This window comes from Cytobacillus sp. EB106-05-05-XG126 (assembly GCF_058791715.1).
Window position 1 is genome coordinate 1,454,559 of the sequence record NZ_JBYTDU010000001.1, and the last position, 57,671, is coordinate 1,512,229.

At 42.7% G+C, this 57,671-nt stretch carries 52 protein-coding genes and 1 pseudogene (1 of these 53 only partly in view); 5 read left to right on the top strand and 48 right to left on the bottom strand.

The window, feature by feature from the left end; all coding sequences use genetic code 11:
• Window positions 1-175 carry the 3' portion of a trimeric intracellular cation channel family protein gene (locus AC3WTL_RS07220; RefSeq protein ID WP_076255919.1) on the top strand. It extends 440 nt beyond the left edge of the window, so only the last 175 of its 615 coding nucleotides appear in the window; the start codon falls outside the window, past its left edge; it ends in the stop codon at window positions 173-175.
• A 238-nt stretch (window positions 176-413) separates the two neighbouring features.
• Here the strand turns inward: AC3WTL_RS07220 and AC3WTL_RS07225 are convergent, their stop codons facing one another.
• The 4 genes from AC3WTL_RS07225 to miaA all read right to left on the bottom strand — a co-directional run bounded on the left by AC3WTL_RS07225 (window position 414) and on the right by miaA (window position 3,313).
• On the bottom strand, window positions 414-647 hold the full coding sequence (locus tag AC3WTL_RS07225) for a glutaredoxin family protein (RefSeq protein ID WP_048008943.1): 234 nt from the start codon (window positions 645-647) through the stop codon (window positions 414-416).
• 72 nt (window positions 648-719) lie between these two features.
• Entirely contained in the window at window positions 720-1,670 is a 951-nt protein-coding gene (gene spoVK, locus AC3WTL_RS07230; RefSeq protein WP_197214904.1) for a stage V sporulation protein K, read from the bottom strand.
• Window positions 1,671-2,089: 419 nt separating this feature from the next.
• Window positions 2,090-2,323: an RNA chaperone Hfq gene (hfq, locus tag AC3WTL_RS07235; RefSeq protein ID WP_035330690.1), complete on the bottom strand. Its 234-nt coding sequence runs from the start codon at window positions 2,321-2,323 to the stop codon at window positions 2,090-2,092.
• A gap of 27 nt (window positions 2,324-2,350) precedes the next feature.
• Window positions 2,351-3,313 (bottom strand): tRNA (adenosine(37)-N6)-dimethylallyltransferase MiaA, encoded by a 963-nt coding sequence (gene miaA, locus AC3WTL_RS07240; RefSeq protein ID WP_248346973.1) that lies wholly within the window; start codon window positions 3,311-3,313, stop codon window positions 2,351-2,353.
• 274 nt (window positions 3,314-3,587) lie between these two features.
• Here miaA and mreBH point away from each other — a divergent pair, with 274 nt between their 5' ends.
• Window positions 3,588-4,595 carry a rod-share determining protein MreBH gene (gene mreBH / locus AC3WTL_RS07245; RefSeq protein WP_197207308.1) on the top strand — a complete coding sequence of 336 codons (1,008 nt, stop codon included), beginning with the start codon at window positions 3,588-3,590 and terminating at the stop codon, window positions 4,593-4,595.
• A 194-nt stretch (window positions 4,596-4,789) separates the two neighbouring features.
• Here mreBH and mutL read toward each other — a convergent pair whose 3' ends face one another.
• The 6 genes and pseudogenes from mutL to AC3WTL_RS07275 form a co-directional block, all read right to left on the bottom strand.
• Window positions 4,790-6,712: a DNA mismatch repair endonuclease MutL gene (mutL, locus tag AC3WTL_RS07250; protein ID WP_492369261.1), complete on the bottom strand. Its 1,923-nt coding sequence runs from the start codon at window positions 6,710-6,712 to the stop codon at window positions 4,790-4,792.
• 18 nt (window positions 6,713-6,730) lie between these two features.
• Window positions 6,731-9,331 (bottom strand): DNA mismatch repair protein MutS, encoded by a 2,601-nt coding sequence (gene mutS / locus AC3WTL_RS07255; RefSeq protein WP_492369262.1) that lies wholly within the window; start codon window positions 9,329-9,331, stop codon window positions 6,731-6,733.
• Window positions 9,332-9,603: 272 nt separating this feature from the next.
• A complete protein-coding gene (locus tag AC3WTL_RS07260) occupies window positions 9,604-10,221 on the bottom strand; it encodes a PH domain-containing protein (RefSeq protein WP_048008949.1) in 618 nt (205 codons plus the stop codon).
• A gap of 115 nt (window positions 10,222-10,336) precedes the next feature.
• The gene (locus AC3WTL_RS07265; protein WP_197217057.1) at window positions 10,337-10,726 is read right to left on the bottom strand and encodes a VOC family protein; all 390 of its coding nucleotides are present in this window, start codon (window positions 10,724-10,726) and stop codon (window positions 10,337-10,339) included.
• A 348-nt stretch (window positions 10,727-11,074) separates the two neighbouring features.
• Window positions 11,075-11,407, bottom strand: a pseudogene (locus AC3WTL_RS07270) (VOC family protein); the annotation flags it as partial.
• A gap of 134 nt (window positions 11,408-11,541) precedes the next feature.
• Entirely contained in the window at window positions 11,542-12,087 is a 546-nt protein-coding gene (locus tag AC3WTL_RS07275; RefSeq protein WP_048008951.1) for an outer spore coat protein CotE, read from the bottom strand.
• A gap of 307 nt (window positions 12,088-12,394) precedes the next feature.
• Between AC3WTL_RS07275 and AC3WTL_RS07280 the strand changes: the two genes are divergently transcribed.
• From AC3WTL_RS07280 to AC3WTL_RS07290, 3 genes are all read left to right on the top strand, one after another.
• Window positions 12,395-12,769 carry a hypothetical protein gene (locus AC3WTL_RS07280; RefSeq protein ID WP_048008952.1) on the top strand — a complete coding sequence of 125 codons (375 nt, stop codon included), beginning with the start codon at window positions 12,395-12,397 and terminating at the stop codon, window positions 12,767-12,769.
• A gap of 43 nt (window positions 12,770-12,812) precedes the next feature.
• The gene (locus AC3WTL_RS07285) at window positions 12,813-13,109 is read left to right on the top strand and encodes a hypothetical protein (RefSeq protein ID WP_048008953.1); all 297 of its coding nucleotides are present in this window, start codon (window positions 12,813-12,815) and stop codon (window positions 13,107-13,109) included.
• Window positions 13,110-13,174: 65 nt separating this feature from the next.
• Window positions 13,175-13,525 carry a hypothetical protein gene (locus AC3WTL_RS07290; RefSeq protein WP_048008954.1) on the top strand — a complete coding sequence of 117 codons (351 nt, stop codon included), beginning with the start codon at window positions 13,175-13,177 and terminating at the stop codon, window positions 13,523-13,525.
• A 100-nt stretch (window positions 13,526-13,625) separates the two neighbouring features.
• On the opposite strand, the gene AC3WTL_RS07295 is transcribed toward AC3WTL_RS07290, so the two are convergent.
• From AC3WTL_RS07295 to truB, 38 genes are all read right to left on the bottom strand, one after another.
• Entirely contained in the window at window positions 13,626-14,051 is a 426-nt protein-coding gene (locus AC3WTL_RS07295; protein ID WP_048008955.1) for a YlbF/YmcA family competence regulator, read from the bottom strand.
• Window positions 14,051-15,601, bottom strand: coding sequence for a tRNA (N6-isopentenyl adenosine(37)-C2)-methylthiotransferase MiaB (gene miaB, locus AC3WTL_RS07300; RefSeq protein ID WP_197087614.1), 1,551 nt, complete (start codon window positions 15,599-15,601; stop codon window positions 14,051-14,053). The genes AC3WTL_RS07295 and miaB overlap by 1 nt, the downstream gene beginning before the upstream one ends.
• Before the next feature lie 293 nt (window positions 15,602-15,894).
• The gene (locus AC3WTL_RS07305; protein WP_492369263.1) at window positions 15,895-16,761 is read right to left on the bottom strand and encodes a 2-oxoacid:ferredoxin oxidoreductase subunit beta; all 867 of its coding nucleotides are present in this window, start codon (window positions 16,759-16,761) and stop codon (window positions 15,895-15,897) included.
• On the bottom strand, window positions 16,762-18,498 hold the full coding sequence (locus AC3WTL_RS07310) for a 2-oxoacid:acceptor oxidoreductase subunit alpha (RefSeq protein WP_222496941.1): 1,737 nt from the start codon (window positions 18,496-18,498) through the stop codon (window positions 16,762-16,764).
• A gap of 299 nt (window positions 18,499-18,797) precedes the next feature.
• Entirely contained in the window at window positions 18,798-19,721 is a 924-nt protein-coding gene (locus AC3WTL_RS07315) for a dipeptidase (protein ID WP_492369264.1), read from the bottom strand.
• A 157-nt stretch (window positions 19,722-19,878) separates the two neighbouring features.
• Window positions 19,879-20,139, bottom strand: a complete 261-nt coding sequence (gene spoVS, locus AC3WTL_RS07320; protein ID WP_009330666.1) for a stage V sporulation protein SpoVS — start codon at window positions 20,137-20,139, stop codon at window positions 19,879-19,881.
• 331 nt (window positions 20,140-20,470) lie between these two features.
• Window positions 20,471-21,268 carry a TIGR00282 family metallophosphoesterase gene (locus AC3WTL_RS07325; protein WP_163141658.1) on the bottom strand — a complete coding sequence of 266 codons (798 nt, stop codon included), beginning with the start codon at window positions 21,266-21,268 and terminating at the stop codon, window positions 20,471-20,473.
• Between the two features lie 129 nt (window positions 21,269-21,397).
• Complete coding sequence (rny, locus tag AC3WTL_RS07330; RefSeq protein WP_048008961.1) at window positions 21,398-22,960, bottom strand: ribonuclease Y; 1,563 nt, start codon at window positions 22,958-22,960, stop codon at window positions 21,398-21,400.
• Window positions 22,961-23,328: 368 nt separating this feature from the next.
• A complete protein-coding gene (gene recA, locus AC3WTL_RS07335; RefSeq protein WP_048008962.1) occupies window positions 23,329-24,369 on the bottom strand; it encodes a recombinase RecA in 1,041 nt (346 codons plus the stop codon).
• 273 nt (window positions 24,370-24,642) lie between these two features.
• A complete protein-coding gene (locus tag AC3WTL_RS07340; RefSeq protein WP_222496943.1) occupies window positions 24,643-25,893 on the bottom strand; it encodes a competence/damage-inducible protein A in 1,251 nt (416 codons plus the stop codon).
• Window positions 25,894-25,919: 26 nt separating this feature from the next.
• Window positions 25,920-26,498 carry a CDP-diacylglycerol--glycerol-3-phosphate 3-phosphatidyltransferase gene (pgsA, locus tag AC3WTL_RS07345; protein WP_222496944.1) on the bottom strand — a complete coding sequence of 193 codons (579 nt, stop codon included), beginning with the start codon at window positions 26,496-26,498 and terminating at the stop codon, window positions 25,920-25,922.
• A 513-nt stretch (window positions 26,499-27,011) separates the two neighbouring features.
• Window positions 27,012-27,917, bottom strand: a complete 906-nt coding sequence (locus AC3WTL_RS07350) for a helix-turn-helix domain-containing protein (RefSeq protein ID WP_197214894.1) — start codon at window positions 27,915-27,917, stop codon at window positions 27,012-27,014.
• A 21-nt stretch (window positions 27,918-27,938) separates the two neighbouring features.
• Complete coding sequence (locus AC3WTL_RS07355) at window positions 27,939-28,730, bottom strand: YmfK family protein (protein WP_035330727.1); 792 nt, start codon at window positions 28,728-28,730, stop codon at window positions 27,939-27,941.
• A gap of 233 nt (window positions 28,731-28,963) precedes the next feature.
• Window positions 28,964-29,221 carry a DUF3243 domain-containing protein gene (locus tag AC3WTL_RS07360; protein ID WP_061791010.1) on the bottom strand — a complete coding sequence of 86 codons (258 nt, stop codon included), beginning with the start codon at window positions 29,219-29,221 and terminating at the stop codon, window positions 28,964-28,966.
• A gap of 115 nt (window positions 29,222-29,336) precedes the next feature.
• Window positions 29,337-30,059, bottom strand: a complete 723-nt coding sequence (ymfI, locus tag AC3WTL_RS07365; protein WP_222496946.1) for an elongation factor P 5-aminopentanone reductase — start codon at window positions 30,057-30,059, stop codon at window positions 29,337-29,339.
• Window positions 30,060-30,118: 59 nt separating this feature from the next.
• Window positions 30,119-31,408 (bottom strand): EF-P 5-aminopentanol modification-associated protein YfmH, encoded by a 1,290-nt coding sequence (yfmH, locus tag AC3WTL_RS07370; RefSeq protein WP_197214892.1) that lies wholly within the window; start codon window positions 31,406-31,408, stop codon window positions 30,119-30,121.
• Window positions 31,408-32,688, bottom strand: coding sequence for an EF-P 5-aminopentanol modification-associated protein YfmF (gene yfmF, locus AC3WTL_RS07375; protein ID WP_492369265.1), 1,281 nt, complete (start codon window positions 32,686-32,688; stop codon window positions 31,408-31,410). Before yfmF ends, yfmH begins: the two co-directional genes overlap by 1 nt.
• Before the next feature lie 299 nt (window positions 32,689-32,987).
• Window positions 32,988-33,947, bottom strand: a complete 960-nt coding sequence (locus tag AC3WTL_RS07380) for an ABC transporter permease (protein ID WP_222496949.1) — start codon at window positions 33,945-33,947, stop codon at window positions 32,988-32,990.
• A complete protein-coding gene (locus AC3WTL_RS07385; RefSeq protein ID WP_048008969.1) occupies window positions 33,948-34,994 on the bottom strand; it encodes an ABC transporter permease in 1,047 nt (348 codons plus the stop codon).
• Window positions 34,987-36,522 carry an ABC transporter ATP-binding protein gene (locus AC3WTL_RS07390; RefSeq protein ID WP_492369266.1) on the bottom strand — a complete coding sequence of 512 codons (1,536 nt, stop codon included), beginning with the start codon at window positions 36,520-36,522 and terminating at the stop codon, window positions 34,987-34,989. The genes AC3WTL_RS07385 and AC3WTL_RS07390 overlap by 8 nt, the downstream gene beginning before the upstream one ends.
• Before the next feature lie 227 nt (window positions 36,523-36,749).
• The gene (locus tag AC3WTL_RS07395) at window positions 36,750-37,856 is read right to left on the bottom strand and encodes a BMP family lipoprotein (RefSeq protein WP_048008971.1); all 1,107 of its coding nucleotides are present in this window, start codon (window positions 37,854-37,856) and stop codon (window positions 36,750-36,752) included.
• A 71-nt stretch (window positions 37,857-37,927) separates the two neighbouring features.
• Complete coding sequence (locus AC3WTL_RS07400) at window positions 37,928-38,653, bottom strand: GntR family transcriptional regulator (RefSeq protein WP_048008972.1); 726 nt, start codon at window positions 38,651-38,653, stop codon at window positions 37,928-37,930.
• A 426-nt stretch (window positions 38,654-39,079) separates the two neighbouring features.
• Window positions 39,080-41,419: a DNA translocase FtsK gene (locus tag AC3WTL_RS07405; protein WP_492369267.1), complete on the bottom strand. Its 2,340-nt coding sequence runs from the start codon at window positions 41,417-41,419 to the stop codon at window positions 39,080-39,082.
• A gap of 164 nt (window positions 41,420-41,583) precedes the next feature.
• The gene (locus AC3WTL_RS07410; protein ID WP_009330685.1) at window positions 41,584-41,805 is read right to left on the bottom strand and encodes a YlzJ-like family protein; all 222 of its coding nucleotides are present in this window, start codon (window positions 41,803-41,805) and stop codon (window positions 41,584-41,586) included.
• On the bottom strand, window positions 41,802-42,554 hold the full coding sequence (locus tag AC3WTL_RS07415; RefSeq protein WP_076255864.1) for a ClpP family protease: 753 nt from the start codon (window positions 42,552-42,554) through the stop codon (window positions 41,802-41,804). Before AC3WTL_RS07415 ends, AC3WTL_RS07410 begins: the two co-directional genes overlap by 4 nt.
• A gap of 127 nt (window positions 42,555-42,681) precedes the next feature.
• Window positions 42,682-44,349 (bottom strand): ribonuclease J, encoded by a 1,668-nt coding sequence (locus tag AC3WTL_RS07420; RefSeq protein WP_248346962.1) that lies wholly within the window; start codon window positions 44,347-44,349, stop codon window positions 42,682-42,684.
• Between the two features lie 197 nt (window positions 44,350-44,546).
• On the bottom strand, window positions 44,547-45,413 hold the full coding sequence (gene dapA, locus AC3WTL_RS07425) for a 4-hydroxy-tetrahydrodipicolinate synthase (protein ID WP_048008976.1): 867 nt from the start codon (window positions 45,411-45,413) through the stop codon (window positions 44,547-44,549).
• A 128-nt stretch (window positions 45,414-45,541) separates the two neighbouring features.
• On the bottom strand, window positions 45,542-46,786 hold the full coding sequence (gene dapG / locus AC3WTL_RS07430) for an aspartate kinase (RefSeq protein ID WP_248346960.1): 1,245 nt from the start codon (window positions 46,784-46,786) through the stop codon (window positions 45,542-45,544).
• A 41-nt stretch (window positions 46,787-46,827) separates the two neighbouring features.
• Entirely contained in the window at window positions 46,828-47,877 is a 1,050-nt protein-coding gene (gene asd, locus AC3WTL_RS07435; RefSeq protein ID WP_135147883.1) for an aspartate-semialdehyde dehydrogenase, read from the bottom strand.
• Window positions 47,878-48,164: 287 nt separating this feature from the next.
• Entirely contained in the window at window positions 48,165-48,764 is a 600-nt protein-coding gene (gene dpaB / locus AC3WTL_RS07440) for a dipicolinate synthase subunit B (RefSeq protein ID WP_048008979.1), read from the bottom strand.
• The gene (gene dpaA / locus AC3WTL_RS07445; protein ID WP_076256224.1) at window positions 48,761-49,663 is read right to left on the bottom strand and encodes a dipicolinic acid synthetase subunit A; all 903 of its coding nucleotides are present in this window, start codon (window positions 49,661-49,663) and stop codon (window positions 48,761-48,763) included. The genes dpaB and dpaA overlap by 4 nt, the downstream gene beginning before the upstream one ends.
• 370 nt (window positions 49,664-50,033) lie before the next feature.
• Window positions 50,034-50,288: a YlmC/YmxH family sporulation protein gene (locus AC3WTL_RS07450; protein ID WP_048008980.1), complete on the bottom strand. Its 255-nt coding sequence runs from the start codon at window positions 50,286-50,288 to the stop codon at window positions 50,034-50,036.
• Window positions 50,289-50,414: 126 nt separating this feature from the next.
• Window positions 50,415-51,650, bottom strand: a complete 1,236-nt coding sequence (locus AC3WTL_RS07455) for a M16 family metallopeptidase (RefSeq protein ID WP_222496953.1) — start codon at window positions 51,648-51,650, stop codon at window positions 50,415-50,417.
• Window positions 51,651-51,692: 42 nt separating this feature from the next.
• On the bottom strand, window positions 51,693-52,709 hold the full coding sequence (locus AC3WTL_RS07460) for a polysaccharide deacetylase family protein (RefSeq protein WP_222496960.1): 1,017 nt from the start codon (window positions 52,707-52,709) through the stop codon (window positions 51,693-51,695).
• Window positions 52,710-52,894: 185 nt separating this feature from the next.
• Window positions 52,895-55,015 (bottom strand): polyribonucleotide nucleotidyltransferase, encoded by a 2,121-nt coding sequence (pnp, locus tag AC3WTL_RS07465; RefSeq protein WP_048008983.1) that lies wholly within the window; start codon window positions 55,013-55,015, stop codon window positions 52,895-52,897.
• Between the two features lie 311 nt (window positions 55,016-55,326).
• Window positions 55,327-55,596: a 30S ribosomal protein S15 gene (gene rpsO / locus AC3WTL_RS07470; protein ID WP_009330698.1), complete on the bottom strand. Its 270-nt coding sequence runs from the start codon at window positions 55,594-55,596 to the stop codon at window positions 55,327-55,329.
• A 122-nt stretch (window positions 55,597-55,718) separates the two neighbouring features.
• Window positions 55,719-56,669: a bifunctional riboflavin kinase/FAD synthetase gene (ribF, locus tag AC3WTL_RS07475; protein WP_248346958.1), complete on the bottom strand. Its 951-nt coding sequence runs from the start codon at window positions 56,667-56,669 to the stop codon at window positions 55,719-55,721.
• A gap of 66 nt (window positions 56,670-56,735) precedes the next feature.
• Entirely contained in the window at window positions 56,736-57,653 is a 918-nt protein-coding gene (gene truB, locus AC3WTL_RS07480; RefSeq protein ID WP_248346956.1) for a tRNA pseudouridine(55) synthase TruB, read from the bottom strand.
• Window positions 57,654-57,671 lie beyond the last annotated feature (18 nt).

Genomic DNA, 57,671 nt, shown 5'->3' on the forward strand with positions numbered 1-57,671 from the left:
TGAAATTTATGCTGTCTGGGCTATCCTTTGCGGCTTCGCAGTCGGACTCGGAATCGCCTCAGCGCCGTTTGAACTTTATGCTTTGTTTATCATCATTACCGCTCTGAGGGTTTTATCTTACACATATAATTGGAAGCTTCCCGTTAAGAGGCTGGGGACAAAAGCATCGGCTTAAGCCGGTGCTTTTTGCGTTAAATACCAGCAAACTAACATACTTTATTGAAAGAAAGGGCTGGCATCAGATGTGTATTTGCAGATTTAAGCTGTTTGTTTGCAAGTTCATGCACTTTCTTTGCAAAATTTCCTATTTGTTTGCGAATACAGGTACTTTATTTGCAAGTATGCAATTTTATTTGCAGAGTTCACAATTCCCAAAAAAAGACCTGCTCATACCACGAGCAGGTCTCACTATATTATTGCTTTACATTCGCCATGATTGTATTTGGATCAAAGCCAATGACCCATTTTCCATTCACATTAATTTGAGGCACTCCCATTTGGCCTGTGGTTTCAACCAGTTTTTGTGCCTCTCTCTGGTCATTCTGGACATTAACCTCTTTAAACTCCAGCCCCTGCTGATCCAGGAAGTTCTTCACCATCGTACAATACGGACAAGTATTCGTAGTATAAACTGTAATTTCATTCATTATACATTCCTCCTCCAGTAAAAAGACAATGCCAATGTTCATTGACACTGTCTGTTTTATTACAATATCCCCTTAATCAGCTTCTTCAAACACCAAATCATTGCTCCTGATAGTCATAAGATCATGTTTGTCATAGCTGTTTTGCATTAACAGGCGCATGGCCTGTGCCCTGATAGATTTTTCAAGAATGTTTCGAATGTAGCGCCCATTGGAAAAACTGTTGGGGCTGAGATTGGTTTTTACAAAATGCAAGTGCTCCCTCAGCTTCTTTTCGGATTCGTGACTTAAACTATACTCCCTTTCCTTTAGCATCCTCTGCCCAATTTCCATCAGCTGCTCTATCGAGTAATCAGGGAAGTCAACAACAAGGGGAAAACGGGAATGAAGACCCGGGTTCAGCGTCAAGAAATGATTCATTTCTCTGGAATAGCCTGCCAGTATCAGGATAAAGTCATGCTGTCTGTCTTCCATATGCTTGACAAGGGTGTCAATGGCTTCCTTGCCAAAGTCTTTTTCTCCGCCTCTCCCTAATGAGTACGCTTCGTCGATAAAAAGAATCCCGCCAATCGCTTTTTTGACCAGATCCCTCGTCTTTTGTGCAGTATGACCAATGTATTCACCGACAAGGTCGGCCCGCTCTGCTTCAATCAGATGTCCTTTTGACAGCACATTCATTTTTTGAAAAAGCTTGCCTATTAATCGGGCAACCGTTGTTTTACCTGTGCCGGGATTGCCTTTAAACATCATATGCAATGCTTGCTTTCCAGCTTTGAGACCGGCTTCTTCCCGTTTTTTATTCACATAAATCCAGGCATAAATCTCCTTGATCATTTTCTTCATTTCTTCCATTCCCACAAGAGCGCCTAGTTCTTCTTCAATTTCTTTGAGAGCTGTATGCTCAACCGGAATGACTTTTGGAGCCGCTTGGGATTCGGGAAGCTCTTTTGTGTATGTTTTACGCTTTTGTGAATTGAGCACGATGCTGATCTGTCCGTTATTTTTCAGGCGAATCGGCTGGTCCAAAAGCTATCACCTCACATTCTTAGCACAGTATACGCATAGAAGTAATCGTTGTGACAAAAGCCTATATGCATCCGCGAGATTACGGTTATTAGGCTAAAATACGACATGTTCCCGTCCATTTCAGCAATCAATGATGCAGGAGTGTCGGTTCATGCGGTTTCCCGAGAAATAAGGTGAAACTTCCATCAGTTATGGCTATATTCCCTTTCAGCATGGCACAGAGTAATTAAGCCGTTCATAATGGACAAGGGAAACGAGCCCGCAGTCAGTTTGCCCTCATAGAAACAATAAATTCCCATACCTATATGTATTCAGATAGGGTCCATTTCATTAAATATTTTTGCCTTTCTTATCGCTCAGACATAAGAAAATAGCCCGCTTCATTCAAAGCGGGCTTTTCATCCTTACTGTGTTATATTCTATTGCTGGTTTTCTAAATCCAACTGAACATTGCGCTGGGGGACAAATGTTGAAATCGCATGCTTGTAAACAAGCTGCTGCTTTCCTTCTGATTCAAATAGTACAGTAAAATTATCAAAGCCTTTAATACAGCCTCTAATTTGGAATCCGTTTAATAAGAACACGGTACAATTCGTATTATCCTTGCGTAGCTGGTTAAGTACCTGATCTTGAATATTGATTGCTGATTTCATTATAATCCTCCTCTTTTATCTCTATCATTATGTATTCGATTTTATTTTCAGCTTTCCTTCAATATGAGCAGAAATTTCAGCGAATTTTTTTTCAAACTCATGAGGATCGACTGAATCGGACATATCAAACCATTCCACATTCATCTTGTTTCGAAACCATGTCAGCTGCCTTTTTGCATATCTTCTTGAATTTTGCTTCAGATTTTCTACAGCATCCTCGAATGAAACACGCCCATTAAAGTAATCATACAGCTCTTTATACCCGATGGCCTGTATGGACTGGCAATCCTTTAACCCCTGATCATATAGGGATCTAACCTCTTCCAGCAAGCCCTCCTGCATCATGATGTCGACTCTCTGATTGATGCGGTCATATAAGGTTTCCCGATCCATAGTTAAGCCAATCAGTGCCATATCATATAGAAGTTCCGGGTTTTGTTTTTCCTGATACTGGGACATCGTTTTACCTGTACAATGGTAAATTTCCAACGCCCTGATTACTCTTCGAATGTTATTGGGATGTATTTTTTCTGCGCTTTCAGGGTCTATCTCCAAAAGCTCCTCATAAATAACATTGTTCCCTTCCCTTTCGGCGCGTTCCTCTAATGTTTTTCTAAATTCCTCATCTGAAGGCGCATCAGAAAATTGGTAATCATAAATTACAGACTGAATGTACAATCCCGTCCCTCCAACAATTATTGGAAGTTTACCTCTAGAAGTGATCTCTGTGATTTTACTTCGGACCAGTTCCTGAAATTCAGCTGCTGAAAAGGACTCTTCAGGATTTTTGATGTCAATTAGATGATGCGGAATCCCTTCCATTTCTTCTTCATTAATTTTTGCCGTGCCAATATCCATCCTTTTATAAATTTGCATGGAATCTCCGCTGATGATTTCGGCATTAAATCTTTTTGCCAGAAGAATGCTTAATTTTGTTTTCCCAACAGCTGTAGGGCCAATCAGCACTGCAAGCTTTTCTTTTTCACTCATCTGTTCACTGCCTTTACTGCCATTCTAATTTTATCCTACCATATAGCAGGAAAATTTTTCAGGTATCATCTTACCATTCTTTTCATAAAAACAGAACATTTATGCATTATGAACAACTTTCCGGTTTCCTATTCGACAAGTTTCCTAAAATTTTCTTATAAAATTACAATTTATTAACGATTCCATAACAATTCAAGGCTAACCCCCAAAATCATGTTAATTTATTAGAAGGCTATATCGTGACAATATAAATTTGAAATTGGGTGAATAATTCATGATAAATACATCTGAAATTGGAATTGACTTAGGGACTGCTAATATTCTTGTATACAGCAAAACAAAAGGAATTATCTTAAACGAACCGTCTGTAGTAGCAATTGATACAGAAACGAAAAAAGTGTTAGCTGTTGGTAAAGAAGCAAAAGAAATGATTGGTAAAACACCAGGCCGCATCGTTGCCATCCGTCCGCTAAAAGACGGGGTTATCGCGGATTATGACACGACGACTGAAATGCTTCGCCAGGTTATGCGAAAAGCATCGAAAAAAGTCGGATTCGCGATCAGAAAGCCTAACGTGGTCGTATGTACTCCTTCAGGTTCTACTTCTGTAGAGAGAAGAGCTATTCAGGACGCAGTACGAAATGCTGGGGCAAAAAAAGTACATCTTATTGAAGAACCGGTAGCAGCTGCAATAGGGGCTGGCATGCCTGTTGATGAGCCCGTTGCAAACGTTGTTGTAGATATTGGCGGCGGTTCAACTGAAGTCGCCATCATTTCATTTGGCGGTGTTGTTGCCTGCCATTCCATCCGTATTGGCGGTGACAGACTCGATGATGACATTATTCAGCATGTTCGCAAAGAATACAATGTCCTTATAGGGGAAAGAACAGCTGAAAAAATTAAGATGGAAATCGGCTATGCATTAGTCGACCATGAAGAAATGACAATGGAAGTCCGTGGCCGGGACCTCGTGACTGGTTTGCCAAAAACAATTATATTGTCTTCATATGAGATTCGTGATGCAATGAGAGAAGCACTCCTGCATATTCTGGAGGCCATCCGTGCCACTTTAGAAGACAGCCCTGCCGAACTGAGTGGTGACATTGTTGACCGTGGAGTTATTTTATCCGGCGGCGGCGCCCTCCTTAATGGCATGCAGGATTGGTTATCCCAAGAAATTGTTGTACCTGTGCACCTAGCTCCAAATCCTCTTGAATCTGTAGCGGTTGGAACAGGGGTTGCATTAAAATATATTGATAAGATGCATACATTGGTAAGATAAGGTTATAGATTAAGAGCACCCAATTTGCGGAATGGGTGCTTTTTTTGTTTGGTATAGTGACGTTTTGAGCGATATTTCGTTTTTATGAGCGAAAAGATAGTTGTTAGAGCGAAAATCCTGTTTTGTTTACATAACATTATTATATTCTAGAAATTAAAAACGCCGAACCACTCAGGTTCAGCGTCCCTCTCTTTCTACATTACCCGCTTAAACATTTTCTCCATTTCATAAGTCGAATAATGAATGATGATCGGCCGTCCATGCGGGCATGTGAACGGATCGGAGGACCTCCGCAATTCATCAAGCAGCGCCTGGATTTCATCATTGCGCAGATGGTGGTTCGCTTTAATGGAAGCTTTACAGCTCATCATGATGGCAGCTTCCTCGCGCAGTTTTTTAATATCGACTCTCTTCATGGCTAAGAGTTGTTCAATCATATCCTCAATGATTTCCTGTTCTTCGCCTTTTGGCAGCCATTGCGGGTGGGAACGGACGATAAAGCTGTTATGTCCGAACTGCTCCAGAAATACCCCCACTTTTTCAAGTTCGCCTTTGTATTCATCAATTTTGATATAATCATCCGTTGAGTATTCAAAGGTCAGCGGTATGAGCATTTCCTGCAATTCGCTTTCAACCTGGCCGACTTTCTCCCTGAAATACTCGTACTTGATCCGCTCCTGGGCGGCGTGCTGATCAATGATATAAAGGCCACGGTCATTTTGGGCAAAAATATAAGTCCCATGCATTTGCCCGATCGGATAAAGCGGGGGCACACGCGATGGCTCCTCTACCGTGGCAGTCTCTGTGAAAAACTGTTCCATTCCTGCAGCTCTCGGCTCTTCGGACAGGAATATGTGCGGATCCACTTGAGGCAATTCTTCTGATGAAGGACTAAAGTCCATGGAAGGTGCATCCTGTAAGTCAGGAGTTTTTGCTGCTTGCGGTTCGGCTGGAGGACTTTGTGAGCTTTGCAGAACAGCTCTGTCCGAATTTTGCCGAACAGCCTCCTCCCTCGTTTCACGCACAAAAGAAGACACCTGCTCGCGCTGCTCCGGCAAATGATCCAGATTAAGAGCTGTCTGTTCCGACTTGGGCTTCAGGCTTTTCGGCTGTGTAAACCCGGAAGGAATCAGTTCCTCTTTTTTAAATGCAGCCTTCAAAGCACCTGATACAAGCTCATTCAATTCATGTTCCTTGCTTAAGCGCACCTCCATTTTCGACGGATGGACGTTCACATCGACAAGGAGCGGATCCATATCAATGTTCAGGAGTACAATCGGGTAGCGGCCGATTGGCAGCAGTGTATGATACCCCTCCTGAATGGCTTTTGCCAATGAGTAATTCTTGATAAATCGTCCATTGATCATGGTGGAAATGTAGTTTCTTGACGCCCTTGTAATTTCCGGCAGTGCTGCATAGCCGCTGATTTTAAAATCAAGTGAGCTTGCTTCAATCCGAACCATCTTTTTCACGATATTAATTCCATAAATAGCAGCAAGCACCTGCCGGACATCCCCGTTTCCATTCGTCTGCAGAAGCTTACGCTCATTATGAATCAGGCGGATGGCGACCTCCGGATGGGCAAGTGCCAGCCTGTTAACCACATCTGTAATATTGCCAAGCTCTGTGTGAATCGTCTTCATATATTTAAGCCGTGCCGGAGTGTTGAAAAATAAATCCGTTACGGTTAGGTCAGTCCCTTTTCTGCCGGGCGCCTTTTCCATCACGTCCACTTTTCCGCCTTCGATGACGACGCGCGTTCCCGCATCGCCAGTTGAAGTTTTCATCTCAATTCTGGAAACAGACGCAATACTGGGCAAGGCCTCGCCGCGGAATCCGAGCGTGCGGATGCGAAAAAGGTCATTTTCGTCTTTTATTTTACTGGTAGCATGGCGATGAAAGGCATTCAGGACATCATCTTCCTCAATGCCGTCGCCATTATCAATGATGCGAATTTTAGCCAGGCCGGCCTCTTCCACTTCAATTTCAATAATCGTGCTTCCTGCATCAATAGAGTTCTCCATCAATTCCTTTACCACTGATGCAGGCCGCTCCACCACCTCGCCGGCAGCAATCTTATTTGAAAGCGAATCATCGAGCTGAATGATTTTCCCCATCTCGTCACCCCCTGTATATTAATTTTTCAATTTCCTGTGCAGCTCATATAATGTATTTAATGCTTGCATTGGCGTCATATCCAGAATATCGAGCGCTCTGACTTTATCAATGATCTTCTTATCTTTAGAGCTTATTGAAGCTTTCTTCACGTCTTCAGGTTCCTCGAAAAAGGATAATTGCGCAGCAGGCTCTTCAATCTTTTCTGCAGCAGGAATCTCATTTTTAACTTGATGAGGGTTGTTCGATTCCAGCCCTGTTAAAATTTCATTTGCCCTGACAATCAGTTCATTCGGCAGCTCTGCAAGCTGGGCAACATGGATTCCGTAACTCTTATCTGCTGCTCCTTCTTTAATTTTATGAAGGAATACAACCCGTCCATTTTGCTCGACAGCGCTGACATGGATGTTTTTCACTTTTTGCAGATCTTCTTCAAGCACGGTCAATTCATGGTAGTGAGTGGAAAACAACGTCTTCGCACCAATCCGGTTGTGTATATATTCAATGATTGCCTGCGCCAAAGCCATTCCATCATAGGTGGAAGTTCCGCGTCCGATTTCATCGAACAGAATCAAACTGTTTTGAGTGGCATTCACGATGGCATTTCTCGCTTCAAGCATCTCGACCATGAACGTACTCTGGCCGGAAATAAGGTCATCGGCAGCCCCTATTCTCGTAAATACCTGGTCGAAAATCGGCAGCACGGCTTCAGAAGCAGGCACATAGCAGCCGATTTGCGCTAAAATCGCGGTCAATGCGATTTGCCTCATATACGTACTTTTACCGGACATATTCGGCCCGGTAATCAGCAGCATTTCCCTGTCCGCATCCATATAACAGTCATTAGGCACATATTCCTGTGCGTTCAGCACCTTTTCAACGACAGGATGGCGGCCGTCTTTGATATAAACCCGTCTTTCATTTGAAAAATTTGGCTTTGTATAATGTCTCTGTTCGCTGACAGCGGCGAAGCACTGAAGAACATCCAGCTCACTAACCATTTTCGCCAGCTTTTGCAATCTCGGAATATATTCTTTTATATATTCGCGGACATTCGTAAATAATTCATATTCGAGCTCCACACACTTTTCCTGCGCTTCCAGTATGAGTGCCTCTTTTTCCTTCAATTCAGGCGTAATAAATCGCTCGGCATTGGTAAGGGTCTGCTTGCGCTCATATTGCCCTTCCTGAAGCAGGTGCAGATTGGCGCGGGTTACTTCGATATAATAGCCAAACACACGATTAAAACCGATTTTTAAAGATTTAATGCCCGTTTTTTCACGTTCCTGCTTCTCCAGCTGGGCAATCCAGGTCTTCCCGTTTCTGCTGGCATCGCGATATTTATCAAGCTCTTCATGATAGCCGTCCTGAATAATGTTTCCATCCTTCAAAGACAGCGGAGGATTTTCCATTATGGCGCTTTCCAGAGTATCCGTGACATCTTCACAGGCATCCAGGCGCTCAGCGAGCCTCAGTGCTTCCTCATTCGGCAGATTTGAGACCATTTCTTTTAAAATAGGTATCTGCTGAAGAGATTTCTTTAGCTGCACAAGGTCGCGGGCATTTACATTTCCAAAAGCGACTCTTCCTGCAAGTCGTTCCAGATCATAGACTTCCTTCAGCTTTTCCCGGATTTCTTCCCGTTCAAAGAAAGAGCCTATCAGCGTTTCAACCAAAGAATGTCTGCGCTTAATTTCCTCTTCATCAATAAGCGGCCTGTCGATCCATTGCTTTAATAGACGTCCTCCCATAGCTGTCTTTGTTTCATCGAGGAGCCACAATAGCGAGCCCTTCTTGCCTTTGCTGCGGATGGTCTCTGTCAGCTCGAGATTCTTTTTCGAGAAATAATCGATTTTCATGTATTGATTTACTTGATAAGTCGCCACTTTTTGCAGATGATCCAGACTTCTCTTCTGCGTGCGGTACAGGTAATTAATTAATCTGGAAGCTGTTCTCCTTAGCTTGTCCTGATTTAAATCATCCAGAAGTCCTTCAAAGGAGTCCCGGACTCCGCAATCATCCTCGAAAGAAATCGCCATGACGGAGCGTTCTTTCATTCTCCTCTGCCATTCCCCATCAAAGTCGGAAGAGATGACTGCTTCCTTTGCTCCTGACATGGACAGCTCGTTCAAAACCTCCTCAAACCCGTTGCTTAACATCGTTACCTTCGTCTCACCTGTGGACAAATCATTGGTGGCAAATCCAAAGGTTTCATCTTCAAAAGCAGAAATCGATGCAATGTAGTTGTTTTCTTTTTCCTGAAGACCTTTGCCTTCCATCATTGTTCCAGGCGTGATAAGCTGAACAACTTCCCGCTTCACAACGCCTTTTGCCTGCTTTGGGTCTTCCGTTTGCTCGCAGATTGCGACTTTGTATCCTTTTTCAATCAATTGTTCAATATAAACCGGTGCTGAATGATATGGCACTCCGCACATGGGGATCCGTTCCTCCGTGCCTCCCTCGCGGCTCGTTAAAGTGATTTCAAGCTCCTGTGATGCTTTAAGTGCATCATCAAAAAACATTTCGTAAAAGTCGCCAAGGCGAAAAAATAAAAAGGCATCCTGATATTCTGCCTTTACCCGTAAATATTGCTGTATCATAGGCGTGTAAGCTGCTGCCATAACTTCCTCCAACGATTCATAATCTATTATTTTTATATTTTTGTTTAAGAGGATTCCTCTAAAAACGTCTTTTTCATTATATCATAGATTATTTGGTGACTCAGATGTGCAATATTTGCCTTGGTATTTCTTAATAGGTTTTGATGTTTCGAGGATCAAGTGCCCACAGCGAAAATCAACTCAGAGGCTAAACATTTTTTGCCTTTAGTGACCAGCAAAACAGTCTGGCCACAATAAAACAACAGCTCCCCAATGGAGAGCTGCCAGGATTCTTAGTTATTAATGTATTTTTCAAACACATACCCAAAATCTTTCACATTGTATTTCTTGCGGCTGTTCATCAGCCAGTTGAAGGCCGTTTCATTTAATACGCGGAAATTGTCCACTACGTTGGCATCCTGATTGGATACTGAACGGCCAAGGGTGCTTGATGCCAAGCTTAGGCTTTTTTCAGCATATTCCATGGAAACTTCATTTTCTCTGCAGATCTCGGAAATGCGGATCAGGGCTTTATATAAATCTTTCAATTCTTCAATATGCTTTTTATGTACGTCAATCGAGAAGGCCTGAGATCCGATTACGAATTTGATTTCCACATCCAAATCAACTGTACCGGCTGTTTCCAGCATAACGTTTGAGATGGTATATTCGCGGTAGCTGTAGCGCTTTAAAGTGCGTTTTTTGCTGACTGCGCTGGTACCATCCAAATGAATAAGCGCCTTATTTGTAAAGCAATATTCATCGGATTTGGACTTGATCAGGAAATAGATTTTCTCATTATCTTCGTGCAGGACATAATCATCTGCATCGACTTTGTCATAATCAGCCGGGTGAATGACACTTCCCACATCACTTAAGCCCAGCACATCAGAAGCAACTTTTTTAAACATAAACCCTCAACCTTTCTGAATTCAGTTTACTACTTTGCTATTTTAACATATACAGGAAAACGATGGCTTTATCATTTTAAAAATAACACCGAAAGATCCCGGTAAACCGATAGCCTCATATACCCGGGGTATTCATTAATACAATCGGCCACCCATCGGGATCTTCAAACGTCAATCCGCCTCTGCTCCAATAAGGATTTTCCGGCTCTGTTTCCAGATATCCAAGAGCAGCAAGCCTGTCGGCAATGTTATCCCTCTCCAGACGGTCTCCCACATAAAAAACTAATAGATGCTCTTTAGCAGGCTGCGGAAGCTCCATTTTTTCCTTGGATTGAGTAAATTCAAGATGATACTGGCTGTCAGGCAGACCAAACATAATCCCATCATAGCCTTCATGGTTCCAAAATTCGCCGACTCTCTTCAGACCCAGTCCTTCTTCGTAAAAGGCAATAAACTTATCGAGCTGATTTGTCGGACGTGCAATCCGAAATTGTACAGCAGGGATGCTCCCTTCCCATTCTTTTCTCACAATCAGTTCGTATGGATATTCCTGATGCTTAAACCTGGCATCCCTTTGTCCTGATGCAAATATTTTAACAGGAGAAATAAAAGCAGCCCTTTCAGTTGGATACCAATTCCTTCCCTCCTTCACCAGGACAAAAACCCCCTTGCTGTCCCCGTAAAAGGCAAACGCCTCACTGGAATCCACTTGTTCATTTTTCAGGTACTGATCTAATTCCAGCTTCATTGCAGCAACATCCTTAACAGGCAAACCAACCTCACCGACATCATGCCATTGGATCCCCTTCTTTTTTATTCCCTCTAAGGGACGCTCCAGCATCTCCAGAATATTTCCGTCCGGGTCGATAAAATATGCCTGCTTGCCCTTCCAAAACATGCTGTACTCGCCTTTCTGATTTGGAAGCAGCACACTTTCAGCCCCTAATTTCTGATACATATGATCAAAGTATTCGGCATTTGTCCGGAAACACACATGATAATAAGGAATCGCATCATCTTTTTCAAAAAGAATTTTTGTTGTGCCAGCCATTATCGTAAAATAACTCTCAGTCTCTGTCAGCAGCTCCATCTCCAGAACATTTGTATAAAATTCTTTCATCTTGTGCATATCATGGCACTTTAAATTCACTTGAAATATTTTCATCTTCGCTTCTCCCCTTTGCATCTGATAACTCCATTCTAAGTAAATGCTATTCAAAAGAATTCAGACTAAAGATGGAAGGTGCTATCCTTATTTCGCTTGATTTTAGAGGAAAGTATAAAAAGAAAAACTAGGAAGTAAAACCTCCTAGTTTGTCATTACTCTTCTTCAGTTCCCACCAGAAAATCCGGATTTAAATCCTCGAATTCTTCATCTTCCACGTCAAGTCCCCAAGCGTCATCATCACATTCGCACTTGTCTGGGTAGACAGCTACACACACTTTTGTTTCGCCGATTACCTCGACCATGAACTCTCTTTCCACTGTGACGATGATTTTGTTGCCGTTTGGAGAAATGACAGCTTCACAGCAGCTCGGCTGCTGCAGAACACGGGCGATGATATCATGATCATCCAAACAGTCCGGATCACGGTACTTCAACTTAATGACATCTTTATACTCAACCCGTTCGGTAACAACTTCGGTTTTTGTATTATTGTTAAAAGAGTACCAAACGTTAATGTCATAATGGCCGCAGATTTCCACTGTTTTTCCAGCTTTTTTCGCCTCGTACGTATGGTTTATGATCCAGCAGCCAAGTATGCTTGACGGATGGTGTGACGGGCAGATCGTATGATTGGACTGTGTGAATTTACGTCCTTTCGCAACGACCGCTTTCGTTATAATCTCTCTGTAATCTCCCATTGCGAGCGAACCCTCCTCATTCATTTTCAATTCATCCTATGCGGGATATTAGACTAGTGTGCGATAATTTTTATGAATGTTAGGCAAAAGTATTGGCATGATTTATAGTATGCCGGAAGCGGGCGAATGTTCCGGTCTGAACAAATCCTGCTGGAGATTAAATATGTATAATGGCTGCCATAAGTAAGCGGCTTTACCCCGCAAATAGGTAAGTAATTGAAAAATGCACGTTTGTCCTATTACACCTGCGGAGACAGCTTGGCTAATGAATCAATATAATAAACTATCGATAAGGAGGTGAACAGGAATGGCAGACAAGGAGAACTCCAGCTATAAAGTTTCAATCAATGGAAAAGAGCTGACAGGGGAAGAAGCAAAACAATATGCAGAACAAATGGTTGCCAAATTTACCGAATCATTGGGCGGAATTTATACAAAAGGATTAGAAAAAATTCAGTCTGAAGAGTTAAAAGGAAATCTAATGGAATCTCTTAAGCCATTGAAAAACTTGGAAGGTCTCTTCGCAAAAAATTCCTCCGGGATCGGGAATATGATTCCAGCATTAAAAAATCTGCTGCCTGTTGTGGAAACATCTGAGGATTATAAACAGGTGAAACTATCTGTAAATGGTAAAAAACTTTTGGATTTAGATCTTACCGACATGATGAAGAAAGATTCATAATCTGGGCATCAGCCACTTCAATCAATTGAAGGAGGTGAAAACCATGCTATCAGGATGCTATGACGATTACGAAAATGACAATAGTGTATTGCCAAGCGGAGGAGCAGTAAATGGAGCAGACAGCGGCAACGAAGCTGAAGCTTTTACTTTCGCTGCACAAGCCAATCTTCCGCAAACAAACCTGAACGGTCAATTGCCGATTTCAGGAGGCGGATTTGCTGTCAATGCTGCACTAATCAACATTCCGATTCTTTCCGCTCAATACAATATTGCAAATGGAGGAGACTCCACAGCTATTTCTGTAAACACTACAACTCAGCAGCAAAGCAATAAGGCGTAATATAAAAATAAAGCCATTTTTCTATGCAGAGTCTTAAAATGTCCAAAAAGAAGGGAGGGAGTACCATGCTAAGTCAAAATATACAAAAGCTGGATCTGGATCCGGAAGTCCTCAAGCAGCTGGGTATTCCAAAGGAGTTTATTGATATGGCTGCGGAAGCCGGAATACCGTCCATCAATAACCATGCTGCCGGCGGAAAGGGCGGACGGGCTATTAATCTCACATATGTAGATAATTACTCGACATTGCTCCTTGTATATACTTTCCTTCTTAACTTTTTGGACAAAAAGTCTGATGATGCAGGAACCAACATGCTCAATCAATCCTTGCTGTCGACATTAAATGCTGCGATTATTGAACAGCAGGAGTATAGAAAAGAATTTTTAAAAGCAGTAGAACTATTGCGAAACCAATAAATGGCCCCCCACAACCCATGGCCAATACCAATTCCTCCCTTAAATATAGAGCGTAAAAAACACCCTGCACTTTCTGTGCAGGGTGTTTCGGTATCTGTAATTAATGTGAACAGCTGCTGTTCTTGATCTTTGAACCCGTTTCGCCGCTCAGCAAATCTCCGCCTGTAGTAGTAATGACTTCGTCTGTTACTGTGTTGGAAATCGTATTTGCCACTATTTGCAGCAATTCATTAACATCCACCTGGGATTGCTTGAATTCCTGTACTACAGGAATCTCGTCCAGCTGCTGCTCCAATTTGGCTATTTTTTCTTCCGTCTTCTTTAATGCTTCAGCTTTTCCATAATGCTGAAGATTAACAGCCTGCTTTTGCAAGCCTTTGATGGCTGTAATGGTAGCACTAACCTTTTCATTATCATTAATCTGTGCTTCTGCACGTTTGAAGAAATCCACTTCTTCTGTCTCTGCAATCATGCGTGCCAAATCCTTCGCACGTTCAACAATCTCGTTCTTTGTGTATTTAGCCATTACTGATTCACCTCGACCGCATCTAGTTCTTCAACCATTTCTCCGTTTAGGGACCATGTCTTTGCATCAGTTACTTTTACTTTTACAATTTTGCCGATCGCTGTTTTTGGCCCCTTAAAGTTTACAAGCTTGTTCTTTCTTGTGTATCCTGCAAGAATTTCAGGATTGTTCTTGCTTTCCCCTTCCACAAGAACTTCGACAGTTTGGCCTTTATATTGTTTCATTGCCTCTGCCGATAATTCATTTACAACTGCATTTAGACGCTGAAGGCGCTCTTTCTTTACTTCCATTGGTACATTATCCACCATTTTGGCAGCTGGTGTACCTTCACGAGGTGAGTAAATGAACGTATAAGCAGCTTCGAAGCCTACCTCCCTGTATAGGGAAATTGTTTCTTCAAATTGCTCTTCTGTCTCATTAGGATAGCCAACAATGATATCAGTTGTGAAAGTTGCCCCTGGAATAGCCGCTTTTATCTTGCGAACCAGCTCCAGGTATTGTTCTCTTGTATATTTACGTGCCATGATTTTCAGGACATCCGTAGAACCGGATTGAACCGGAAGGTGAATGTGTTCTACCAGATTTCCGCCTTTCGCAAGCACTTCAATCAGATGATCATCAAAGTCGCGCGGATGGCTGGTTGTAAAACGTACGCGTGGAATATCGATTTTGCGCATTTCATCCATCAAATCGCCAAGGCCATATTTCATATCCTCAAAATCTTTTCCGTATGCGTTTACGTTTTGCCCAAGTAGGGTAATTTCCTGATAGCCCTGTGCCGCTAACTGGCGAACTTCCTGAATAATGTCCTCAGGACGTCTGCTCCGCTCTTTTCCGCGTGTATAAGGAACAATGCAGTAAGTGCAGAATTTATCACAGCCGTACATAATGTTAACCCATGCTTTAATATTGCCGCGGCGCACTTTTGGAAGGTTTTCAATTACATCCCCTTCCTTAGACCATACTTCAATAACCATTTCCTTTGACATATAGGCTTCTTGAAGAATGTTAGGAAGACGGTGGATGTTGTGTGTTCCAAAAATCATATCTACCTGGTTATATGTTTTAAGAATTTTATTAACAACCGATTCTTCCTGGGACATACATCCGCAGACCCCAATCAGAAGATCGGGTTTTTCTTTTTTTAAATGTTTAAGATGGCCAAGTTCTCCAAACACTTTATTCTCGGCATTTTCCCGGATGGCACATGTATTAAGCAAAATGACATTCGCATCTTCCACTGAGTCTGTTGGCTCATAGCCAAGACCAAGAAAAATGCCGGCCATTACTTCGGTATCATGCTCGTTCATCTGGCAGCCGTATGTGCGGATATAGAATTTGCGGCCATTTCCCATGCCATGAAACTCTTCAGGGATGTTAAAATCTTTATGATATTTTACTTCTTCTTTTCCGCGTTTTTTCGCTTCCTTTAAGGAAGGTGCAGTGTAAACAGTTTCAAAGTATTTGCTGTAATCTTTTACGGATTTTTTGTCCGAAGGATTTGCTGTTTGCACTTGCTGGCTTTCTAAACGTTGTTTTTCGTTCATCATTTATCCCCTTTCTCTTTCTCCTGAGCAGCATCTATCATTAAAACTCATTTTACAGTAATATCATGCTGTGCAATATACATGTGCACATTATTATAGTATAAGGGTTTCTGATAGTTAAAACAATAGAAAACCGCACTCAGCCTCTTATCAGCAGCTATTACTTGTATGTACGATCAGGGATATTTTCAATCCTGCACAATCACTAATACTAGACTAAATATAGTATTTTGTGTGTGATAAGTGTCACATTAGACTCAAAAAAAGAAGCCCGGGTGCCCCGAGCTTCTGGTCTATTACATAAATTCAGCTGCAAGTTTATCAAAGTGATCTCGATCAAGTTGAAGATCCGCTTGGGATAATGGAGTTTCAGAGTAACCTGAAAGCAGCTCCTGATATGACTTTCGCTCAGTGTCCTGATAGATTAGGCCAGTTACAAGACCGCTGTGCTTCATAAGAGTCTGCATAGCCATTTCGCGGCTTGAATGATCATAACCTTCCACATCGCTAAGCTTTGTCAGGTTTTCTTTAAACCAGTCATATGTGTTTACTTTGTTGTATGTAACACATGGGCTGAACACGTTAATTAAAGAGAAGCCATCATGCTTGATTCCTGCCTCGATTAACGCAGTCAGATCTTTAAGGTCGGTTGAGAAGCTCTGCGCCACGAAGGTCGCACCAGCTGTTAATGCCATTTCCATTGGAGAAATCGCCTGTTCTATTGAACCTTGCGGAGTGGACTTAGTTTTAAAGCCAGCCGCAGAGCGAGGTGAAGTCTGTCCTTTTGTTAAACCATAAATTTGGTTATCCATTACGATATAAGTGATGTTCACATTACGGCGGATCGCATGGATCGTATGGCCCATACCGATCGCGAAGCCATCTCCGTCACCACCGGAGGCGATAACTGTTAAATCGCGGTTAGCCATTTTAACACCCTGGGCGATCGGAAGTGAACGTCCATGAATGCCGTGGAAACCATAAGAATTAATATAACCGGAAATACGTCCGGAACAGCCGATGCCTGATACGACAGCTAAGTTCTCAGGCTCTAAACCAACATTTGCTGCCGCACGCTGAATCGCAGCCTGCACGGAGAAGTCTCCACAGCCCGGGCACCAGTTTGGTTTTACATTATTTCGAAAGTCTTTAAATGTGGCCATTTAGAACAACTCCTTGCATTTTGTGTGAATTTCATGCGGCAAGAATGGATTTCCGTCGTACTTTAATAGCTTATATACTTTCTCAGCATGTCCGACGTTCATCTTCATGATGTTCGCTAATTGTCCTGTAGCATTGTTTTCAACTACGGCGATTTTCTTAGCTGTTTTTACAAGCGGCAATAATTCATCAGTTGGGAAAGGATGAATCAGGCGAACTTGCGCATGGTTTACTTTAATGCCATCCTGTTCAAGCCTGGTCATAGCTTCCTCAATTGCGCCCCTAGTAGAGTTGAAGCCAACGATCAGCAAGTCCGCTTCTTCATGTGGAGCATTCTTGTGAACAGGTGTATTGAATTTAATATTTTCAACCTTACGGAAACGCTTATCCATTTGAGCGTTGCGGTTGGCAGCTGATTCTGAAGGTTTTCCAGTTTCATCATGCTCAACACCTGTCACATGGTGGATTCCGTTCTTCATGCCAGGAATTACACGTGGAGAAACTCCATCTTCTGTAACCTCAAAGCGCTTAAAGTAACCTTTGTTTTCGATTTCAGGAAGTTCTTCTGTAACAAGCTTTCCGCGGCGGATTTCAACTTTACTGAAATCAAGCGGCTCCACTGTCTGTTTTCCAAGAGAAAGCTGCAAATCTGATAGGATTATAACAGGGCACTGGTATTCTTCTGCTAGGTTGAAAGCTTCAGCAGTATCATAGAATGCTTCCTGTACAGTGCTTGGAGCAAGGACGATTTTTGGAATCTCGCCATGAGTTCCGTAAATCATTGCCATTAAATCAGACTGCTCCTGTTTTGTCGGAAGTCCTGTGGAAGGGCCTCCACGCTGTGTATCCACGATAACCAGAGGTGTTTCAGTTATCCCTGAAAGGCCGATTGCTTCCATCTTAAGGGAAAGCCCAGGACCGGCAGATGCTGTAAGTGAGCGGACACCAGCGTAGTTTGCACCGATTGCCATTGTAACCGCGGCAATTTCATCTTCCGTCTGGATAACAGATCCGCCAAGCGCAGGAAGCTTTTTAATCAGGTATTCCATAATTTCGGATGCAGGTGTGATTGGGTAAGCAGCCATAAAGCGGCAGCCGCCTGCAAGTGCACCAAGAGCGATTGCATCGTTTCCGATCATAAATAAACGCTTCAGCCCGTCAGCTTTTTCAAGCTCCATTAATTCCACATCATCGCTAAGCTTTTCTTTCATGAAATCAAAGCCTGCCTGAATGGCTTCCATGTTCTTATCGACAACCTGCTGTCCCTTTCGTCCAAAAATTTCTTGAACTACTTCTTCAAATACTTTAATATCTAGATTTAGAACTGCACATGTCGCACCGACAGCAACCATGTTTTTCATCAGGGATGTTCCCAGCTCTGTAGCAATCTCTGTAAAAGGCACTGCAAACAAAACTGCATTCGTATCTTCTGGCTGTTTAGGATCAAATTTCGCATCTGCAATCATGATCCCTTTATCGTGAAGTTCTTTGTAGTTTAAATCGATTGTTTCCTGGTCGAAAGCTACCAGAATATCTAAATCGTCTGATATAGAACGGATTTGTGACGTGCTGACACGAATCTTGTTGTTCGTGTGCCCGCCTTTAATTCGTGATGAAAAGTGGCGGTAACCGTACAGGTAGTAGCCTAAACGATTTAGCGCAATGGAAAAAATCTCTCCGGTACTTTCAATACCTTCCCCTTGCTGTCCTCCAACTTTCCATGAAAGTTGATTGATCATCTCTTACACCCCTTTAGATACGTTAAGAAAATATGTAAAAACGCTTTATTTATATCAGAGTAGTACTTGTCCAGTCACTCCGCCATTTCAACATGCATTTTAGGCTATATTCTGGAAGATGGATGGGTACTAAACGCTTTCAATTCTAGACCTATGTGTCTAAAAAAGCAACCCTTTCCGTATATTTATCGATTAAAAGATGAATATTTTTTTATTTTTTGAAAAATACTAAAAAGATTATTTAATTGTGGATTTTTGAGGTTCCTCACATACCTTGATATATCGTTTTTCCAACATTTTCACCTTGGAAACCTGCTATAAAAATTTCGAAATAAAAATTTTTCAGCTTGTATATCAGAATAATATTTTAACAGTTCATTTTTCAGGTTATCGTATTTTCTTGCATCTTCCAAATCTGTAACTTTCCCATCTGTACCATCAAAATCCGAACCGAATCCGACGTGATTCTCTCCCCCCAGTGAACATACATATTCCAGGTGCCTGAGAACATCAGTAATTGCCGCTGATTGTTTGCCTGATAAAAATTCAGTCACAAATGTAATGCCCATCACACTGTCCCTGTCAATCAGCGCTTCAATCTGTTCGTTCGTTAAATTGCGCGGATGCGGGCACAAAGTATAGCAGTTTGAATGAGTGGCAATAGGATAGTCGGCCCATTCCATCACATCCCAGAAGCCCCGTTCAGAAAGATGGGAAACATCGCACCATGCTTTACTGGCATTTAGTTCATTCACCACCCCTTTGCCAAAAGAAGATAGGCCTGCCCCTCTCTCCTCAAGCGCTCCATCAGCTGCACAGTTTGCATAATTCCAGGTTAATCCCACTGAAGATACTCCCAGCCTGAGAAGCGTCTTCAATTTAAGCAGATCGCAGCCAACTGCGTCGCAACCCTCCAAGGTCAGCATCGCTCCTGTCTCATCACCCTTCAGCATGTCTATGTCCCGGGTGCTTCTAATGAGCTTTAATTGCGAATTGGGTTTAAGCACTTTCTCGTAAAACAGATTGACCATATAAAGGGCTGCGTTGAACTTCATTTCCGGATGGACGGATTCCGGAACATATATGGCAAAGCACTGAACCTTTAGGTCTGATGCCTGAAGCGCTTCCAGATTCACCTGAAGATTGCCTGAATTTTGAAAGTCAATCCTTCTGTCCATAAACATTTTATATAGAACATCACAATGTGCATCAAATATTTTCAAGCGTTCTTCCTCCCTCTTTTTCTCCATAGCATTATCTTATTAAAAAAAGAACCTGTTTGCCTATAACGCAAACAGGTTTTATTGTTTTTGTAAGAATCTATCTTTTACTGACTTATGCATATGACAAAGGATGATTTCCCATTCTGAAGCTCTCGGGCTAACGCGGTTCCACAATCAGCTTAATGGCCGTCCGTTCTTCGCCGTCGATCAGGATATCCGTGAATGCAGGGATACAAATTAAATCCACTCCGCTAGGCGCTACGAATCCTCTTGCGATCGCTACTGCCTTAACAGCCTGGTTCAATGCACCCGCACCAATTGCCTGGATTTCCGCATTTCCTCTTTCGCGAAGAACTCCAGCAAGCGCACCAGCTACAGAATTAGGATTAGATTTTGCTGAAACTTTTAATATTTCCATTCCTAGCTCCTCCTCGTTTTACCCCTCCTGTATGCATTGCTCAAAGCGTAGATTTAACCTTCTGTTATGGCCGAATGCCTTCAGTCAGGCCATTTCTTTCCGTTCATACACTAACCGCTTTGATGGAATTTAGCACCAGGTCTATATATCATTCCATTGCTACTATATTCAGCTTGGAATTCACATATTCCGGCTTGGACAAAAAAAGCTTGGTTTCAGCCAGATTTTCTTACTGATTTTTGCTTGTCAAAGAAAAACGCACCTTAAGTCTTGTTTCTGCTAATACAAAAAGACTGCGATCCGGCCCATCCGGATGCAGTCTTTTATCAGTTTATGAGTAAAAAGGATGGTCATCATTAATTAGGATCCGGTCAATTTTTTTAGCCAATCCTGTTTTAGGATTCAGTTCAATGACCGCTGCGCTTAATTGGGTCCTGCCTTCTTTCGGAACTTCAAATCGAACCGGGAGCCCTGAGATAAACCTTTTGATCACTGCTTCTTTTTCCACACCAAGGATACCGTCATAAGGCCCTGTCATCCCCACATCAGACATAAAGGCCGTCCCGCCAGGCAAAATGCGGTTATCGGCTGTCTGCACGTGGGTGTGCGTACCTACGACTGCTGATACTTTTCCATCCAAATACCAGCCCATGGCCTGTTTTTCACTTGTTGCTTCTGCATGAAAATCAACAAAAATAAATGGAGTCCTTTCCCGGGCTTCTTTTATCAATTCATCTGCCTTTTGGAAAGGGCAGTCACTTGTATTCATAAAAGTTCTGCCCTGAAGGCTGATAACTGCTACTTCCTCTGTATTAAACTTCAAAAAAACCATGCCTTTGCCAGGGTTATTAGAAGGAAAATTAGCCGGACGAACCATATATTTAGCGCGGTCAATAAATTCAAAAATTTCCCGGTTATCCCATGTATGATTCCCGAGTGTCACCGCCTGTGCACCAGCCTCAAGAAATCCACGATAAATCTTTTCCGTAATTCCCTTTCCTCCTGCTGCATTTTCCCCATTAATAATAGTGATATGCGGCCGGTATTTTTCTTTAAGCTTCGGTACATATTCAGTGATCATATCCCGGCCTTGGGATCCCACCACATCTCCGACAAATAATATATTCATGTCATATCCCTTTCTGTTTATAAAGATATATGTATGCTTTTTCAGTTCTTATTCTTAGTGTAACACAGTTTCCTGCTTCCATTTTAAGCACACCCTGAAAAAGAAATAAAGCGATGCATGTGCATCGCTTTATTTTGCATATTCAACGGCCCTCGTTTCACGGATAACCGTAACCTTGATATGGCCTGGATAATCAAGTTCTTCTTCAATCTTCTTACGGATATCCCTTGCCAAACGATGAGCTTCAAGGTCATCAATTTGTTCAGGCTTAACCATAATGCGGATTTCGCGTCCAGCTTGAATGGCGAATGATTTTTCAACACCATCATAGGATTCGGAAATCTCTTCAAGCTTTTCAAGACGGCGAATATAGTTCTCAAGCGTCTCTCTTCTTGCTCCAGGTCTTGCTGCTGATAAAGCATCAGCTGCAGCGACAAGCACGGCAATGATTGATGTTGGCTCTGTGTCACCATGGTGGGAAGCGATACTGTTTATGACAACAGGATGCTCCTTATACTTAGTGGCAAGCTCCACACCGATTTCAACATGGCTCCCTTCCACTTCATGATCAATTGCTTTACCGATATCATGAAGCAATCCTGCCCGGCGTGCCAATGTTTCGTCCTGTCCCAATTCGGCAGCCAGCAGCCCTGAAAGCTGAGCCACTTCCATTGAATGCTTTAACACGTTCTGGCCGTAGCTTGTACGGAATTTTAATCGGCCAAGAATTTTGATTAAATCTGGATGCAGGCCGTGAACACCAACCTCAAAAGTGGTTTGCTCTCCGATTTCGCGGATGTGTTCATCCACTTCACGGCGGGCCTTATCGACCATTTCCTCGATCCGAGCTGGATGGATGCGACCGTCCTGAACCAATTTGTCTAAAGCTAAGCGTGCAGTTTCACGGCGAATTGGATCAAAGCCGGATAAAATAACCGCTTCCGGCGTATCATCGATAATAAGATCAATTCCGGTCAAGGTTTCCAGAGTACGGATATTACGGCCTTCACGGCCAATAATACGCCCTTTCATCTCATCATTTGGCAGGTTGACAACTGATACAGTAGTTTCTGCTACATGATCAGCTGCACATCTTTGGATAGCCAGTGACAGGATTTCCTTCGCCTTCTTATCAGCGTCCTCTTTCGCTCTGGTCTCGCTCTCTTTTACCATAATGGCGACATCGTGAGCCACTTCCTGCTCAGTGCGCTCTAAAATGATGGACTTTGCCTCTTCACGAGTCAAGCCTGAGATGCGTTCCAGCTCAGCTTGCTGCTCTTTAATCATATCTTCCACTTTGCTTTCCATCTCTTCAATATGCTGTTGTCTTTTGCTAAGAGAATCGTCCCTCTTTTCTAAAAGCGCTTCACGTTTATCTAACGTTTCATCTTTGCGATCAAGGTTCTCTTCTTTTTGCATTAAGCGATTTTCTTGTTTTTGCAGTTCATTTCTTCGATCACGAACTTCACTTTCCGCATCTGTGCGGAGCTTGTGAATTTCATCTTTCGCTTCAAGCAGGGCTTCCTTTTTCGTAGCCTCAGCTTCTCGCTTTGCGTCTTCCAAAATCTGCTCAGCAGCATCTTTAGCTCCTGCAATTTTAGCTTCGGCAATAGATTTGCGAACAAAATAGCCAACAAAAGCACCGACGATTAGGCCAAGCAAAATGGAGATGATTGCTGTTACTAGATCCATCATTTCACCTCCTCTTGCTATGAACTTGTTTGTGTTACGTTTTTTAAAGTGTTGGCATGTACATTGTCCAATTCAATATACAGCACTAAGGCTTTTAAACGTTTCAATCTTAAAAAAGCACTGGGCATCCATCTGACGGCTGGCAGTTTATTAACGTATGAAATGCCAATGGAGCCTGGAGCCAGACAGAGTCTGACTCAATAAGAATTTCTTTACATATAAAATGTAAAATATACATTTTTAATTGTAAAGCTGTGGAATTTTATTGTCAAGGGTTTGTCTTATGGGCTTTTCTTAATATTTCGATTGGTTTGAACACTTTTGAAGAAAAAAAGCAAAGCCACTCAGGACTTTGCTTTTCCTTTGTATTAATCGATCAGCTCGAATTCTTCCTGCCCTTCGTCTCCACTGGCTACTTTTTCTTCATCAAGTCCATAATGTTCGCGGATTTGTTTTTGGATAGTCAGGCGGATTTCAGGATTTTCTTTTAGGAATACCTTGGCGTTTTCACGGCCTTGGCCTAAGCGCTCCTCGTTGAATGAGTACCATGAACCGCTCTTTTGGACAATATCCAGCTCAGAGCCAAGATCGATGATTTCACCTTCCTTGGAGATTCCTTCACCGTACATGATGTCAACTTCCGCCACTCGGAATGGAGGAGCGACTTTATTTTTGACAATTTTAATCTTTGTCTTATTACCAACCATTTCATTGCCTTGTTTAAGAGTTTCTGCACGGCGCACTTCAAGGCGGATGGAAGAGTAGAATTTCAATGCGCGTCCCCCTGGAGTCGTCTCAGGGTTTCCAAACATAATTCCGATTTTTTCACGGATTTGGTTAATGAAAATCGCGATTGTCTTTGATTTGTTGATTGCGCCTGATAGCTTACGAAGTGCCTGTGACATAAGGCGGGCCTGCAGACCCACATGGGAGTCACCCATTTCTCCTTCAATTTCAGCCTTGGGAACAAGGGCTGCCACAGAGTCAACTACGAGAATATCAATAGCACCGCTTCGAACAAGGGCTTCTGCAATTTCAAGCGCCTGCTCCCCGGTATCCGGCTGAGAAAGAAGAAGTTCGTCAATATTCACACCAAGTTTTTGTGCATAAACAGGGTCTAAGGCGTGTTCGGCATCGATAAACGCTGCTTGTCCGCCGCTTGCCTGAACTTCTGCAATAGCATGCAGGGCTACTGTTGTTTTACCTGAGCTCTCCGGTCCATAGACTTCAATAATACGTCCTCTTGGATAGCCGCCTACCCCAAGAGCTGCATCAAGCGCAAGAGATCCGCTTGGTACAGTGGAAATTCTGCGGTCAGTCTGTTCCCCGAGCTTCATGATAGAACCTTTACCAAATTGCTTTTCTATTTGTTTTAACGCCATTTCAAGAGCTGCTTGACGATCACTCACTAATAGTTCCTCCTTTTATATAGACGAATCTGTCTTTTGATTAGATTCGTTTTGTCTCATCTCAAAACCTAACTCTACTATAAACCTTTTCAGCCCATTTGTCGAGCAAAAAGTCGAACATCCATTCGATTTTTTTCTCTTGCACATTATGCCTGAAAATATCAAGAATGCCGGGGAAAGTGAGGTTTTTCAAGGGTCAATCAGTAGATGAAATCGCATTTCGGCAAGAAGTCTGTCTATTATTTTTGGCTACTAAAAACTCAGAACGCATTTTTAAGCGTTCTGAGTTTCTTTTAATGCTTTAATAAGAAAATGGCAGCCGTATTTTACTGTACGAACCCGATTGGCTGCCCTGGTACCTCCAAGGTTCAGCTTTTCGGTCTGCACCGGCCTTCCTTTTATCCAAATGCCTATATATACTGTACCGACAGGGTTGCCTTCCAATTCATCCGGACCGGCAACACCTGTGAAGCTGATACCGATATCGGCATTTGTAAGGCTTGCGACATTCTCAGCAAGCTCGGCAGCACACTGTGCACTGACGACCCCGTCGTTATCAATCGTTTCTTTGCGGACTTTTAATACTTCAGCCTTAACTTCGTTTGTGTAGCAGACCACTCCGCCCTTTAAAAGTCCGCCGGCTCCCGGAATGGATGTAAACTCTTCCTGGAACATGCCGCCTGTTAAACTCTCCGCTGCCGAAATAGTCATGCTGCTCTCCTTAATCAGCTTGGTGAGCTCATACATCAGGGAAGTATCATCATAGCCATAGAAGTATTCGCCGACACGCTCCAGAATTTTAGATTCAGCTTCATTAATCAGCATCATGGCCGTGTTAGGCTGACTATGCTTTGCTGTGACCCTCAGAGTAACTTCCCCATCAGAAGCAAGCGGGGCAATGGTTGGATTGCTCTGAGCATCAATAATATCTTCAATCTCCGTTTCCAGCATGGCTTCTCCAATCCCGAAGAAGTGCAGCACCCGGGAAACAATTACATCCTCGGTTCCCAGCTTGGATTGCAGGGCTGGAAAGGCATGTTTAAGGAACATCGGCTCCATCTCGTTTGGCGGCCCCGGAAGAAGCATGAACACTTGCCGGCCACTATCGGCAATCATTCCTGGTGCCATTCCATGCTCATTAGGAAGCACCTGTGCATCCTCAAGAACCAGGGCCTGTTTTTTATTATTCTCAGTCATCTCTCTGTTGGTGCGTTTAAAATACAGCTGTATAGATTCAAGCGCCTGTTCGTCCATGACGAGCTCTTTGCCAAGATGGCGGGCAATCGTTTCTTTTGTTAAATCATCCTTTGTCGGTCCCAGGCCGCCCGTGAAGACGATCAAATCAGAACGGCTTTCGGCTATTTTGATCACCGATCTCAGGCGCTCTGGGTTATCTCCAACCACTGTATGGTAAAAAACGTTAATGCCCAGTTCAGCAAGCTGCCGGGAAAGAAAGCGGGCATTTGTATTAACGATTTGTCCAAGCAAAAGCTCAGACCCGACAGCAATAATTTCAGCATTCATTCAAAAGCCCCCTCCGGGTAAAGTAATTATTTTGAGTTTATGAAGGCCTGCTTGTTTTTAGCAAAGTAGTCCCAGCCGGACCATATTGTAAAGAACATCGCAACCCACAGGGCAATCAGATCAAAGCGGATTGATACCATTTCAAAAATAATATTATGTAAAAGCAGTGCAGAAATGGCCACAATCTGAGCCCAGGTTTTAATTTTGCCAAGCTGATTAGCTGCGACTACTTCTCCTTCCCCTGCCAGAACAAGCCTTAAACCTGTTACAGCAAATTCCCGGCTGATTATAATAATGACAATCCACGATGGAGCAAGGTTAAGATCAACCAGCACAATTAATGCTGCAGAGACGAGAAGCTTGTCTGCAAGCGGATCAAGAAACTTGCCCAGGTTTGTAACCAGATTGTACTTGCGGGCAAAGTAGCCGTCGACCCAATCGGTAACCGAAGCAATAATAAAAATAAGAGCTCCAATCAGATGGGTAACGGGCATTTTAGCTCCTAATAACTCTACGTTTCCCCATGAAAGAGGGACGAGCATGACGAGCAGAAATATCGGTATCAGCAAGATACGGGACACTGTAATTTTATTTGGCAGATTCATGTTTTACCTCCAAGTATAATAAAGTGAAACTTCAATCAGTGGGGGGCTTTATCTCCCGCTGATTGTTAGTTGAGGCCCACGGAAAGTGGGTTACAAAGACGTTGCCACAGGACAAGGAAAGCTCTACGGCAGCGATACATCGCACGACCGAAAGCGGCAGCTTTTGTAAGGATGTGGCGTTCTTAGTCTTTGTTCTTCTTTTCGGGCCTTAACATTATAAAGCGAGGCGACTTGCCCAGGGGTGACAAGCATAAGACGTGCAGATGGTGGGGAGTGCTTTTCTTCCCATCATCTGATTGGCTTATGACCTCGAGCCCCTAGGAGCCGCAGCTAGATTGGGCAGTTTGACCCCCATTTATCCCCCTTTGATTCCACTGAATCTTGAAGTGGGGGTCTTACTGCCCGTTAGACTGCGATAAATGAAGCTTCTTGCAGAAAAAGTCTAAGACATTTGCTGCAATCCTTTTACTGATAATTTTTACATAAAAAGCGAAAATAGTCATCTAAAGATGACTATTCGGTCTTCGGCGCGTACTTAATCGTTATATCCTGCTTGACGGATTGTGAAGGCGGCACTTTATACTCAATTTTTTCGCCGTTTACATAGATTTCAGTTTGAGTCGAATTTCCGACTACAATGGAAGCTTCTGTTTCCTTTGAAAAGTCTACCTTCTGGCTTTTCGTGCCATCCGCAGTCAGCATTCCCTGGAAGAGGGAATTTCCTTTGCCGTTCTTAATATTCACCCAAGTTTCTCCTGTAGACAAAACCTCCAGTTCAAACTTGTCCGCATTTTTCAATTCATAAACCGTTCCATTTCCGCTGGATTGAACCACAGCAACCTCCTGCTTTGGCTCTTCCTCGGCTTCTTGGTCCTTGTCATTTTCCTCAGCAGCATCTTTGTCAGCAGATTCTTCTTTCTTTCCTGCTGATTCATCTTTTTTGCTTTCTGCAAGGTTTTCGGACTCTTCTATCACCGTCTGTTCATCAGTGAGATCAGATGGCTTCTCTTCATTGTCCGCCTGATCTTTGGCCCCCAGAAAATTGTATAGAACTGCAATAAGGCCAACAATGAAGACACCAATGAGAACCTTTGGAAGAATATCGAATACTTTTGAAGTCCTGCCAGAAAGATCTTTCCTGGATTGAACGCGCGATAGCTTTTCCGGAATATCATCATTCACCTGTGCCGGAATATCATCTTTATACTGTTCGAAAATTTCTTCCGGTTCAATTCCAACCGCTTCAGCATACTGTTTTATAAATGCCCTGACATAAAACTTTCCGGGCATCATGCTATAATCGCCCTCTTCAATTCCCACCAAATAGCGTTTTTGTATTTTTGTTACCTTTTGCAGATCGTCAAGGCTCATATCTTTAGCCAGCCGCGCTTCTTTTAATCGATTGCCTAGTTCTGTCAATTTACAACACCTTCCAACTTACTAAAAATCAAAGCCTCCAAAGTCAGATTCAGAGAACATATTGTTCTTCTCTACCACATCATATGTTATCTCTTCATCATGGTCGTGACGAAGCTCAATAATATAATCAAAATCATTAAGAGAGTATTCAGTATTTTGCACAAAAATATCGGGATGCTCTACTACCTTGACTGCCGGGAGGCGCATAATTTCCCGGACGAGCTGCCAGTGCCGTTCGTTTGCACGTCTGGTTGAGACAATTCCGTCTATTATGAACAAGTTGTCTTCATTATATTCATCCTCAATCAGCTGATTTCGTATCGTCTGCTTTAGCAGCGTGGATGATACAAATAACCAGCGTTTGTTCGCACAGACACTTGAAGCGACTATGGATTCTGTTTTACCAACCCGAGGCATTCCCCTGATTCCTATTAGCTTGTGCCCTTCCTGTTTAAATAATTCGGCCATGAAATCAACCAACAGCCCAAGCTCGTCCCTGACGAACCTGAACGTTTTTTTATCGTCTGCATCCCTTTGAATATATCTGCCATGACGCACCGCCAGTCGGTCCCTCAGCTTAGGCTCCCGGAGCTTAATCACTTTAATTGTGTCCATCGTATTAAGAATGGACTTTAGACGCTCAATCTGTTCATGGTCTTTAGCCAAGATCAGCAACCCTCTGCGGCCTTCATCCACACCATTGATCGTGACAATATTAATGGAAAGCATACCCAGCAGGGAAGAAATATCACCAAGCAAGCCGGGACGATTCTTTTGGATTTCATATTCCAAATACCATTCTGTTTTCTCCACCGGAAAACCTCCTCCTGCATGATGCGCATGTATTTGCGCATTTTTTATATATAAGCAACTCATTTTGGTATGTAAAATTTTATTAAACTTATCCTAAATTTTCATCTAGGTTCTATAATATATGATTTTTTGCCAATATGAAAGGAAAAACCCGTTTGGGCGGGAAGGAAATGTTTTGGGGAAAAAGCGAAAAGAGAGGCAATCCTCTCTTTTCGCTTTTTACTATTATTTTCTTAGCGGGTACCGTCGTTCTGAACAAGCTTTACCATCATATTGGCTATGGCATGCTGCTCATCAGGACTTGCTACAGACCAGAGATCAGCCAGGATTTTTTCCTGATCATTCTTTGGCTCCACTTGCTTGGCTAAATAATCGCCGATTTGATAAGCAAGGTCATTTACTGTTTCCTTATTCATTCCCTGATCCATCCCCTGATGAAGACGATCGCCAAGGAAATCTTTCCATTGCTGCCAATTTTCTAGTACAGACATAATTTTGCCTCCTTTAAATGTTGTACAATTATATTGTGCTTAGGGGCTGAATAAAATATGCATGCACTTAGACATGACTCAAAAAATATGTGACACTTCTTTGAACGATTGGCAGTTACGTATACCAGCCGCCATTCACTGCCATAACCTGCCCGGTAATATACGAGGCCTTTTCTGAAAGAAGAAAGGAAATGGCGTTGGCTATGTCAGCAGGCAAGGCAAGCCTGCCCATAGGAATTTCACTTTTTACAGCATTAAGCTCTTCTTCGGTAAAATCCTTCAGCATGGCCGTCTCAACGGCACCCGGGGCAATAGCATTGACCCTTACCCCACTAAGGGCAACCTCCTTGCTTAATGCCTTTGCAAAAGCAATTTGTGCACCCTTTGCAGCCGAGTATGCAACTTCACAAGCGGCACCCGTTTGGCCCCATATCGAAGAAACGACTATAATATTTCCGCCCCCCTTTGTTAAAAATTTCGGCAAAAGCTCTTTCGTCAGGAGAAGCGGCGAGGTCACATGGAGGTTCATTAGAGCTTCCATTTCCGCTTGCTGTATTTCAGTAAGAAGTCCATATTGAGCTGTTCCGCTATTATGAATAATGGCATCAAGTGAAAATATGTCAGGAATAATTTTTTTATACCCGCCTGGTACAGACAGGTCTGCCTGGATCGGAATATATTCTCCGCCAAACCTTTGCAGGCGGTCCAGAAGCCTGTTGATCCCCTCCATATTATGATTGTAATGCAAATAAAGCGAATAGCCTTCTTCTGCCAGTTTGACACTGACTGCCTGGCCGATTCCTCCGCTCGCTCCAGTTATTAATGCAAATTTCTTCATTTCATATCCTCCCGAAAAAAGCAAAGCGCCATTTAATGGCGCTCTGCTGAAACTGCTTGTTATTTCTTAGGGACAACCTGGCAAACCGTAAACCGTTCTTCACTTATCAAATTACCAGCCGCATTTTCCACATCATCAAGAGTGATGCTTTCGAGGGTCGGCACAACATCAAATAAATCCATTTCATTAAAAGCATACCGGGTAAATTGATTGGCGATATATTCCGGTGAATTGACAGCCCGCAGGAATGCGCCTATTTTCTTCTTTTTTGTCCGATCAAGTGTTTCCTGTGAAATAGTTCCCTTTTCCCTTGCATCCAGGAGCATCTTTTGCAGTGTTTCAGCCAAACGGTCAGGATCGTTTGTGTCTCCGCCCACCATGGCAAATCCAAAACCCTGCTCCTGTGTATAATCAAAGGAGAATGTGTCATCAATTAACCCTTCACTGTACAGTGTGCTGTACTGCTCAGAGCTTTTACCGAATAAGATATCGAGCAGCACATTCAGACTAAGCTCATTTTTAAGCATTTCTTTGCCTGACTGATTTGCAGTACTGCTCTTTATCCCAACCAGGCACTTTGAGGTCTGGACATTCATCTCAAGAACTTTTTTCTTCTTGGCCGCTTCAGAAGGCTCTCCTTCGACTTGGCGTTTGATTTCCGCCATCTCTTTATAATCCTTCTTGCTTTGGTTATCCCTCACCTGAGTCATGATCTGATCCGGATCAACTGGTCCGACTATGAACAGCAGCATATTGCTTGGGTGGTAGAAAGTTTCATAGCATTCATACAGCATATCTTTCGTGATATGGGAAATGGATTCGATCGTACCTGCGATATCGATTTTAACAGGATGGTTTTTGAACATATTTTCGATCAGGCCAAAATATAAGCGCCAGTCAGGATTGTCATCATACATGGTGATTTCCTGTCCGATGATTCCTTTCTCTTTTTCAACAGTCTTTTCTGTAAAATAAGGGTCCTGCACAAAATCAATCAGCGTTTCAAGGTTCATCTCTACATTGGACGTGCTGGAAAATAGATAAGCTGTCCTGGTGAAAGATGTAAAAGCATTAGCTGATGCTCCCTGCTTGCTGAATTGCTGGAACACATCCCCGTCTTCTTTCTCAAAAAGCTTATGCTCCAAAAAATGGGCTATCCCATCCGGAACTTTTACATACTCTTCTTTTCCAGGGGGCAGGAAATGATTGTCAATTGAACCATATTTCGTCGTAAAAGTGGCATACGTCTTGTTAAATCCTTTTTTCGGCAAGATATATACATCCAGCCCATTTTCAAGTTTTTCATAATACAGCTCTTCCTGAAGCTGGTCAAAAGTGATTTTATCCATTACTTGCCCGCCTCCTTTCCTGTCAGAAAATACACAGTGTCCAAACTGACCTTCTTGGCTGTCGCGGCAATTTCCTCTTTTGTTACTTTATCCATTTCATCCATCCAGGTTTGAAGGGTAATTTCTCTTCCTGACACAACATTATGGTAAAGGACTTCGACAATTCCGCGTGCTGTATCAACAGTCTCCAGAAGCTGATTTTTTATGACTGCTTTGGTCTGTTCCATTTCCTGTTCTGTAAAGTCACCATTCTTCATAGCTTCCAGTTGTTTTTTAATAATACTCACTGCCTGGTCATAGTTGCTGTTATCGATTCCGGACATCACCATCATTAACCCTTTATGGCTTTCCAGGCGGCTGGCTACATAGTATGCGAGACTGGCTTTTTCCCGGACATTCAAAAACAGTTTTGAATGAGAAAAACCTCCGAAGATTCCATTGAATACCTGAAGCGCATAATATTCCGGATCACCGTACACGACATTTGTCCGGTAGCCGATATTGAGTTTCCCCTGCTTCACATCCTGTTCTTCCCGGACTTCGTTTACAGATTCCTTCGTTCTACCAGAGGATGCTGGCGCTGTCTGAGGTGATCTCTTTTCAAAAGTTAAAAGCTCACCTGCATAGGATTCGGCATCTGCCTCTTCCACGTCACCTATAACATATAAATCAAGCTCATCCTGTGCCAATGCCTGCTGATAATATTCATAAAGTCTTTGAGGAGTGATATTGTCCACATCATCTTTCTCGCCATGCACATGCAGTGCATACGGCTCATCTTTGCACATTTCCTGAACAAGCCGGAAATTGGAATAGCGCATTTTATCATCGTAAACTGATTGAATTCGCTGTTTAAGCGTCCTTTTTTCTTTTTCAACTGTACCCTCGTCAAAAGCGCCTTCATGCACATTTGGCTTTGTCAGGATTTCCGCTAAAAACTGGAACGCTTTTTTCAAAAGAGGCGTTGGATCTGAAAGAAATTTTTCGTTTGCGATTTCAACTGAAATGGTAATGACATGATACTCGCCCTTTTTCGCCAAATCGACGAAAAGCGTTGCACCATATAATTCATCAAGGTAAGCCCGCAACTTTCCGGTTGAAGGGTAGGACGAACTGCTGCTCTGCAATACATGAGGCAATAGGGATCTTAATGTAACTGTACTCTTTTCAAGCGGGGCTTTCATTTTCCAAACCAGGGTATTGGTTTTATATTTCTCTGTTTTAACCACGTGAAGCTTATAGCCATTCATGGCTTTTACGGATTCAGAGATTACGGCCATGTCTTTTCCTCCTGTCAGTAGATTGATGAGTCCAAAGTACGGTCAATTGTAAAAAAAGGGAGCATCCCCTGTATGTAAACACTTTGCTGCTATCTTCTATAATATCCTTTGTAATAAATCATATTCTTACTATACCTTGCCCTATTTCTTTATTTCAAGTTATTGGCTGTATTGGAAGGTTTATATATTTTTTATAAATGATAGCCGCTTGTCCTTGAATTAGGTATGACTAAATGGTTTTCAATAAGAATCTGAACAATAAAAAGCCCCATTTCCGAAAAGAAATGAGGCTTTTTGTGTTAACGTTTTCCTTTTATATAAGGAGTACCAGATGCTTTTGGAGCGTCCGCGCGTCCGATGAAACCCGTTAATGCCAGAATCGTTAAAACATATGGTGCAATGAGAAGATAGACATTTGGAATATTCTCAAGGAATGGAAGGCTGGAGCCGATGATGCTCAAGCTTTGTGCAAATCCGAAGAACAAAGCCGCACCCATAACACCAAGCGGATGCCACTTACCAAAGATCAGTGCCGCCAGAGCCATAAAGCCCTGGCCGCTGATGGTCGCATGCCCGAAGTCTGAAGAAATCGATTGTGCATACACGCCGCCGCCTATTCCTGCAAGGGCTCCTGAGATTAATACCCCAATGTATCTCATCCTTGTTACATTGATACCCATTGTATCCGCAGCCATTGGGTGTTCACCAACCGCCCGAAGCCTTAGCCCGAATGGAGTCTTAAACATCACAAACCAGGCTAGAAATGCAACGGCAATGGCAGCGAATGAAGTATAATAAGTGTTTGAGAAGAACAATTTACCGATAATAGGTATGTCACTCAAAAATGGAATATCCACTTTGCTGAATCCTTTTTGAATGATATCTGTCTGACCTTTTCCATAAATGAATTTAACCAGGAACAGTGCTGCACCAATTGCCAGAAGGTTAATCGCAACCCCTGACACAACCTGGTCAGCTCTAAACGTAATAGAAGCAACGGCATGCAGGATGGATAATAGAGCTCCAACAACCATAGCTGCGAGTAATGCAACCCACGGAGTCATGCTGCCAAATACATCAACAAACGTAAGGTTAAAAACAATGGCAGTGAATGCTCCAATTACCATTAAGCCTTCTAAACCAATATTTACAACACCGGAGCTCTCTGAGAAGTTTCCGCCCAATCCAGTGAAAATAAGCGGGGCTGCCCAAAGCAAAGTTGATGGAATAATAATTAATAAGATCTCCATTAAGCCCACTTACTTCACCCCCTTTTTGCTGATACGGTCAATAAAGATGCGAATCATATAGCTTGCTGCAACAAAGAACACGATAAGTGCAATGATAATATCAACAAGTTCATTAGGAACTCCAGCTTCAAGCGGCATGTTTAAGGCGCCGACCTTCAAGCTTCCGAATAGCAATGCTGCAAAAATAATTCCAATTGGCCCATTCCCGCCTAAGAGTGCTACCGCAATACCGTCAAAACCTACTCCCGTAAAGCCGCCCTTAATGGCTGCATAGCCGAATGTACCCAATGCTTCCATCGCACCGGCAAGGCCTGCAAATGCTCCTGAGATGACCATTGATAGAATGATATTTTTGCTGACGCTCATGCCCGCATATTCAGATGCATGCTGGTTAAAGCCTACAGCGCGCAATTCGTATCCCTTCGATGTTTTTTCTAATAGGAACCACATAATAAACACACATGCTAAAGCAATTAAAATTCCCCAATGCAGACGAGAATAATCAGTTAATCCCTCAAGAAACGGGGAACGCAATGATGCAGATTCTGCAATCATCTCGGTCCGGTCACTTTTTTCTGAAAGAACCGTACGGATAATATAGTTGGTTACATGCAAGGCCACATAGTTCATCATGATCGTGACAATTACTTCATGCACTTTGAACTTGGCTTTCAAAAGGCCCGGTATGAATGCCCAAAGCGCGCCAGCCGCTGCAGCTGCGAGAACCGCGAGCGGGAGATGAATGAATTTTGGAAGTTCAAATGCAACCCCTACCCAAACAGCTGCAAGCCATCCGACGATCAGCTGTCCTTCAACACCGATATTAAATAAGCCTGTACGGAAAGCAAATGCAACTGCCAAACCGGCCAGAATATAAGGTGTGACCTGTCTGACTACTTCACCAGTGTAGTAGATTTCACCAAAAGCACCGTTCCATAATGCAATAAATGCAGATCCGGCATTATATCCAGTTGCTATCATAATGATTGTACCTACTAATACCCCGAGCAGAACGGCAACTAGAGGTACGACAATGTTCTTCATGCGATTAGACATGGTTTTCGCCACCCGCTTCCTTCCGTTTAGAACCGGCCATCAATAAACCTAATTCTTGTTCAGTTGTTTGTTTAGGGTCAACTACTGATACAATTTCACCCTCATAAATAACAGCGATCCGGTCGCTGACATTCATAATTTCATCCAATTCGAATGAAATAAGCAGCACTGCTTTCCCCTGGTCACGCTGTTCAATCAGACGCTTGTGAATGTATTCAATTGCTCCAACATCCAGGCCCCGTGTCGGCTGAGCAGCGATCAGGAGATCCGGGTTGCGGTCAATTTCACGTCCGATTATGGCTTTCTGCTGGTTACCGCCGGAAAGTGCCCTTGCAAGTGTATATTCACTTGGGGTTCTGACGTCAAATTCTTTAATCAGCTTTGTTGCTTTACTATATATTTCTTTAAAGTTCAGAACACCTTTTTTTGAGAATGGCGCTTTGTAATAGGTTTGCAGAACCATATTTTCTCCGATTGGAAAATCAAGGACAAGTCCATGCTTATGACGGTCCTGAGGGATATGCCCTACACCAGTCTCCGTAACTTTACGAGGAGACATATTCACAATTTCTTTGCCATTCAATTTAATTGAACCGCTTTCAGATTTCCTCAAGCCAGTGATCGCTTCAATTAATTCTGACTGTCCATTCCCGTCTACACCGGCAATACCAACAATTTCACCTGCCCGTACATTGAGGTTAAGGTTATTAACAACACCAAGACCCCGTGAATCTTTCACATTTAAGTCATGAATCTCAAGCACCTGCTCCTGCGGCTTCGAGGCTGTTTTATCCGTTTTAAAAGTGACTTCCCTTCCCACCATTAAGCTGGCAAGTTCATTCGGGTTCGTTTCAGTGACATTAACAGTACCGATTCCAACTCCTTTGCGGATAACCGTTACCCGATCACACACTTCCATGATTTCCTTCAGCTTGTGAGTGATAAGAATAATAGATTTGCCTTCCTGAATTAAAGTTTTCATAATCTGAATTAACTCTTTAATTTCCTGCGGAGTCAGAACAGCAGTAGGCTCATCAAAAATAAGGATTTCAGCACCCCGATATAGAGTCTTTAAGATCTCCACTCGCTGCTGCATTCCTACTGAAATATCGGAAATTTTCGCCTGAGGGTTGACCGCAAGTCCATATCGCTCGGAAATCTCCCTGACTTCCTTCTCAGCCTTTTTAATATCTATTTTTCCGCCTGTGGTTGTTTCTTTTCCCAGAATAATATTTTCAGTGACAGTGAAACGGTCAACAAGCATGAAATGCTGGTGGACCATCCCGATGCCCAGGTCGTTTGCTATATTAGGATCGGTGATGCGCACCGGTTTTCCTTTAACTTTAATTTCACCCTTTTCAGGCTGATACAGGCCAAAAAGGACGTTCATTAACGTTGACTTGCCTGCACCATTTTCGCCAAGCAGCGCATGAATTTCACCTGGTTTCAGCTGAAGCGTGATATTATCATTTGCAACGATTCCAGGAAACTCCTTGCGAATGTTGAGCATTTCAATAACATAATCCATTTGTTTCACTCCTTGCTCAAAATATAAGGAAATTATTAGTAGTTAGAGGTCAGACCTTGGGATTTCTTAGAAAAACCTGGCCATAAAGCCAAGTTTCTAAGTAATATGAAATTAGAATTATTTCATTAAAAATCTAAGTGAAATACAGAATTTATTCTGTCCTTCAATTAAACTTTTAAAAAAGGAATAAGAGGCCGCAGTGCAACCTGCTTATTCCTTAAAGTTAATTATTCAACTGAGAAAGAAGCCAGTTCATCTTTTGAAGATGGAACAGTCAGATCACCATTCTTGATCTTTTCCTGCCATTCTTTAACTGCACCTTCGATTTCTGCTTTCGCAGATACTTCCGGGTTGATAGGAGCAAGGCCTACACCGTCTTCTGCCAATCCGTAAGTAGTTGTTTCTCCACCAGGGAAGCTGCCGTCTTTAGCCTTTGTAGAAAGGTCCTTAACAGCATTGTCTACACGCTTAAGAGCGGATGTAAGGATTACATTGTGCTCTTTGCCATCGATTTCTACTACACCTTCAGCTGTCTGATCTGAGTCAACACCGATTGCCCAAAGTTCTCTTGCCGGGTCTTTCTTTTTAAGGTCACGAGCTTCCTTGAAAAGGCCGTTTCCAGTTCCGCCGGCAGCGTGGAAAATTACATCTACGCCAGAAGAGTACATTTTAGAAGCAATTGTCTGACCTAATTCAGCTTTATCAAATGCTCCAGCATATTGAACTTCTACTTTAATATCAGGGTTTACAGCTTGAACACCAGCAAGGAATCCAGACTCAAAACGCTCGATAACCGGAATTTCCATACCGCCGATGAAACCGATTTTGTTTTCTTTAGTTGCATTTGCTGCAGCAACACCTGCAAGGAATGCAGCTTCCTGCTCTTTAAACATAATGCTTGCTACGTTCGGCTGATCTACGACCGCGTCAACGATGCCGAAATGAGAATCTTTTTGCTGCTGAGCAATCTCATTGATTGCACCTTCCATTAAGAAACCGATTCCAAAAACAAGATCAAAGTCCTGACGTGCTAATGTATTAAGGTTTGTAGAATAGTCAGCATCTGACTGTGATTGAAGATAGTCAAATCCGCCTTTTCCTTTTTCAAGTCCATTTTCGTCACCAAATGCTTTTAAACCTTCCCAAGCAGATTGGTTAAATGATTTATCATCTACACCGCCGACATCTGTTACCATCGCTACAGAGAATGCTTTTTCTTTATCGTCTCCGCCAGCTGTTTCTCCGCCTTTTTCTTCACTTTTACCGCAAGCACCCAGAATTGTTCCAGCAGCAAGAACTAAAGATAGCGCCAATCCAAATTTACGCTTTTTCAAGGTTGGTACCCCCTAAGAAATTGTTTTTGCATTAGCGGAATGAATGATGTGTTTTCGTGCATCCCCAAAAGCTAGATTCTCTTTCTGAGGACATGAAAACTGAACTTATCAGCTCTGAAATAATTGACCGAATAAAGAATCGGAGTATCCGCTTCATCGAAATGCATCTGCTTTAATACAAGCAGTGCAGTTTCCGGGTCACATTCCAGAATTGGGGAAATTTTTTCGTGATAGCCAATAGGCTCTATTTGGGCAACAGCATAAGTGATTTTCCGGTTTGCCTCTTCTTCAAGCATTTTAAGAATCGACTCTTGTTCGTGGGAAAACGTGTCCGGAAGAATATTTTCAGGAACTTTATCCACACAATAAACGACCGGTTCACCATTGGCTGTTCTAACCCGCTCAATCACGGCAATTTCCTGGTCTAAAGCACATGAGAATCTGCGGATATCATCTTCAGTCGGTCCCAAAGTTACAGAACTCAAGAAAACAGTTCCCGGTTTCATCCCTGCCTGCAAAATCATGTTTGTGACACTATTAAGCTGTTCGATGCCGGATGTAAATAGCGGCTTTGCATTGACAAAGGTGCCTACACCGTGACGGCGGATGATAACGTTTTCTTCTTCAAGAATGCGCAGCGCCTCCCGCAGTGTGGCTCTGCTGACACCAAGCTGTTTGGCAAGATCAAATTCGGACGGAAGCTTTTCTTTTTCTTTATACACTCCATCTTCAATGTCTTGTTTTAATCGATCGATGACTTGCAAATATAAATGCCGGTTATCTGACTTAATAGACATGCAGGGTTCCTCCAACTTCAGTTCTCAAGACATCAGACCTCTGATGTTCAATCATTCCTACTAATCGAAAATACTATAACACTTTTTACCCAATAAAGAAATAGAAATTTATCAATTTGTCGAAAAAAGGTGAAAAGAAAAAAATGTTTGTGAATCCTTCTGTACCAATTCTTTTTTTCTGGTATAATACTACTTTGAAAACGATTACATTTAAGTTTCCTGCTAAAAATGCACCAGTTAATAAACCCAATTTTGTAATGAGTTGAAAGTACCATACCTCTTTCATTTTATGTAAGCGCTTTTAGTAGTATGGCATATTGAACTGTATTTTTTTATTGTCCTTATTTTACACATATATCTTCCTGATACATTAAAAAATGGCCGTCCGCAGACAGGCCATTTTTAAATATGTCATGCTTATTAATTTTAAGAGCTTGCTTCTTCCGAAGGCTTGCCCTGGAGCACAGATCTTGGCTTGCTGCCTTCATATGGTCCGACAATCCCCCTTGCTTCCATTTCATCAATCAGCCTTGCCGCTCTGGTATAGCCAATCCTGAATCTCCTCTGAAGCATGGATACAGAAGCAGTCTGCATTTCCAATATCAATTCAACAGCTTCTTCATAAAGATCATCATCCACTTCTCCTGCAGCTTCCGGTATATCCTCTGGGATCATTTCTTCCTGATATTGTGCCTTCTGCTGGCCGATGACAAAGTCCACTATTTCTTCAACTTCTTCATCTGACAGAAAGGCACCCTGTACACGGACTGGTTTTGAAGCACCAACTGGAAGGAAAAGCATATCTCCTCTTCCCAGAAGTTTTTCCGCTCCGCCCATATCCAGGATGGTCCTTGAATCTGTCATTGATGAAACAGCAAACGCAATTCTTGAAGGTATATTTGCTTTAATTACACCTGTGATAACATCCACTGACGGACGCTGAGTTGCGATGATTAAATGAATGCCTGCTGCCCGTGCCATTTGAGCAAGGCGAGTGATTGCGTCTTCGACATCGGAGGATGCCACCATCATTAAGTCTGCAAGCTCGTCCACTATAACAACAATATACGGCAGGAGGGGCTGCTGTGCTTCCTCTTCGGCATTATGCCTTTTTACATACTCATTGTAGCCTTCGATATTCCTTGTGCCAGTATGCGAGAACAGCTCATAGCGCCTTTCCATCTCACTTACAACTTTCTGCAGCGCCTGAGCAGCTTTCTTCGGATTTGTCACAACCGGCGCCAGTAAATGAGGCACCCCATTGTAAACATTCAATTCCACCATTTTAGGGTCAATCATCATTAATTTTACTTCATGTGGTTTTGCCCTCATCAAAATGCTGGTAATGATTCCGTTAATGCAAACACTCTTCCCGCTTCCTGTCGCGCCGGCAACAAGAAGATGGGGCATTTTGTTAAGTTCTGCGAGGACAGCTTCTCCGGTTATATCACGGCCAAGCCCGATCATAAGCTTGGAGTCCGGCTTGTCATTTTGTTTGGATTCAATTACTTCCCTTAGAGAAACCATCGCCACTTCAGAGTTAGGGACTTCTATTCCAATAGCCGATTTACCCGGGATAGGTGCTTCGATTCGGATATCCTTTGCTGCCAGTGCAAGTGCCAAATCATCATTCAGACTAACGATTTTGCTTACCTTTACCCCAACATCAGGATGGACCTCATACTTGGTAACAGCCGGGCCTAAATGAACCTGTGTCACCCTTGCTTTTACTCCAAAACTCTGAAATGTTCTTTCGAGCTTAGCAGCATTCGCGTGGATTAGCTCATATTCACCGCTTTGATCAGTTTGCCTGGGCAGTTTTAAAAGCCTGATAGGTGGCAGCTCGTAGTCTTTGTTTTCCACTTCTGTAAACGTGATTGGCGGCGCATTTTCATCCTCCGGCTCTGTGACTCCCGTTTCCTGAGGCTGATCAGAAGCCGCTTCCCGGGGATCCTCCTGATAAGCTCTTTCGGCAAAGCTTGATATAATGGGTTCGGGGGTTGGTTCAGATACCGGTTCAGAAGAATTATTGATCGTTATCACTGTCTCAGGTTCTTCTTCATTCTGAAGAGCGCGCTGTTCTTCTTCTCTTCTTGACTGCCTTTCTTCTCGTCTTTCTCTGCCTTTTTGTTTCCATTCTTTCATATCATCTATAAAAGCTGCCCATTGTTTCTTGAAGAAATTAAGAATTGCGGCCATCATTTTCCCTGCAGCATCTCCGAATGTTTTTCCTGTCATAAGAACAAAACCGATAATAATTAATAAAAAGGCTACAATTTTTGAACCTGCTTCATCAAAAAGATAATAAAAGAGGGCGAAAAAAATAGCCCCAAGCATTCCGCCCCCTAAATCGGTTGTGCTTGTTTCTCCACGGACTTCCATCCGGAATAGTTCCCACGTATTGGCTATTACACTCGGATCATCAAACTTCCCTCCATTTGAGAGAAGCTGAAATAAAGTAACATGACTCAACAGCAGAAGGGAGCTGATGATAAGATAAATACCGATTAATTTAGTGTGGAACAGGTAAGGGTGTGCCCTCTTCCACATCAGATAACCTGAAAAGATTACGAGTCCAATCAGGCTGAGCATGTACCATTCTCCCATAAAGAAACGGAAAAAAAGCACGGTTGCATTCCCGACAGCTCCGAGCCTGGCAATTGATATTACCGCAAGTGCCAGCAGAATCAGGGCAATTAGTTCAAATTTCATCGTCCGTTTCAATGTTTCGTTCTTTTTAGACTTTCTTTTCTTTCTTTTGGCCATATTATCACCTTATCATTGTTCTTATTAACAGCATCATCAAAATTCCATTATGTAATACATCATGTCTGTTATGAAAGAAGAAGCAGCCATTTTTTGGCTGCTTCTAATGTTACTTTTATTATATCATAACGATTCTAAATTAAGTTGTTTTTTGAAAGGTTTTATCAGCTTAACTGCGTTAAAGTTATCATGGATCCAGGAGTGTACCTTTCATCCATATAATGGGTAGGATCACTGCTCATAATTCTTAAAATGCGGCATTCTTGTCCTGCATTCATTTCAACAAGGAGAGGGATTCCTTCATATGAAACAATTTTCTGCTTGCCGAAATCGTCCTGTTCATTTTGGTAAATGAGTTCTTGCGGCATCATAGTATAGAGGATCATTGAACCATCACTTCTTCTTTTGGTTTATTCATATCAATCAGCTCATTCAGCTTTGCAAGCGCAGGCCCCACCCCGCCTACTTCATCAATCAGTCCATATTCAACAGCATCCCTGCCGACCACATTCGTCCCTATATCCCTGGTCAGGTTGCCCTTATCAAACATCAGGTCTTTAAATTTCTGTTCGGATATATTGGAATGCTTTGTTACAAAATTAATTACCCGATCCTGCATTTTATCCATATACTCAAACGTTTGCGGCACACCGATTACCAGTCCGGTCAGTCTGATAGGGTGGATGGTCATCGTAGCTGTTTCTGCAATAAAGGAATAATCGCATGATACCGCAATAGGAACACCAATGGAATGGCCGCCTCCAAGGACAATGGAGACTGTTGGCTTAGACAATGAGGCAAGCATTTCTGATATTGCCAGCCCGGCCTCCACATCGCCGCCAACAGTATTCAAGATAACCAGAAGACCTTCTATTTTTGGGTTTTGCTCAATCGCAACGATCTGAGGGATTAAATGCTCATATTTTGTTGTCTTATTTTGCGGCGGAAGCTGAAGATGCCCTTCCACCTGTCCGACAATGGTCAAGCAGTGAATTTTGGAATCCTGAGACAGCTGCGGCACATTTGTCTGTCCAAGCTGCTGAATTTTTTCCATAAGGGCAGAAGGTTTATCCTCTTTCGGCTGTTCTTGCCCTTCTCCGCCCTCATTGCGGGTATTTTTCAAATCGTTTTCCATCCTTATTTCTCCCTTCAAGCAATATATTGTTAGTATGAACGCGTGATCATTTTTCATGCGCAATATTGCATGAGGGGAAAGAGCAAAAAAAACAGCCCGGCAATCGATGCGGGCTGTGTTCTGACTGTTATCCCTCCATAAGAATCGGAAGGATCATTGGTCTGCGTTTTGTTTTTTCATAAAGATACTGATTCAGGCTGTCACGCATATCCTGCTTAATTCCTGACCAGTCAAACGCTTCTCTGGCAAGGTTTTGTTCTACCGTTTCTCTTACTATTTTTACAGCTTCCTCAAGAAGCTTTTCTGATTCCCTGACATACACAAATCCTCTTGTAATAATTTCAGGGCCAGCTGAGATTTTCTTTTCTTTTTTATTAAGAGTAACTACTACCAGTAAAACACCATCCTGAGAAAGCAGCTTCCGGTCTCTTAAGACAATATTCCCGACATCGCCGACACCAATTCCGTCAATCAGCACATTACCTGATGGGATTTTTCCTCCGGGAACGATTGCGCCATCTTTGATTTCTGCTACATCGCCTTTATCCGGGATAAAAATTTGTCCGCTTGATAATCCGCACTCCAAAGCAACTTTTGCATGGGCTTTCAGCATTCGGTACTCCCCATGAACCGGGATGAAGAATTTGGGACTCATCAGATTAATCATAAATTTAAGTTCTTCCTGGCTGCCATGGCTCGAGGTATTAAAGGTTCCCTTTCCTGGGATAACCTCAGCGCCAGCCCTAAACAGCATATCAATCGTTTTGAAGATAAATACCTCAGTGCCTCTTAGGGGTGATGCAGCAAGTAAAACGGTATCTCCATGTTTTATATTGACCTGTCTGTGGGACTGCTTCGCCATTTTTTGGAGGGCTTCGATCGGCTCTCCCTGTGTACCCGTGGTAAGAACCACGATTTGGTCATCACTGTATTTGCCGATCTCAGCAACAGGAATAATTACATCTTCTCCTACTTGCAAATATCCGAGCTGCAGAGCAATGTCATAGATTCTCTGCAGACTTTTGCCGACCACTGCCACTTTCCTGCCAGTTTCGTTCGCTGCATCAAAAATATGCTGTATTCGAATTAAGTCAGATGCAAAGGAAGCCGCAATGACTCTCCCCTTAGCAGCGAAAAATGCAGATGTCAGCTCTCTGGCCACTTTCGATTCTGAGCTTGTGTAGCCTGGCTTTTCTGCTTCGGTACTGTCAGATAGAAGGCAAAGAACTCCTTCTTCCCCTAAGCGCGCCATTTTGCCGATTTCAGGTTTGTATAAGTCAGTCGCTGCCTGATCGAATTTAAAGTCGCCGGTATACACAATTGCACCCTCTGATGTATGTATGGCAACTCCGACACTATCCGGTATGCTATGGCTCGTTCTAAAAAAAGTTACATCTGCCGAATCAAATTCAACCCTGGTATCTGAATTGATTTCAATAAACTGTACTTTGCCTTTGTATTCCTGTTCCTTCATTTTGGCTTTAGCCAGCGCCAGAGTCAGCTTTGTTCCATAAACAGGTACATTAACCTTTGCTAGCACATAAGACAGGCCTCCAATATGATCCTCGTGTCCATGTGTCAGAAAAATTCCTTTTACTCTTTCCTTGTTTTGAACTAGGTATGTAACATCCGGTATCACGATATCAATTCCGAGCATTTCATTTTCAGGGAACATTAATCCGGCATCGATGACATATATATCCTCGTCCACCTCTGCCAAATACATATTTTTCCCAAGTTCTCCGACTCCTCCGAGTGCTGCCAGCTTGATGCTTTCATTCTGTCTCTTTTTCAATGTATTATCCTCCCATGCATGTTCAGCCGATCAAGATCAGTTATCCATATTATACTTGAAGTCATAAAACCATGACAACCAAATTTATACATGGGCTTATTTGAGCGTTCCTGAGGCTTTTTATAATAATAGTCTCTAGGTTTTGGGCGTTATAAAAATAAAACCAACCAGCAAAGCACTGGTTGGCAAGCAAAGAATTATTTAAATAGGGCAGCAACTGCACTGCGTTCCTGTTCTGTTAATGGGACCATTGGAAGACGGACGGATCCGACATCCAGCCCTTTAAGCTGCAGCGCTGTTTTTACAGGCACTGGGCTTGGGGCAGCAAAAAGCCCTTCCATGATCGGAAGAATTTTTTGATGGATTTTTGCAGCTTTTTCATTTTCACCATTCAGGTAAGCTGTGATCATTTCCTGCATTTCATTCCCTATTACATGCGAAGCAACAGAAACAATTCCAGTCCCGCCTATTGCCATACATGGAAGAGTAAGTCCGTCATCACCGCTGTATAGCATAAAATCATCATCCGTATTAGCAATAATTTTGGCCATTGCATTCAAATCTCCGCTTGCTTCTTTCACTGCCGCGATGTTAGAGATTTCCGAAAGTCGGATAATCGTTTCAGGCAGAATATTCACGGAAGAGCGTCCCGGAATATTATAAACCATTACCGGGAGGCTCGTGCTTTCCGCAATAGCCTTGAAATGACGGTAAAGCCCTTCCTGATTTGGCTTATTGTAATATGGTGCTACGATCATGATCGCATCGACACCAATTTGCTCTGCTTTTTTCGTTAATTCAATGGATTCATACGTATTATTGCTTCCGGTGCCGGCAATGACAGGCACCCGTTTGTCAGCTGCTTTCACTGCATGTTTGAATAATGCCAGCTTTTCCTCTTTTGTTAGTGTTGGCGACTCCCCTGTTGTCCCGGCAACGACTAAAGAATCTGTACCGTTTTCAATAAGATGATTGATTAGCTGTGTCGTCTTAGGGAAATCAATATGTCCCTTATTATCAAATGGTGTTACCATAGCTGTTGATACTCGGCCAAATAGAACCATGTTTACACTCCTTGCAGATGTTTAAATGATCGGGAAGAAACGGGCGGATCTGTCGCATAGGATACAAATCCGTCGTTAACCGCTGAATGGCTTTCTTCCTCTTTTTAAACATGTTATTTTCAAAATTTTTAAATGTCTGTTCTCTCATATTCCGCTAAATCTTCTTCCAGGCGGAAAGCATCGTGCAATGCATTAACAGACTTTTTCAAATCTGCCTGCTTTACCAGAACCCAGATTGTTGTATGGCTGTCTGCTGACTGCAGAATACGGATTCCCTGGTCCGACAATGCCGTAACGATCCGCGAGGCTACTCCGGGTACACCCTGCATCCCAGCTCCGACAACCGAAACCTTTGCACACTCTCTTTCAACCAGCGGATCATGACCAAGGCCCTTTAAAATACTAATCGCTTTATCAGTCATTTCCTCCGTTACGGTGTAGTTGACGCCATTAGGATATATATTGATAAAGTCAACACTGATTCCCTGGTTAGCCATGGCTTTAAAGACCTCAGACTGTAGATCGTATTGGTCTTTCTTCGCAAGGACCTTTATTTGTGTCACATTGGAAACATGGGCTATTCCAGTTACCGAACGCTCTTTAATATCCGTTCCGCGTCTGTTCTTATTCAAGGTTGTGACAAGTGTTCCGAGACTGTCGGAGTATGTTGAACGGATTCTGATCGGAATTTTTGCCTGCATGGCTATTTCGACTGCCCGGGGGTGGATAACCTTAGCACCCTGATACGCCATATTGCAGACCTCTGTGTAAGTGACCACTGATAATGGGCGCGCATTTTCAGCAATGCGCGGATCAGCGGTCATAATGCCTTCCACATCAGTAAAGATATCTATCCACTCCGCATTAAGGGCTGCTCCAAGAGCGGCTGCAGAGGTATCACTGCCGCCCCTGCCGATCGTTGTGACATCACCGGTTTTTGATGATCCCTGAAATCCTGCAACCACGATAACATCATGATTTTCAAGTTCTTTCAAAAGCCTGTCGCATTTCATATCGATAATTTTTGCGTTAGTATGATCATTATTCGTTCTAAATCCTGCCTGTGCCCCAGTCAGAGCTGCTGCTGTTATTCCATGTTCTTTTAACATGTTTGAAAATACAACACTTGAGATGACTTCACCGCAGGATAAGAGCAGATCCGTTTCGCGTTTGCTGATTTTGGTATTATTGCCTTCTACCAGCGAAAGCAGTGTGTCGGTTGCATATGGATCTCCTTTTCGGCCCATTGCCGAAACAACGACAACAACCTTGTATCCATCTGCCAGCGCTTTTTTGATATGCTTAGCTGCATGCTCGCGGCTACTCTCGTCGCGGACTGATGTGCCTCCATATTTTTGAACGATGATATTCATTAAAACACCTCTAACCTCTCAACATGAAGAGAATACGATAACTATTTCACTATTCCCAGATTAATTAAACTTTCGGCGATCTGCACGGAATTCCATGCCGCCCCTTTAAGAAGATTATCAGAAACTACCCACATATGAAAGCCTTTATCTTCATCCAGATCTTTACGGATACGGCCGACGAACACATCATTTTTACCGACACAATCAGCAGGCATAGGGTAAATCTGATTTTCCGGATCATCCTGCAGGACAACTCCAGGTGCATTTTCCAGAAGGCTCTTTACTTCATTTGCCGTAACGCTATCTGATTCCACTTCAAAATAAAGGGACTCTGAGTGTCCGGTTGCCACTGGGAGACGCACGCATGTAGCAGCCACTTGCAGCTCTGGCATATGCATGATTTTCTTTGTCTCATTGATCATTTTCATTTCTTCAAACGTGTAGCCATTATCCTGAAATTTATCAATTTGCGGGATCGCATTGAATGCAATTTGATAATGTTTTTTATCGCTCTTTACAGGAAGAATTGACGGCTCATACTCTTCGTTATTTAAAATGGCTTTTGTCTGCTCATTAAGCTCTTGAACTGCAGCTGCTCCAGAACCTGAAACAGCCTGGTAAGTAGAAACAATTACTTTTTTCAAGCCGAATTTCTCTTTTACCGGCTTTAGTGCAACAACCATTTGGATTGTTGAACAGTTTGGATTGGCGATAATGCCATTATGCTTATGAAGGTCATCTTCATTTACTTCAGGTACGACAAGAGGCACATTTGGATCCATACGGAAAGCACTTGTGTTGTCTACCACAATGGCACCATGTTCGACAGCATGTGGAGCCAGTTCCTGTGAAACGCTTCCTCCCGCGCTGAATAGTGCGATGTCCACGCCTTTAAAGCTATCTGGCTTCGCTTCCTGAACTGTATACTCCTGGCCCTTGAATGCTACCTTTGATCCGGCAGAACGGGCAGATGATAAGAGGGTTAATTGAGAGATCGGAAAATCTCTATTTTCAAGTGTTTGCATCATTTGCTGGCCAACTGCACCAGTTGCTCCAACTACCGCGACATGAAATCCTTTTTTCTGTTCCAAATTTCTTTTCCCCTTCCAATACCATTATATTTTTCTAGCAAAGTTAGTTTTTAGTGAAAAACAATAGCCCAAAATTCAATAGAACGGCAGCCAAAGTCAATTGGCAGCCGTTTTCCTGCCTGATTATAAAGATGGCAGGCTTCCATTTATATTATCAGCATATTGTCTATACTCCAAGAGGTTAATATTATTTTAAACAGACCTTGGAGGTTGGTTATCTTAATAATCTTTATTCTAACATATTCGTTCACTAAAGGACTAAAATTTTTGCTAGAAAAAATAGGGGGCTAATTGTCGTCTTTGTATCTTTCCACTAAAACCGGCTGAAGCTGTTTACCTTCCATGGCATGAAGCACTGTATCAGATAATGCTGTCATTCTTGCCACCATTGAGTTCGGTTTCTTCACAGGATCATCCTGGCCATATGGAATAAAATAAATATTCTTCGTTGCCATTAGTCTCATTAAGTTTACTCCATTTAAACCCAATGCATCATTTGTAGATATTCCCAGCACGACTGGTTTACCGTTTCTTAAAGTTGCCTTTGCTGCCATCAGGACAGGCGAGTCGGTCATCGCATTGGCGAATTTGCTCATCGTATTTCCGGTAAGCGGGGCAATCACCATGCAATCAAGAGGAATTTTAGGTCCCAGCGGCTCCGCTTTCACAATTGAATCAATCACTTTATGTCCAGTCAGATCTTCAATTCTTTGAACCCAGTCTTCTCCTTTTCCAAATCTGGTCTCAGTGCTCTTTACCGTAAAGGTGACGACCGGAAGCACTTCAGCCCCTGCGAGAACAAGTCTTTCTATTTCAGGGAACACTGCATCATATGTGCAATGCGATCCTGTTAATCCGAAACCGATTCTTTTCCCTTTCAAACTCATATTGTATTCCCCTTTCTCTTTTGCAAATCTTCCTTAATCAATTGAGAAAGAACATTCGCCAGAATTTGTCCGGCTGTTTTCGGAGCAACGATTCCAGGCAGGCCAGGGGCGAGCAGTGCTTTTACTCCCCGTTTTTCTGCGTAGCGGAAATCGGTGCCTCCGGGCTTGGAAGCCAGGTCAATGATGAGCGTATGTGTCGGCATCTTCGATATGACGGACGCTGTTACAACTAAATGGGGAGCTGTGTTTATGCAAATATCAACATCTTTTACCGCATCCTCAATTTCCTTCAGGTTAAATGGGGTTAAGCCCATTTCCGTTATCCTGGCGATGTGCTCACTTTTTCTCGCCCCCACCTTTACTTTTGCACCCAGTGCATGAAAGGTTCTTGCTACACTCATTCCAACTCTGCCAAGGCCTATTACAGCTATATTCGAACCATGTATGGTGAAATCTGTATGCTGGATTGCCATCATAATGGTTCCTTCAACTGTTGGGATGGAATTATAAATAGCTACATCATCCCGTTCAAATAATTGAACAAGACGGCGGTCCGCCGATTTGGTTACTCCGGTTAAATATGAATTGGTTATGCCGGAATAAACTGTACAGTGTGCTGGAGTCTGGGCGAGGATTTCCTCTTCAAAAATCACTTTTTCATTGGAGAAAATCGTTTCAATCTGACCCTCCAGGCCCGTTCCGGGCACAGGCAGGATAATTGCGTCTATATTGGTAAAGTCCACTTCATCTATTTTTTCTTTTACCGCACCTGAGAACGCATGATCAAGCTGCTCAAAACCAATTAATGCGAGCTTTGCATCAAGCTCGGTCAGTTTACGGATGATTTCGAGCTGCCTTGCATCACCGCCGATGACTGCAATTTGGGTTCCTGTCAGCATGCAACACTCACCTTCTTTTTTCTTTCTTTTTAAGAAAGCATTTATTTTTGAAGCCAACAACTTCATGACTCCTGGTAAAAAGTATCCTCGCACCGGCAACGCCGCTTTACTAAGCAGTTGCACAAGACAGCAATTGCAAGCAGTTTTATCTTTAAACGAAATGGCGTTAAAATTGGGCCGGCAAATCAATTAATAATCATAAGGGAATTGTTGTAGTGAACTACTTCAACATCTTATGTATGAACGGGGCAATAGGTGAGTTTTCCACTTAAAAGAAAATGGGTCAAAGTTGGAAGGGATTTATAAAGGGATTGAGGAGATTAGCTTCCCGGTAAAAACAAAAAGGACCTAACCGGCCCTTCCTTCAAAACTATTCCTGCTGATCTTCAGATTCCGGGATATCAATAATGATCATGTCATTTCCTATCTTCCTGATATGCTGCCATGAAACCCGGATTTCATCTCCCTGGCGCATGAAGCCGAACCACTTTAATGAAGGGATGAGCAATGCCTGAATCTGTCCACTTTTCTCATTTATCTCAAGGTCTGTCTGCCCAAGTACTCCCAGCCTTTCTGCACGCTTCACATCCACAATTTCCTTTCCGCTCAGTTCACTTAATCTCATCATCTGCCCTCCTTTTCTCTTCTCTATATTCTTATCGTTCAGCCTGGAGTTTTAGAAGTCCAGGCCAAAAAGAAAACAGCCTGCATGATACAGGCTGTTTCACCAATTTTGCAATTGGAATAAATATTAAAGATTTTTCGGAAGTTCTCCATCCGGACTTATTAATGCTACTGAATAGTGATCTGTGAAAATGGCATTCGCCATATTATTCACGCCTTGCATGGAAACTGCATCGATTTCATCCACGATTTCATCCATAGACCGATGGCGGCCCAGAAGCAGTTCATTTTTGCCATTGCGACTCATCCTGCTGTTTGTGCTTTCAAGGCTTAGCATTAAGCTTCCTTTGAGCTGTTCTTTACTGTTATTCAGCTCTTTATCTGTGATGCCTTCTTTTTTAAGTGTGGCAAGGGTTTCCTGAATCGTATCAAAAAGAACATCCAGCTGTTTAGCTCCCGTACCGCCGTAAAGCGTCACAATACCGCTGTCCTGGAAGGCAGAATGATAAGAGAAAACAGAATAAGCCAATCCTTTTTGTTCCCTGACATCCTGGAATAAGCGGCTGCTCATGCTTCCACCCAAAATATTATTTAAAACAATCAGATTGTATATTTCCTCATGCCCTACCTGCAGACCTTCGAACCCTAAGCAAAGATGAGCCTGCTCGGTATCCTTTTTACGGGCAAGATGGTTCGAATGAAACTCAGGCTTCTGCTCTGTGCGTTCTCTCTGACCGCCTTCGTAGGATCCAAAGTATTTTTCAACTTCTTTGATGAAAGATTCCTCAATATTTCCGGCAATGGAAATCACAACATTTTCAGGCGTGTATGTTTCATGCATATACTGTTTTAATGTTTCGCCATTAAACGTGGCCAGCGTTCCTTCAGTACCAAGAATCGGATAACCAAGTGAGTGATTCTCATAGATTGCTTTGCTCAAAAGATCATGAACGATATCATCAGGCGTGTCTTCATACATTTTGATTTCTTCGTAAACAACATTCTTTTCTTTGTTCAGTTCCTCATCCACAAACGTGGAGTTAAAAAACATATCAGAAAGCACTTCAAGAGCAAAATCAGAATGGGTATCCAATACTTTTGCATAGTAGCATGTATATTCTTTTGAAGTGAAGGCGTTCACCTGCCCGCCAATGCTATCAAAGCTCTCAGCAATTTCACGGGCTGATCTCGTTTTCGTTCCTTTGAAGAACATATGCTCAAGAAAATGAGAAATTCCATTATTCTCTGGAACTTCATTTCTTGAACCTGTTCCGATCCATACCCCTATCGCTACAGAACGGACGGTTGGAATATTTTCTAGTACGACTCTTACTCCGTTTTGGCATGTATATTTCTTAATCAAATAAATTCCTCCTGTTCTGAAACCCAAAGACATATGCTTACATTAGTTTATATTATTATTGTTATTTTTTCCAAAATCCTGATTTTTATTTTCTCTATACTGGATTCTCTTTTCGCTTAACAGCTCGGATACTGTTCCAATCTCCAGGTTCTTCTGCTTAAGCCCTGTTATAAGTCTATCAAGTGACTTTTCGGTGGATTCCGTAGGATGCATCAGAATAAGTGCTCCATTATGGACCTTTGATAACACTCTGTTTATCAGCACATCCGGGGAGGGTTTTCTCCAATCCACTGTATCAACAGTCCACATGACGGTGCCAAGTTTTTTCTCGGCAGCAATCTTCACTGTTTCATCTCTATAGCTGCCGCTTGGAGGAGCGAACCATGTAATAGGCTTACTCAGCTTTTCATCCATTGTGGCTTCAATCACATCATTTGTCTTTTGAATTTCTTCCCTTGTCCTTGCAGAAGAGATCACTTTCATGTCAGGATGGGTGTACGAATGGTTGCCTACTTCATGGCCTGCATCCATAATCATTCTGGCGAGTTCCGGATTATTCTTTACCCATCTTCCTTCAAGAAAAAAACTTGCTGACACATTATGTTCCTTTAAAGTGGCCAGCATACCGGATAAATATTCATTCCCCCATGCCACATTAATGATGAAGCTGACCATTGGTTTATCGGGATGGCCTTTATAGATAGGTGACGGCGGCAGGTCCTTTAACTTCACCTTCGGTTCAATTTGTTTAAATACAAGCTTATCTTCATTGAACTTTTTGCCTGACTTCATCTTTCTATACGATGCCTCAACATCTACTTCAATTCCGTTAAGACCAGGAATGGCTTTCCATACAGGGTCTATTTTTGCATCCTGTGGAGGAATGCTGAATTCTTCTTTTTTTGCTTTAATTTCTTCATATAGTGAATCCTTTTGCTTGGAAACAGTTATGGCATCTGTTTCTTGTTTCAGGCCTGATACATACTGATCAGTTAAAGGATTATTGATAAAAACAAGTGCCAGCACAAACATGATCGTAATATGGATAAACTTTCTCATTCTTCATGCCTCCTTCAATTCATAGTATGATTTGAAGGGACAAGGTAGAACGGAACCGAGTAACAAAGGTATGCAGTATTGGGCAAAAGCCCATGAAAATTCGTATATGTAAAAAGCCAGGGTTTCCCCTGGCTTTTAGGAAAATTCGCAACGCAAAATGCTTCTCTTTTAAATAGAGGTTAGTATTATTGCTGTGCTTTTTCCTTTTGCTCACGCTGTTCACGCAATACGGCTTTGCGGGAAAGATTTACGCGGCCTTGTTTATCGATTTCAGTAACTTTTACCAGAAGTTCGTCACCAATGGATAGCACATCTTCCACTTTCCCTACACGCTCTTCAGCAAGTTCTGAAATGTGAACTAATCCATCTTTACCAGAGAAGATTTCAACAAATGCACCGAATTTTTCAATCCGTTTTACCTTGCCCAGATACATTTGTCCAACTTCTACTTCACGTACGATATCTTCAATGATTTTCTTCGCTTTTTGATTCATTTCTTCATTTACAGATGAGATGAATACTGTTCCATCTTGTTCAATATCGATCTTAACGCCTGTTTCTTCGATAATCTTATTGATCTGCTTTCCGCTCGGCCCAATAACATCACGGATTTTATCAGGGTTTATTGACATCATCAGAATCTTAGGAGCATATTCAGACAGCTCTTTTCTTGGCTGCTCAATAGTGCTCAGCATGGAATCAAGAATTTGCATGCGGCCTTTCTTCGCCTGCTGCAGTGCTTCTTCCAGAATCTCACGGGACAGACCTTCAATTTTAATATCCATTTGAAGAGCAGTAACTCCCTTAGAGGTACCCGCCACTTTAAAGTCCATATCGCCAAGGTGATCTTCCATTCCCTGAATGTCTGTCAGGATTGAATAATGCTCGCCTGATTTAATTAGGCCCATTGCTATACCGGCAACCGGCGCTTTAATAGGCACACCTGCATCCATCATAGCCAAAGTACTTGCACAAATACTTGCCTGTGATGTTGAACCATTTGATTCCAGCACCTCAGATACAAGACGAATCGTATAAGGGAAATCCTTTTCAGAAGGAATAATCGGCTCAAGAGCACGTTCTCCAAGAGCACCATGCCCGATTTCACGGCGGCCCGGCCCTCTGATTGGCCCAGTTTCACCTACACTGAAATTAGGGAAGTTGTAATGGTGCATGAATCTTTTTTCTTCTTCAATTCCCAGCCCGTCCAGAATCTGTACATCGCCAAGAGCTCCTAATGTACAAATGCTCAATGCCTGAGTTTGTCCGCGTGTAAACAAACCTGAACCATGTGTGCGCGGCAGAAGGTCTACTTCCGAGGACAGCGGGCGGATGACATCCAATCCGCGTCCATCCGGACGAACTTTATCTTCCGTAATTAAACGGCGAACTTCTGCTTTAACAATTTTATCAAGGATCTGCTTAATTTGCTTAAGCTTGTCGTCGTCTGCTTCTTCACCTTCATATTTAGCTGTGATTTCTTCTTTAACTGCTTTTATGGCAGCTTCACGTGCATGTTTCTCCTGCACCTGGATAGCTTGAATCATATCCTTCTCACAGATGCCGCGAACTTCTGCTTCTAAGTTCTGGTCAACCTGGTATAAAACAATTTCCATTTTTTCTTTCCCGATTTCAGATGCAATTTCTTCCTGGAAAGCAATAAGGCGTTTAATTTCCTCATGACCAAACATAATTGCTTCCAGCATAGTTTCCTCGGGCACTTCCTCTGCACCTGCTTCAACCATGTTAATCGCATCTTTTGTACCCGCTACAACAAGGCTGATATCGCTTTTTTCAGCCTGGTCCACAGATGGATTTATGATGAATTCACCATCGATGCGGCCTACGCTGACTCCAGCAATCGGTCCGCCAAATGGAATATCCGACACAGAAAGAGCTAATGATGAACCAAACATTGCAGCCATTTCTGATGAGCAGTTTTGATCCACACTCATCACCATGCTTACAACCTGTACATCATTTCTGAAACCATCAGCGAATAATGGACGAATTGGCCTGTCAATTAAACGGCTTGCCAAAATCGCTTTTTCACTTGGACGGCCCTCTCTCTTAATAAAACCGCCCGGAATCTTACCAACAGCATACAAACGTTCTTCATAGTTAACTGTCAGAGGAAAGAAATCCAGATTTTTCGGTTCTTTTGATGCTGTAGCTGTACTTAAAACTACAGTATCACCATAGCGCACTAAAACTGCACCGTTAGCCTGTTTAGCCAGCTGGCCAATCTCTACGGTCAATTTGCGCCCAGCCCAATCAAGGCTGTAGACATGTTTATCTTGTCCCATAATTGTACCCCTCTCTGCATTCACTTAAGAACAGGCGTCAATGCCTGGTCCGTTTAATTGGTTAATTTCCTGCTTTATTCAGCAGGCGTTCCTGCGAAGACAGCAGAAGCTCATAAGCTTTGCATTGCCAGCAGTCCAGTTTTATATAAAAGCATGAAATGCTCGTTAATCATAATAAAATTAGGCATCTTATAGTATGCACAATTTTCCCGTTTGCTAAAATAGGATAAGTTATGTATGTACATGATCAGGAACAAAATTCAAGTTTTTAAAGCTAATAAAAAAGCGGGAAAAAATCCCGCTTCTGTTGATTATCGACGTAAGCCAAGCTTATTGATTAACTCACGGTAGCGTGCAACGTCTTTGTTGCGAAGGTAAGTTAATAGGTTACGGCGCTTACCAACCATTTTCAAAAGACCGCGACGTGAATGGTGGTCTTTCTTGTGAGTACGTAAATGGTCGTTCAAATTGTTGATTTCTTCAGTAAGGACAGCGATTTGAACTTCTGGAGATCCAGTGTCGCTCTCATGAGTTTTGAACTCATTGATTAGCTCATTTTTACGTTCTTTAGTGATTGCCATCCGGTTCACCTCCTAAATTTTCAATCCCCTGTTACTGAGCAAGCGTCGGTGACTCGACTTGCCAAGCAAAGGTTCATTTGGTACGTTAATTAGAATACAACTTTTTATGACAAAAAGCAAGGCTAAACCCTGTTTTTCTCAAAATATTGCTCAGTCTGCTGTTTATCCTTTTCAATTTGCGCAATTAACTCCTGAACGCCGGCAAATCTCTTCTCGCTTCTAAGATGTTTATGCCATTCAACGGTAACCTTCCTGCCATAAATATCTGAAGAAAAATCAAAAATATGGACTTCAACTGATGGCCTGTCCCCTTTTTCCTGATTAAAAGTAGGTTTGTATCCGACATTACAGACACCTTCATACCAGCTGCCATCTACTGAGAATCTTACAGCATATACACCGGGAGGGGGAATGATGCAGTCATCAGAAACGTCTACATTCGCTGTAGGAAAGCCGATTGTCCGGCCTCTCTTGTCACCATGGATAACGATTCCGGATGTTTTATAATATCTTCCTAAAAGGCCGGGAAGCTCAGCCGTTTTCCCTTCACGAATATATTTCCTTATTAGCGTAGAGCTGATTTTTTCGTCTTCTTTTGCCAGCTTTGCAACGACCGAGTAATCAAATTGATTCCTCGAATGGAACAGCAATGTTTCCATTGTGCCGCGTCCCATTCGTCCATAGGAATAATCAAAGCCTGCCACGACATGTTTTGCATTAAGACCAATCAGGTATTGGTCAACAAACTCCTGTGGCAGCAGATTAGCAAATTCCCTTGTGAAATTGATAACAAACAAATAATCTATACCTAGATCAGATATGATACCAATCTTATCCTCAAGAGGTGTAATATACTCCACATGCTGAACGCTTTTCCCCAAAACAACCGAGGGATGCGGATCAAATGTCATGACTGCACTTTTTAATCCTTTTTGTTCAGCTATTGATTTTGCTTCACGGATGACTTTCTGGTGACCCAGATGAACACCATCAAAATAGCCAAGTGCTATTGCCAATTCAGGCATTTCGTTTCTATCCATTGGATGGGGATGATGTATATGAATAACTTCCATAGTAATAATTCACCTTTTCTCTACAGAGCCTGGACCTATATAAATGCACAGCTTTTTAACGAGTGCTTATTGATCATTCCTTAACACCTTTACTGGCTTCATTAACCCTGGTTTGCGGGGGTGATGCTCATAAATCGCCAGAACAAGACCTTCCTCCCCCTCTATAGCGATTGGGCCTTTAGTGTCATACAAATGATCAGGGATGGTTAATACAGCCCCATTTTTTACTTTCTCTGCTACTTTATCATTTATATGAAATTTCGGCAAATGAGAAAGCGCGGCTTCCATAGGCCGAAGAACCTCATCCATTGTCCCCTTCTCGGCCCTGTCTTCTATTTCTTCAAAAGTCAGGCAATCATCAAGTGTCAATGAGGCCGACTGGATTCTAACCAGTTCAGACATATGGGCAGGATATCCCAGTTCACTCCCAATCATGACCGCAAGCGTACGGATGTATGTACCTTTGCTGCAGGCTACACGGAAACGGAAAGTAATATTCTCACCCTCAAACATCTCTCTCTCATCGAGAAGGTCGATTGAGTAGATAGTAACTTTCCTGGACGGCCGTTCCACTTCTATTCCCTGTCTTGCATATTCATAAAGGCGCTTGCCATTTACCTTTACTGCTGAATACATTGGAGGAGTCTGTGTAATTTCCCCTGTCAGGCTTTGAAGCACTTTCATCACTTGATTTCTGGAAATAGGTGATGAAACTTCTTTCCTTTCTGCGACTTCACCAGATGCATCTTCTGTTGTTGTAGAAAAGCCTATTGTGACTTCTCCCTCATAAGTTTTCCCTGCGTCTGTTATGTATTCAGCCACCTTCGTTGCCCTCCCAAGGCAGATGGGAAGTACTCCTGTCACGTCAGGGTCCAGTGTTCCGGTGTGGCCGATTCTTTTCATTCGCAGAATCTTCCGCAGCCTGAACACACAATCATGGGAAGTCATTCCCTTAGGTTTAAAAAGCGGCAAAATTCCTTCCATATTATGTACCACCTTGTC

Excerpts from the sequence above, each read along its gene's own strand:
- AC3WTL_RS07295 (WP_048008955.1), bottom strand. The coding sequence starts at position 14,051 with ATGGCTAAATACACAAAGAACGAGATTGTTGAACGTGCGAAGGATTTG.
- dpaB (WP_048008979.1), bottom strand. The coding sequence starts at position 48,764 with ATGAGTTTGAAAGGGAAAAGAATCGGTTTCGGATTAACAGGATCGCAT.
- mutS (WP_492369262.1), bottom strand. The coding sequence starts at position 9,331 with ATGGCAGCAGCTTACACGCCTATGATACAGCAATATTTACGGGTAAAG.
- AC3WTL_RS07340 (WP_222496943.1), bottom strand. The coding sequence starts at position 25,893 with ATGAATGCTGAAATTATTGCTGTCGGGTCTGAGCTTTTGCTTGGACAA.
- AC3WTL_RS07305 (WP_492369263.1), bottom strand. The coding sequence starts at position 16,761 with ATGGCCACATTTAAAGACTTTCGAAATAATGTAAAACCAAACTGGTGC.
- dapA (WP_048008976.1), bottom strand. The coding sequence starts at position 45,413 with ATGGTTCTATTTGGCCGAGTATCAACAGCTATGGTAACACCATTTGAT.
- yfmH (WP_197214892.1), bottom strand. The coding sequence starts at position 31,408 with ATGGATAAAATCACTTTTGACCAGCTTCAGGAAGAGCTGTATTATGAA.
- AC3WTL_RS07225 (WP_048008943.1), bottom strand. The coding sequence starts at position 647 with ATGAATGAAATTACAGTTTATACTACGAATACTTGTCCGTATTGTACG.
- AC3WTL_RS07450 (WP_048008980.1), bottom strand. The coding sequence starts at position 50,288 with ATGAGATTAAGTGAACTGAGCGGAAAGGAAATTGTGGATGTGAAGCGT.
- ribF (WP_248346958.1), bottom strand. The coding sequence starts at position 56,669 with ATGGAAGTTATTCATATACATCATCCCCATCCAATGGATAGAAACGAA.
- AC3WTL_RS07390 (WP_492369266.1), bottom strand. The coding sequence starts at position 36,522 with ATGGATTATGTTATTGAAATGCTCAACATTCGCAAGGAGTTTCCTGGA.
- pnp (WP_048008983.1), bottom strand. The coding sequence starts at position 55,015 with ATGGGACAAGATAAACATGTCTACAGCCTTGATTGGGCTGGGCGCAAA.
- AC3WTL_RS07275 (WP_048008951.1), bottom strand. The coding sequence starts at position 12,087 with ATGGGAGATTACAGAGAGATTATAACGAAAGCGGTCGTTGCGAAAGGA.
- AC3WTL_RS07285 (WP_048008953.1), top strand. The coding sequence starts at position 12,813 with ATGCTATCAGGATGCTATGACGATTACGAAAATGACAATAGTGTATTG.
- AC3WTL_RS07410 (WP_009330685.1), bottom strand. The coding sequence starts at position 41,805 with ATGATCCTCTATACTATGATGCCGCAAGAACTCATTTACCAAAATGAA.
- AC3WTL_RS07310 (WP_222496941.1), bottom strand. The coding sequence starts at position 18,498 with ATGATCAATCAACTTTCATGGAAAGTTGGAGGACAGCAAGGGGAAGGT.
- AC3WTL_RS07290 (WP_048008954.1), top strand. The coding sequence starts at position 13,175 with ATGCTAAGTCAAAATATACAAAAGCTGGATCTGGATCCGGAAGTCCTC.
- AC3WTL_RS07385 (WP_048008969.1), bottom strand. The coding sequence starts at position 34,994 with ATGTCTAATCGCATGAAGAACATTGTCGTACCTCTAGTTGCCGTTCTG.
- AC3WTL_RS07360 (WP_061791010.1), bottom strand. The coding sequence starts at position 29,221 with ATGTCTGTACTAGAAAATTGGCAGCAATGGAAAGATTTCCTTGGCGAT.
- dapG (WP_248346960.1), bottom strand. The coding sequence starts at position 46,786 with ATGAATATCATCGTTCAAAAATATGGAGGCACATCAGTCCGCGACGAG.
- ymfI (WP_222496946.1), bottom strand. The coding sequence starts at position 30,059 with ATGAAGAAATTTGCATTAATAACTGGAGCGAGCGGAGGAATCGGCCAG.
- AC3WTL_RS07400 (WP_048008972.1), bottom strand. The coding sequence starts at position 38,653 with ATGTCTATTAAGTCAGATAACCGGCATTTATATTTGCAAGTCATCGAT.
- mutL (WP_492369261.1), bottom strand. The coding sequence starts at position 6,712 with ATGGGGAAAATCATTCAGCTCGATGATTCGCTTTCAAATAAGATTGCT.
- spoVS (WP_009330666.1), bottom strand. The coding sequence starts at position 20,139 with ATGGAAATATTAAAAGTTTCAGCAAAATCTAATCCTAATTCTGTAGCT.
- AC3WTL_RS07460 (WP_222496960.1), bottom strand. The coding sequence starts at position 52,709 with ATGAGAAAGTTTATCCATATTACGATCATGTTTGTGCTGGCACTTGTT.
- mreBH (WP_197207308.1), top strand. The coding sequence starts at position 3,588 with ATGATAAATACATCTGAAATTGGAATTGACTTAGGGACTGCTAATATT.
- rny (WP_048008961.1), bottom strand. The coding sequence starts at position 22,960 with ATGGATCTAGTAACAGCAATCATCTCCATTTTGCTTGGCCTAATCGTC.
- dpaA (WP_076256224.1), bottom strand. The coding sequence starts at position 49,663 with ATGCTGACAGGAACCCAAATTGCAGTCATCGGCGGTGATGCAAGGCAG.
- rpsO (WP_009330698.1), bottom strand. The coding sequence starts at position 55,596 with ATGGCAATCACTAAAGAACGTAAAAATGAGCTAATCAATGAGTTCAAA.
- AC3WTL_RS07415 (WP_076255864.1), bottom strand. The coding sequence starts at position 42,554 with ATGGAAAACGATTTGAAAAATACCCGCAATGAGGGCGGAGAAGGGCAA.
- miaA (WP_248346973.1), bottom strand. The coding sequence starts at position 3,313 with ATGAGTGAAAAAGAAAAGCTTGCAGTGCTGATTGGCCCTACAGCTGTT.
- miaB (WP_197087614.1), bottom strand. The coding sequence starts at position 15,601 with ATGATGAACGAAAAACAACGTTTAGAAAGCCAGCAAGTGCAAACAGCA.
- AC3WTL_RS07280 (WP_048008952.1), top strand. The coding sequence starts at position 12,395 with ATGGCAGACAAGGAGAACTCCAGCTATAAAGTTTCAATCAATGGAAAA.
- AC3WTL_RS07405 (WP_492369267.1), bottom strand. The coding sequence starts at position 41,419 with ATGGCCAAAAGAAAGAAAAGAAAGTCTAAAAAGAACGAAACATTGAAA.
- AC3WTL_RS07325 (WP_163141658.1), bottom strand. The coding sequence starts at position 21,268 with ATGAATATATTATTTGTCGGAGATGTGGTGGGATCCCAAGGCCGGGAT.
- hfq (WP_035330690.1), bottom strand. The coding sequence starts at position 2,323 with ATGAAATCAGCAATCAATATTCAAGATCAGGTACTTAACCAGCTACGC.
- AC3WTL_RS07260 (WP_048008949.1), bottom strand. The coding sequence starts at position 10,221 with ATGTTTAAAAAAGTTGCTTCTGATGTGCTGGGCTTAAGTGATGTGGGA.
- pgsA (WP_222496944.1), bottom strand. The coding sequence starts at position 26,498 with ATGAATCTGCCAAATAAAATTACAGTGTCCCGTATCTTGCTGATACCG.
- truB (WP_248346956.1), bottom strand. The coding sequence starts at position 57,653 with ATGGAAGGAATTTTGCCGCTTTTTAAACCTAAGGGAATGACTTCCCAT.
- yfmF (WP_492369265.1), bottom strand. The coding sequence starts at position 32,688 with ATGGCCGTAATCTCTGAATCCGTAAAAGCCATGAATGGCTATAAGCTT.